Genomic DNA, 50,909 nt, shown 5'->3' with positions numbered 1-50,909 from the left:
TTATTGGTTTTTATGGGTTTTGACAGAGGGCGGCGGGGTCGCGGACGCGACAAGCGCGATGGTTTCGGTGACGAGGGCGGCTTCGACCCTTACGGCGGCGGTGGTTTCGGCGGCGGCGGTTTCGATCGCGGCGGTTTCGGTGGTGGTCGCGGTGGCTTCGGCGGCGGCGATCGCGGCGGTTTCGGCGGCGGTGATCGTGGTGGTTTCGGCGGCGGTGATCGCAGCGGCGGCGGTGGTGGCGGCTTCGGCGGCCCGCGCGGCGGCGGCGGTGGTGGTGGCGGCTTCGGCGGTCCCCGCGGCGGCGGCATGCCAGCCCAGGTCGTCGGTACCGGCAAAGGCGTCGTAAAGTTCTTCAATTCCCAGAAGGGCTTCGGCTTCATCCAGCGTGAAGACGGCGGTGAGGATGTGTTCGTTCACATCAGCGCGGTCGAGCGTGCAGGCCTCGAAGGCCTGGCTGAGGGCCAGCAGCTGGAATTCAACCTCGTCGATCGTGGCGGCAAGATCTCGGCGGCCGATCTGCAGGTTGTTGGCGACGTGATTGCTGTCGCGGCCAAGCCCGCGGCGCCGCAGCGCCAGCTGACTGGCGAGAAGGCAACTGGCACCGTCAAGTTCTTCAACGCCATGAAGGGCTTCGGTTTCATCACGCGTGATGATGGCCAGCCGGATGCGTTCGTGCACATCAGCGCGGTGGAACGTTCGGGCATGCGCGAGCTGAACGAGGGCGACAAGCTCGAGTTCGATCTCGAGGTCGATCGGCGGGGCAAGTACTCGGCGGTCAACCTGGTGCCCCGACAAGACTGAGATTGGCGCGTGGTCCTTCGGCCTTCGGCCGGAGACCTGTGCCACCGACATTTTCAGATGGCGGCCCTTCGGGGTCGCCATTTGTCGTTTACGACAACACTCCCGGCGCAGCGGGAGCCGAAGCAAGAAGGAACCGTGTCATGTCGATCACTCCGTTGATGCCCGTCTATCCCCGGTGCGGCGTGCGTCCAGTGCGCGGAGAGCATTGCCATCTGATCAGCGAGGACGGCACGCGCTATCTCGATTTCGCCAGCGGCATCGCCGTCAATCTGCTCGGGCACAGCAACGAGCATCTGATCGGCGCGATCCAGCGGCAGGCCGCCACGCTGATGCACGTCTCCAACCTGTACGGCAGTCCGCAGGGCGAGCACCTCGCGCAGCGCCTGGTCGATCTGACATTCGCTGACACGGTGTTCTTCACCAATTCGGGTGCAGAAGCCGTCGAGTGCGCGATCAAGACCGCGCGTGCCTATCACCAGCATGCCGGCAATACCGAGCGCTATGAGCTGATCACCTTCAAGAACGCCTTCCACGGCCGCACGATGGCCACGATCAGCGCCTCCAATCAGGAGAAGATGCACAAGGGCTTCATGCCGCTGCTCGAGGGCTTCCGCTATGTCGACTTCGACGATCTCGAAGGCGCGAAGGCGGCGATCGGGCCGCGCACTGCGGGCTTCCTCGTCGAGCCGATCCAGGGCGAGGGCGGGATCCGCGATGCCTCGCCGGAATTCCTGCAAGGCCTGCGCGCGCTGGCTGACGAGCATGATCTCATGCTGATCTTCGACGAAGTGCAGTGCGGCGTCGCGCGCACCGGCGATCTCTATGCCTATGAGCAGTATGGCGTGAAGCCGGACATCATGGCGAGCGCCAAGGGCATCGGGGGCGGCTTCCCTCTCGGTGCCTGCCTCGCGACCGAGAAGGCTGCGCGCGGCATGGTCATCGGCACCCACGGCAGCACCTATGGCGGCAATCCGCTCGCCATGGCGGCTGCCGAGGCGGTGCTCGATGTCGTCGCTGAGCCGGCCTTCCTTGCCGAGGTCAAAGCCAAGGGCGAACGTCTGCGCGGGCGGCTCGAGCAGTTCATCGGCAACTATCCGGACATGTTCGAGCTGGTGCGCGGCCGTGGCCTGATGCTTGGCGTGAAGATGAAGATCGAGCCGCGGCCGTTCGTGGCGCACATGCGCGACAATCACCAGCTGCTGACCGTCGCCGCTGGCGACATGACCTTCCGTGTGCTGCCGCCGCTGGTGATCGACGATAGCCACATCGATGAGTTCATGGAGAAGCTTTCGGCCGCAACCGCAAGTTATGCGGCCGAAGCAGTGCCGGCATGACCCGGCACTTCCTCGGACTGAGCGATGCAGGCGGCGATGCTCTCGCCGCCATCCTCGGGGATGCCTTGGACCGGAAAGCGGCACGGCGCGGACTTCCCAAGGGACAGCCCGATGCGGATGCGCCACTTGCCGGCCATGTCCTCGCGATGGTGTTCGAGAAGAACTCGACCCGTACCCGGGTCTCGTTCGATATCGGGATCCGGCAGCTCGGTGGCAGCAGCGTCGTGCTCGATGCGGGCACCACGCAGCTCGGCCGCGGTGAGACGATCGCCGATACTGCCCGCGTGCTGAGCCGCATGGCCGATGCCATCATGCTGCGCACCGATGATCACGCAAAGCTCGAGGAACTGGCGCATTTCGCCAGCGTGCCGGTGATCAACGGGCTGACCGATCTTTCGCATCCCTGCCAGATCATCGCCGATCTGCAGACCTTGCTCGAACATGGCAAGGCGCTGCCGGGCCTTGAGGTGGCGTGGCTGGGAGACGGCAACAACGTGCTCAACTCGTTCGTCGAGGCAGCCGGGCTGATGAAGTTCAACGTCCGCATCGGTGTGCCTGACGGCTATGACAGCGATCCTGCTTTCATTGCTGCGGCGCGTGCCGGTGGTGCGCGCATCGACGTCTACCGCGATGCAGCCAATGCCGTGCGCGGGGCAGACGTCGTGGTAACCGACACGTGGATCTCGATGGGCCAGGCCCATGCCGAAGCAAAGCTGGCAGCGATGACGCCGTTTCAGGTCAATGCGGAGCTCATGGCGCTGGCAAAGTCCGACGCCGTCCTTCTCCATTGCCTTCCGGCGCATCGCGGCGAGGAAGTGACAGACGCGGTTCTTGATGGCCCGCAATCCGTGGTCTGGGACGAGGCGGAGAATCGCATCCATGCGCAGAAGTCGATCCTGCGCTGGGCGTTCGGGCAGATCTGACGATGGCGGGCACGTCCGAATCTGCAGGTGGAACCGGTTTTGACGAGGTTCTCGCGTTCACCATCCCGGACCGTAATGCACGCGGCCGGATTGTTCGCCTTGGGCCCGTGCTCGATGACGTGATCGCAGCGCACGCTTATCCGGCGCCAATCCGCCACCTTCTGGCGGAAGCGTTGGTGCTTGCGACCTTGCTCGGCTCCTTGCTTAAGGATGAGCAAAGCCAGCTCACGATGCAGGCACAAACGCAGGACGGCGTGGTCGACCTCCTTGTTTGCGATTTCCGTGGCGGCGAAGTGCGCGGCTATGTCCGCTTTGACCGCGCGCGGCTTGACGAGCTTGGCCCCGCGCCCACGCTGCACGCGCTGTTCGGAGCAGGATACCTCGCCATCACCTTCGACCTTGCCGCCACGGGGCAGCGCTATCAGGGGATCGTCCCGCTCGAAGGGGAAACGCTGGCCGACGCCTGCGAGAGCTATTTCGTTCAGTCCGAACAGATCCCGACGCTCATCCGGCTCGGCGTCCGGAGCGATGCGAACGGCTGCGTTGCGGGTGGGCTGCTCATCCAGCACCTGCCGGAGGGCGAGGAGGGCCGCGAGCGGCTCCATGTGCAGATCGATCATCCGGAATGGGAGCACATGCGCATCATGGGCGGCGCAGTGCGCCCTGCCGAACTGGTCGATCCCGGTCTCGATCTGGAGACTGTGCTCTGGCGACTGTTTCACGAGGAGCAGGAAGTGCGCGTGGAACCCGGCCTGCCTATCGTCAAAGGGTGCCGGTGCACCAGCGACTACTACCGCTCGGTGCTCGCCCGTTTCGGCAAGGCCGAGCGAGAGGAGATGCGCAACGAGGACGGCTTGATCCTCGTCGACTGCGCGTTCTGTTCGCGAGTCTTCGAGATCGATCTCGATTGATCGAACCGTTTCGGTTCATCGCGGAACAAGAACACTTTAACGCAGCCAGATTCTGCGTATAGTGTCGCCTCGCGGTCCGGCATGGTGTCGGAGCGCGCTATGGACGCGCTTGCAAGATGGACCGCCTGCTGCGCCCCCTTTTGTGGCTTTCCCCTCGCCTGCTCGCGCGGCTTGTCGCGAGCGGCAGTGTCATGCTGTTCGCATTCCTCGCACCTGGCCTCACCGCGCAGCGACCGTCGCTAGCCATGCTGGATCACCTTCAACCCGGACAGTGGGAAGTGCGCGATCGCGATCTGGCCGGGGGGCGGAGCCGGCTGTGCATCGAAAGCGGTCGCCGTTTGATCCAGATCCGGCATATGCGCGAAGTCTGCCGCAGCTTCACTGTCGAAGATAAGGCGGATGCGGTCACTGTGCATTATACCTGTCCCGGAAATGGATATGGGCAGACGTCCGTCCGCTACGAGAGCGCGCAGCTCGTGCAGCTTGAAACACAGGGCATTGCGCAGGGTCTGCCGTTCAATATCCGTGCCGAGGCTCGCCGCATCGGTGCCTGCACATCCTGATTGTGCGCCGAGGATTGCCACGGGCGGTCCATGGCTTTAGCTCTGGTCCATGGTCGCACAAGCCGTTCCCCAGCAAAGCCCGCTCGCTGTCGTCCTGCTTTCCGGAGGGCTCGATTCGATGGTCTGCGCAGCGCTTGCGCGCGAGCAGGGTTTCCGCGTCCTTGCGCTGACGATTGACTACAACCAACGTCACCGTGTCGAAGTTGATGCCGCGCGAGCGATTGCGTCGGCGCTTGGTGTCGAGCGCCATGTTGTGATGCCGCTCGATCTGCGCCAGTTCGGCGGATCGGCGCTGACGGCCGATATTGCTGTGCCAAAGGATGGTGTGGGCGACGACATTCCGGTGACGTATGTCCCCGCTCGCAACCTCGTGTTCCTCTCGCTCGCGCTCGCGTGGGCCGAAGCGGCCGGCTCGTCAGACCTTTTCATCGGGGTCAACGCGCTTGATTATTCGGGCTATCCCGATTGCCGGCCGGAATTCATCGGCGGCTTCGAAAGCCTCGCCCGGGTTGCCACCAAGGTGGGTGACCAGGGCGGCACTGTGCGGGTCCACGCCCCGCTCCAATATCTGAAGAAAAGCGAAATCGCGCAAGAAGCGGCCCGTCTCGGGCTCGATCCGGGGGCCAGCTGGTCGTGCTACGACCCGCTGCCCGATGGCCGAGCCTGCGGCGTCTGTGACAGCTGCCGTCTGCGGCGCGCGGGATTCGATGCAGCTGGGATAGAGGATGGCACCAAGTATGGAGATGACGGATAAACCGAAGCAATGGTTCGGCGTTGACCGCTACAGTTGGTACGCGCTGTTTGTCCTCGTCATAGTCTACATCATCAACTTCGTGGATCGGCAGCTGCTGACGATCCTTGCGGTCGATATCAAGCACGATCTCGGCATCTCGGATGCCCAGTTCGGCTTCCTCTACGGCACCGCATTCGGCGTCTTCTACGCTCTTTTCGGCATCCCGCTCGGCAAACTGGCTGACCGCGCCATGCGCACGCGGGTGCTCGCGACCGGCCTCGCACTGTGGTCGGTGATGACGGCGCTCTCGGGCCTTTCGCGTAGCTTCCTGCAAATCGGCGCTGCGCGCATCGGTGTCGGTGTCGGCGAGGCAACGGCCGGCCCCTCGTCCTACTCGCTGCTGAGCGACTATTTCCCGGCGCATCGCCGTGCGACCGCCGTGGCCATCTTTTCGTCCGGCATCTACCTCGGGGGCGGCTTCTCGCTTTATATCGGCACCGCTATCGCTGGGGGCTGGAACCATGCCTTTCCGCTTGGAGATCGGCCATTCGGCCTCGCGGGATGGCAGGCTGCGTTCCTCGCAGTGGGGTTGCCCGGGCTGGCCCTGGCGCTTTGGGTGCGCAGCCTCAGGGAGCCTGTTCGGGGCCGCTTCGAGGTCGCACCGGTAGATGGCGCGCCCCGCCCTGAACCAGAGCCCGCAACTTTGGCCGCATTCGTCCGCGATCTGGCGGCGATCGTGCCGCCCTTCACGCTGTTGGCTGCGGCTCGGCGCGGCCGGGTGGCGCTTCTCGGCAATCTCGGGATTGCAGCAGCGCTCGCGGTCACAGGGACGGCGCTCTCGGTGCTGCTCGGTGATCCTGTGCAGTGGATCGCGCTCGGTATCGGGGCCTATGCCATCGCCTCGTGGGCCGTAGCCTTGCAGCACGATGATCCCGAAGCGTTTCGCGTCATCTGGGGGTCGAAGTCGGTGGTCGGCCTCAACCTCGGCTATGGTCTCATGTGCGTGATCACTTACGCGAACTCGGCCTTCGGACCGTCCTTGGTGATCCGCGAGTTCGGTGCAACCGCCGGTGCCGTCGCGTTGATAGTGGGCGGATCGGCAGCAGCCGGTGGGGCGTTGGGGGTGATCGCGGGCGGCGCCTTGGGAGATCGTCTCGCGGGGGATCGGTATCACTCACGACGCATCCTCGTGGTGAGTGTCTCGCTACTGGCATCGCTGATCCCGAACTGCATCATGTTGGCGACCCATTCGCTGACGGTCGTCTACTTCTGCGTCTTTCCGATGTGGTTCCTGGCGAGTTGTGCGCTTGGTGGTGCGGCAGGAACAATCGTCAACATCGTCCCCGCAACCACGCGAGCCACGGCAACGGCAGCGTTCTTCCTGTTTGCCACGATGCTTGGCCTGGCGCTGGGACCCTATGCCGCGGGCAAGATCTCCGGGGCGTTCGGGGCAAATCTGCGCATCGGGCTCGCGGGCATCCTTGTCGTCGTGCCATTTGCCTTGGCATCGCTTGAGGTCTGCCGACGTGATCTGATCAGCCGCGAAGGATAGACGCCGGCTACGGCGGCCAAAGCGCACCCGCCGCCGCCGGTGCGCGGCAGCCCTCCGTCCCCTGCACGATCAGCGAAGCAAGTCCGTACTGCGCAGGTTGCCAGGGTCCTTGCAAAGAAAAAGGGGCCGGATTGCTCCGGCCCCTCATTCCAACAGACTGAAAGCCGAAGCTTACATGCCCGAACCCGGACCGTACGTGATTTCCACGCGGCGGTTCTGCAGTTCGCGAACGCCGTCGGCGGTCGGAACGCGCGGGTTGGCTTCACCGAAGGCCTGGCTCGTGATCGCACCATCGGGGATACCGTGGGTGGTCAGGTAGCTGCGGACTTCCGCGTTGCGGCGCTGCGAGAGGCCGAGGTTGTACTTCGGCGAGCCCGAGCGGTCGGTGTAGCCGGCAAGCATGATCGGAACGCTTGCGCAGTTGCCATAGGCCGTGACTGCGTTGTCCAGAATGGTTGCCGCTTCAGGCGTGATGTTCGACTTATCCCAGTCGAAGAACACGATGTACGGACCCTTGTTGCAGACCGGAGCCGGCGGAGGCGGCGGAGGCGGCGGGGGCGGCGGGGGCGGCGGGGGCGGCGGTGGAGCGGGCGGTTCCGGCATCGGGGCCGGCTCCGCACCGCCGAAGTTGTAGGCCAGCGTGCCGAGCAGCGAGTGCGAACGCCAGCGGCCATTGATGTTCTGGCCAGTCAGTGCGCCATTGCCGATCATGTCCAGCTTGCTGACGGCGAAGTAGCGATACTTCAGGCCCACATCCCAGTGCTTCGTGATCGGGGTGCGGACACCGGCGAGGGCCTGCCACGCGAAGTTGGTGTCCGAATCGTTGACGCCACCGAAGCCTGCGGTCGAGATGGCATACTTGACGTTGGCAATGCCGACACCGCCACCGACGAAAGCCTGGAGGCCGTCATCGCTGCCGAAATCGAGCAGGCCGTTGACCATGTAGCTGAGCGCATGCGAGCGCCCGGTCAGCGTTCCGGCAGCGCGGTCGGCCGTGGCGCCCGTGCTGTCGGTGACGCGGTCGGCGCGCGCGCGGCGGTAGCCGACTTCAGTCTCGAGGCGGAAGCCACCGAAATCATAACCGACGATACCACCGACATCATAGCCGGTGTCGCTCTTGAGGGTAGCGGCATTAGCGACACCAGCAATCGCCAGATCGGTCTTTTCGACGATCATCGCGCCGGCATCGACCTCGACGTACCAGGAATCCTTCTTGGCGAGCGCTGGCGTTGCGAGCGCCGTCGACGCCAGGGCCAAGCCCAGGAGCAGTTTCCGCATTCTCATTTCCCCTTTATTCGAAGTCATGCCTCGGGTGTTTTCGCCATTAGCGGCTCTCGATTTTGCTTGCAAGCAAACGTGAGTGCGAGATGTTGCCAAAAGGCAACTAAAGCAAGGGCTCTAAGCAACAATCCCGAGGTGCACCGGCCGTCGTTTGCCGTCGTGACCGAAGCGTGACCAAAGGGGCAGGCGCTCAGGAGAGCATGCCGGAGGTGCGCAGCGACGAGATGATTGCGGAAATTGCTGCCCTCGCTTGGCTATCGATCACGCTGCCACCCGTCGGCGCGGTGGGAGCGATCGCAAGGTGCCATGTGCCGCTTGCAAAGAGCCGGTCGGCGGCAGCAGCAATATCGTAGGCGCGCATGCCCTCCCGCGGTGCAACGAAGCGCCATCCTCCTTCGGTCCATGCAGCGATCCGGTTGGTCTGCCCGGCAAACAGCCCGGTTGCGGAGGCTCCCACCAGCCAGCATTGGCCATTCGCAGGCGATGCGGGCGGGGCGGTAACAACCGCTTCGACGGCAGGGTGGAGCAATACGTCGGTGGCCACCAAGGCCTCGTTCACGGTGGCTTCCTTCTGGCTCTGCCCGGCACGCGTGGCTGTGCTGGGGCCCACGCAGCGCTTCGGCCTCTGCTGCGGAGTCAAGCAGCGCCTGCGCGCCGCCCGGCCATACGATCCGCCGCAGAGATGGCTCATAACGTGGCCGCAGTTGCGGCGGGCTGACGGCCATCAGCCCGCTCTCACCTTCGACCATCACACTGCGCGCTTCGTGGAGCGATGACGCGACAAGGGCGATCCGCGCCGCATTGTCGCGTTCCGCATTCGTCCGCACCCATTCCGCGCCGGCACGGGTCTTGCCGAACCCGCGGCCGGCCATGATCAGCCAGACTCGCCAGTCGCCCGGCGGTGGTAGTTGCGATGCGCGCGCCCACATCGGCCAGTTCCACAGTACCGCATCGCGCTCGCGCTGCTCGAGCATGTCGGGCAGTTCATGGGCGAGCCCATCTTCATCATGGCGCAGAAAGTCGAGCCGGTCGCAGCTCACGCCGGGTCCAGCGGCTTGGGCAAGCTTGCGGTTCCAGGCGTACCGGCTTCGCGCCGTGCCTTTGCGTCCATCACGCGCTGCCGCAGTTCCTCGACCTTGCGGTCAATCGCAGCGCGGATTTCCTCGGCGCTGGTATGGTCGCGCCGCGCTCGTTCGCGCGCTGCCGATTCGCGGTGAACCGCAAGCAGGCGAAACGCGGTCGCGTTGTCGAAGCTGCGCACGGCTCGCTTTGTGCCCGACGCCGGCTTCAACTCCCCGCTGCGCAGCCGGTAGAGCAGCTCCATCTCGAGGTTGTCGTAGCCTTCGCTAAGCGCAACCTGCCAATTCCGGTTGAACTCGTGATCGTGGCGCCGCCGGTGATAGGCGGTCGAGACGTCGATGGCGGCCTTGCGTGCTGCCGCGGCAACGTTGGAGGTGTCGGCAAGCGCCGAAAGGAAGACGGTTGTCCAATGGACTGTCGCTTCCGGGTCGTCGCGCTGCGTCGTCGCCGCGCTACAGGGCGGCGGCGCAGTGGGTCGCTGTGCCATGGGCTGTCCGTCGCTAGGAGAAAGGGGGGCGGAGGGGGACGCTGCCTTGGCGGCGGCGACTCGGTCTATCGCGATGTTCCTGTTATGTACTCAAACAGCGTGACGATGTCAAGAGGTTTGTACCGATATGGTTAAGCGCTGCGCCCCCTAGCGCTTTGACGCCCGCTCGCTTAGGGAATGTTTGGATTGCGTTGCTAGGGAGCGTCTGCGGGACTTGTCCCGATTCTGCCCGCAGGCGCACGTTTGATCAGTCGAGTACCCAGCCCAATGCTTCGCAGCCTCTATAACTGGACCATGGCCAAGGCCACGCACCCGCTTGCCGAAGTGTGGCTGGCGCTGTTTTCGGCGATGGAGGCCAGTTTCTTTCCGGTCCCGCCGCACCCGTTGCTCGGGTTGATGTGCCTGGCCGAGCCGAAGAAGGCGGTGCGCTATTCGGCGATCGCCACCGCCGCTTCCGTGGTCGGTGGCATGCTCGGCTATGCGATCGGCTATTTCCTCTTCGCCAGTGTCGGCAAGGATCTGCTCGCACTTCTGCACTTGTCGGAAAGCTTCCCCAAGGCGGCCTGCTACTTGCGCGAATACGGGGTGGAGATCATCGTCATCAAGGGCGCGACTCCCATTCCGTTCAAGCTGCTGACGATCACCGCGGGCTTCATCGCCATGCCGATCGTGCCGTTCCTGCTGGCCTCCATCGTCAGTCGTTCGATCAGTTTCATGATCGTGGGCGGCCTGTTCCGCCTGTTCGGCGCGCCGATCAAGCGCATCATCGACAAGTACCTCGGCCTCGTCACGATTGGTTTTGTGGTCTTCGTCATCGGCGGGTTCTATCTCGCCAGCGTCGTCAGCGGCGCGAGCACCGGCAGTGCTGAAGTCTCGGCCCGCTGCGCGCAGGCAACCATGGCCAACCTCTGATCCCTGGCGCTCCCCTGAAAGGAGCGGCGCCAGCTGTCAGTGTCCGGGGAAGTCCATCAGGGCTTCGACCGTGACACCTGCTCCGCGTAGCCGCTCCGCGCCATGCAGGTCCGGGAGATCGATCACGAACAGCGCGTGGTCGACCCGTGCCCCGGCGCCGCGCAGCAGCTCTGTCGCTGCCAGCGCCGTTCCGCCTGTCGCGATGAGATCGTCGACGATCACCACTCGCGCACCCCGGGTGATGGCACCAGGATCGATTTCGAGCCGGTCTCGCCCATACTCCAGAGCATAGTCGATCCCGACCGTGCGCACCGGCAATTTCCCCGGCTTGCGCACCGGGACGAAGCCCAGCCGCATATGCGCCGCCACCGCTGCCCCGAAGATGAAACCGCGCGCTTCCATGCCAGCGATCACATCAGCGCCGGCGGCCTCGGCCATCCGCGCCAGATGCGCGATGCACGCGGCAAAGCCCTCGCCGTGGCTGATCAGGGTCGTCACGTCGCGAAACAGGATTCCCTTGGCCGGGAAGTCTGGCACGGTGCGCACAAGCGCCTTGATCTCGTCCTTGGTCATGGCGTGCCTCCATAACCGCGCGCACAAAAAAGGCCACCGTTGCCGGTGGCCTTTGTTTGTTGTCGGGCTAGCAGAGCTCAGTGCTTGTCGGCCCAGACATTCCGCTTTGCAAGGAAGGCGAGGACCGTTGCGGCGAGCAGGAAGCCCAGCACCGGCCAGCCCGTCTGCTTGCGCTTGTCGAGCTTGGGCTCGGCCGTCCACGTCAGGAACGCCGAGACGTCCATTGCCATCTGGTCGACGGTCGACTGCGTACCATCGTTGTAGGCGACCTGACCGTCGCTCACCAGCGGCGCCGGCATGGCGAGGTTCAGGTTGGCGAAGTAGGGATTGAAGTACAAACCGTCAGGCGTCTTCGCGTCGGGGAACTTCTTGAGCAGTTCCACGCCCTCTTCGTTCTTGTAGCCAGCCTGATCGACATAGCCTGTCAGCAGCGAGTGAATGTACTGCGCACCGCCGTGACGCGACTTGGCGATCAGCGAGAGATCCGGCGGCACGCCCTGACCGGCGTAGTAGACCGGCGGGAAGTGGTCCGAAGGCAGGTTCGGGCGGTCACCGCGGTCGCCGGTCTTGGGATCGAAGGTCTGGGCCTTGTTGCCCCAGTTCTTCGCGATGGCCTTCACTTCGGCCTCGTTGTAGCCAAGTGCGGTGAGATCGCGGAATGCCACCTGCTTCAGGCTGTGGCAGTTCGAGCAGACTTCCTGGTAGACCTTGAAGCCGCGCTGAAGCTGCGCCTTGTCAAACGTGCCGAAAGGCCCGTCGAACGAGAACTTCACTTCCTTCGGATGCATGTGGAACAGCTTCTCCGCGCTCGGCGGGGTCGGCTGGGTCGCCGCATTGTAAGCGCCGTTCCCGAAGGACCAGAGCAGTGCGACTGCGAAGAAGAGGCCAACGAGCGGGCCAAATAGACGGACCATGAGGTTTCCCTTTGGATGTGCCGGGTTGGCAGGCTCAGGCGACAGCCGGGGTTGCGGGAGCGAGGGTGGCGTGCTCGTCCTTGCCCAGCACGGCCTCGGTGATCGAGAACGGCAGCGGGGCGGGCGTTTCGATCGACGAGACGACCGGCAGGATCACGAGGAAGTGCAGGAAGTAGTACATCGACGCGATCTGCGAGATCATCACGTAGGGCTCCTCGGCCGGAGCGCCGCCGCAGTAGCCCAGCACCAGCACGTCAACGACGAGCAGGTAGAAGAACTTGCGGAACAGCGGCCGGTAGTGGCCCGAACGGACCGGGCTCGTGTCGAGCCAGGGCAGGAAGAACCACACGAGGATCGCGCTGAACATCGCCAGCACACCCATGAGCTTCGCCGGGATGAACAGGAAGTCCGAGGTGAAGGCGCGCAGGATCGCGTAGAACGGCCAGAAGTACCATTCGGGAACGATGTGCGCCGGGGTCGAGAGCGGGTTTGCCGGGATGTAGTTGTCTGGGTGGCCCAGCAGGTTCGGCGCGAAGAACACCAGTGCGCAGTAGACCAGCAGGAAGATGCCCAGCCCGAAGCCATCCTTCGCGGTGTAGTAGGGGTGGAACGGCACGGTGTCCGATTCCTGCTTCACTTCGACGCCCGTCGGGTTCGACGAGCCCGGGATGTGCAGCGCCCAGACGTGCAGGATGATCACACCCAGGATCACGAACGGCAGCAGGAAGTGCAGCGAGAAGAAGCGGTTCAGAGCGGCGTTGTCCGGCGCGAAGCCGCCGAGCAGCCATTCCTGCAGCGGGGTGCCGACCAGCGGGATCGCCGAGAACAGGCCGGTGATCACCTTCGCGCCCCAGAAGCTCATCTGGCCCCAGGGAAGCACGTAACCCATGAAGGCGGTCGCCATCATGAGCAGGAAAATCACGACGCCCAGCAGCCAGATCATCTCGCGCGGAGCCTTGTACGACGAGTAGAAGAAGCCGCGGAAGATGTGGGTGTAGACCACGATGAAGAACATGCTCGCGCCGTTGGCGTGGGCATAACGGAGCATCCAGCCCCAGTTCACATCGCGCATGATATGTTCGACGCTGTCGAACGCCACCTTGTCGTTGGCGGCATAATGCATGGCCAAAACGACGCCGGTGACGATCTGCAACACGAGCGCGAAGCCCGCGAGCACGCCGAAGTTCCACATGTAATTGAGGTTGCGCGGCACGGGATAGCCGGCGCCCACCGCATTGTAGACAAAGCGGGGGAGGGGAAGCCGCTCATCGACCCACTGCATCAGCGGGTTGGTCGGCTTGTATTCGTTCGCCCAGGGAAAGCTCATTGTGTCAGTCCTCAGCCGATCTTCACGACAGTGTCGGAAGAGAATTCATGGGGGGGCACCTCAAGGTTCTTGGGTGCCGGGCCTTTGCGGATGCGCGCCGCGGTGTCGTAGACCGAGCCGTGGCAGGGGCAGAAATAGCCGCCGAACTCGCCCTTGACCTCGCCTTCACCAGCGCCGAGCGGCACGCAGCCGAGGTGGGTGCAGACGCCCATCGTGATCAGCCAGTTGGTCTTGCCGGCCGTCGTGCGCTGCTCGAGCGTCTGCGGATCGCGCAGGCTCGCCACGTCGACCCCATCGGCTGCCTTGATTTCCTCGGGCGTCAGATTGCGGATGAAGACCGGCTGCTTGCGCCACACGGCCTTGATCGCCTGGCCCGGCGCGATGGCCGAGATGTCGATTTCGGTCGAGCTTTCCGCAAGCACGTCGGCCGAAGGGGCCATTTGCGAAATCAGCGGATAGAGCGCGGCGAGACCGCCTACGCCCGCAAAGCTTACCGCGGCGATATTGATGAAATCACGCCGCCGTACGCCTTCACCATTATTGGCGCCAGTCATGGTCGCTTCAGCGATGCTTGCTTGTTCAGCCATTGCCATTCCCTGCCTGCGCTGCCGCCGCCACGGATTGGGCGCGATAGCGTGTCCTAAAATGTCCCACACCGGTCTGTCGGGAAAGTGCCCAAAGGGACGCTCGCCCAGCCAAACCGCACCAGCCTCGCTGCAGCGCGAGAGTCCGGCCCCCTTGGGCGCGCCTGATAGACGCAAAGCCTCCGGTTTGCCAACAAGCATTTTGCCGTGGCTGCGAGGCGCCTAATCGCAGTTTTTACAGCGACTTGAATGATTATTGCAAATTATTCGCAATACCTGTCTTGGCTGCGGTGTGACAGAGTCTCAACCGGCCCCGCCAGAGTTGGCCCGGGCAAGGCCTGCCCCATCGGGCCATCCCGGCGCGGCAAGTCCCATCACCTTGAACAAGGTGCCCATTTCCGCAGGAGCGGTCAGGCGCTTCGCAGCGGCTTCGATCGCCTCCGCCGCGTGGGGTGCCGTCCGCGTGAGGCTCGCCGCCCGCGCAGCGATGCCCAGCGCCAAAAGCCAGGCGCCTTGCTCGCTGGTTCCGAGCCAGCGCGCACCGGCCTGCTCGGCAACCGCGGCCAGTGTCGCGAAGTCGACATGGGCGGTAAGGTCGGCCTCGCCCGGTTCTGCAAACACGTCTACCTTCCGGTGCGCGCGGACCGCCTGCAGGGTGCTGCCAAGCTGCGGATCGGCATAGCCGTAGTCGATGAACAGCGCGGCACCGCCCTGCCGGGCAAGGCGCCCCGCCACTTCCTGTACAACTGCCGCAGAAGCGGGCGATGTCTCAATGATGGCGCCTTCACCAGCCTTCGCAAAGACCTCGGGAGCTACCGCGTCCATGGGCCGGGAACCTGCAACTGGCGTGAAGCGGCCTTCCGGATCAAGCCCGACCATGCGTTCGCGCCAGCCACCCGCCGTGCGCACGAGTTGTCGCACCGGCAATGCATCGAGGAATTCATTGGCAACGATCAGGAGCGGTCGGTCGTTCGGCAACCCAGATAGATCGTGATGCCAGATCGCCTCAGGGTGCGCCGCCTGCTGCAGCGCTGTAAGCGCCGGGCTCGTCTCGACGAAGTGCACTTCAGGCACAAACCCAGCCCGGCTCGCCGCCCGCAGTGCATCGCGTGCCAGCGTCCCGCGCCCGGGCCCCAGTTCGACATAGCAGACACCGTCCGGGCCCCCGGCCCGCTGCCAGATGTCGGCCAGCCACAAGCCGATCAGCTCGCCGAACATCTGGCTGATTTCCGGGGCGGTCACGAAGTCGCCGGCCGCCCCCAGCGGATCGCGCGAGGCATAGTAGCGGGCGTTCGCCTCGGCCATGTAATGCGCGATCGGGATCGGCCCTGTCGCGGCGATCAGCCGCGCGAAAACCGCCGCGAGCCCACTCGGCATGGCGCTGTCATCGTTGGCCATGAACGGCAGTCCGTCTGCTGCTCAGGATACGACCGTCTGTCCCGTCGGCTGCCCGGTCGGCTGGATCGTCACCGCAAGTGGCGGGCGCACCATCGCGCGGACCGCGAAACCTAGGCCAACGGCCATCATCGGCAGGGTCAGCCACTGGCCCATCGAAAGCCCCGTGCGCATCGCGAAGTCAAGCAGTTGGGCATCGGGTTCCCGGTAGAACTCGACGGTAAAGCGGGCCAGTGCATAGCCCAGCGTGAACAGCCCGACGAGCAGTCCCGGCCGCCAGCGCGCGCGGGTCCGCCAGAACAGCACGAAGAGGATGAGGCCCAGCACCAGCCCTTCCAGAACCGCTTCGTAAAGCTGGCTCGGGTGGCGCGGCAGCGGGCCGGCACCCGGAAACACCATGACCCACGGCACCTTCGAATCCGTCACTCGGCCCCACAGCTCGCCGTTGACGAAATTCGCGCAGCGCCCGAAGAACAGCCCCGGCGGCACACAGACCGCGATGTAGTCACAGGTCCGCACGAAATTCAGCCCGCCGCGCCAGGCGACCCACGCAATCGCCAGCACCGTACCGATCAGCCCGCCGTGGAAGCTCATGCCGCCCTCCCAAAGGCGGATCAGCCGCGTGGGATCGGTCAGCAGTTCGGGGGCATAGAAGAGGGCGTAGCCCAGCCTCCCGCCAAGGATGATGCCGAGCGTTGCGTAGAAAAACAGGTCGTCGGCATGCCGCTGCGCCAGCGGCGCGCCCGGCTGGCGAATCATCCTGCCGAGCTGAAAATAGCCCAGCATGATCCCAGCGAGGTACGCGAGACTGTACCATTTGATGGCGAAGAACCCGAGGTCGATCGCGATGGGCGAGAGGCCCAGGCTTTCCCAATGCAGCGGCTGATGACCCGCGCCAATCAGGGCTGGGGCTGCGGCTGCGGCGGCCGATAGTGACAGCAAGGGCCAAGCTCCCTAGAGTTTCGCTAACAACGAAGGTTTGTAACAGAACGGTTTTGTTTTGTGCCGCGGGCGCCGCGACCTTGCGCGGCCTTCTGGCACAGGGCAAACCCGAGAGGCAAACCGAATAACAGCAAAGACCCCATGGCGGCGCAATGTTGCCGGAAATGGGCGGAGAGGAGTGCTACCCACACCATGTTGACCCAGCTTGATCGGGACCTTTCCCAGGTGATGGACGGACTGACCGCCCCAGGCGGCATGCTCGCAACCACGCCGTTCCAAGCCTTTGGCCGTGACCTGCCGATGATTGCGGCTGCGCCGCCCACGCTCGGCGCCTATTTCACCCAGTTCTGCGCTTTCCATGGCGCTCGAGAATTCATCGTCGACGGCGATGTGCGGCTGACCTTCGCCCAGACTCTGGAAGCCGCGCGCATTGCCGCTGGCGGGCTTGTGGCGGGCCACGGCCTCCAGAAGGGCGACCGGATCGGCATCGCCGCGCGCAATTCGGCCAACTGGATCGTCGCCTACATGGCCGTCCTCATGGCGGGTGGCTGCGCCGTCCTTATCAACGGCTGGTGGCAGGGCGAGGAAATGGCCCACGGCATCGATATGGTCGGCTGCCGCATGATCATCGCCGATCACCAGCGCGCGCAGCGACTGACCGGCATCACCCATGGCGCCGAGATTATTCCGCTCGTTCACGATTGCTATCCGGCCGAAGGTCTTGCCGCACTGACGGCCAAGGGCGGCGATGCCAGCACCCCGCTCCACGAAGTCGGGCCGGACGATCTTGCCACGATCCTGTTCACCTCGGGCTCGACCGGCGTTTCGAAGGGCGCCTATTCCAACCACCGAGGCGTCGTGCAGGGCACCTACAGCTACCTTGCACAGAGCGTCATGGTGCTCGGCCTGATGACCGCGCGCGGCGAAGCGCCCCCGGCGAATGCGCAGCCTATTGCGCTCGTCAACGTGCCGCTGTTCCACGTCACCGGCGAAGTGCCGCTGATGCTCCAGTCCTTTGCCCTCGGCCGCAAGCTGGTGCTCATGCCCAAGTGGGATGCGGTCACCGCCATGCAGCTGATCGAGCGCGAGAAGGTCACCTATTTCGTCGGCGTTCCGCTGATGAGCTACGAGATCGCGACGCACCCAGATCACGACAAGTACGATCTCTCCACTTGCGTCACCTTCGCCGCCGGTGGCGCCCCGCGACCGGTCGAGCACGTTGACCGCATCCGCAAGGCGCTGCCCCACGCTTTCCCGATCCTCGGCTACGGCCTCACTGAAACCAACGGTGTCGGCTGCGGCAATTTCAACGAGAACTACATCGCCAAGCCCGGCAGCACCGGCACCGCATCGCGCCCGCTGGTCGATCTGGCGATACTCGACGATGCCGGCCAGCCCGTGCCGCAAGGCCAGCTCGGCGAGGTCGCGATCCGCAGTGTTGCCAACTTCCTTGGCTACTGGGACAACCCGGAGGCGACCGCGGCCGCAATCATGCCCGACGGCTACTTCCGCACCGGCGATCTCGGCTATCTTGATGCCGAAGGCTATCTGTTCATCGTCGATCGCAAGAAGGACATCATCATCCGCGGCGGCGAGAACATCGCCTGCATCGAAGTCGAAAACGCGATCTACGCGCACCCCGGCGTCGCCGAGGCCAGCGTCTTCGGCCTGCCCGATGAACTCTACGGTGAAGTCCCGGTCGCGGTCTATCTCGCCAAGGAAGGCACCACGGTGACCGAGGAAGACTTGCGCGCTTTCCTCGCGACCCACATCGCTGCGTTCAAGATCCCCGTCCGCTTCTGGCAGGAGCATGAGGTGTTGCCGCGGCTCGGCACTGAAAAGGTGGACAAACGCACCCTCAAGCAACGCTACGGGGCGCAATGGCAAGAGACGCGCAAGGCGGGATAGGCTAGAGGGAAGGGGTATGATCACCCCCCGGATTCCCAACCAGCGCGCCATCATCGATCGCCGGGCGCTTGCCGATGCCATTGCCGAGCGCGTCGCCGCGCAAGGCGACAAGGCCCGGCCCGCCATCGTAGAACTCCTGCGCGACGCGCTCTCAGCCGGGCGCGAGGAACTCGCGCGCCGCCTGCGCGAACGGCCTTCACACGGCGCCGAATGCGCACAGGGGCAGGCCTTCCTGATCGACCAGCTGGTGCGCGTGATCCATGATCATGTCGTCGGAAACGTCTACCGCGCCAGCAACCGCTCGACGGGCGAGCGCATCGCGCTGGTCGCGGTCGGTGGTTACGGGCGCGGCGAGATGGCGCCGCATTCCGACGTCGATATCGCTTTCCTCACCCCCACCAAGCCCACCGCCTGGTGCGAGCAGGTGATCGAGGCGATGCTTTATTTCTTCTGGGATCTCGGTCTCAAGGTCGGCCAGTCCAGCCGCTCGCTCGACGAAATGGTGCGCATGGCGCGCAGCGATCTCACCATCCGCACGGCGCTGCTTGAAGGCCGCTACGTCTGGGGCGACCGCGCACTTTACGAGGAAGGCTCGCGCCGGTTCTGGGCCGAAGTCGTCACCGGCACCGAGCGCCAGTTCGTCGCCGAGAAGCTCGCCGAGCGCAACGAGCGGCACAAGAAGCTGGGCGACAGTCGCTATGTCGTCGAGCCCAACGTGAAGGAAGGCAAGGGCGGCCTGCGCGATCTGCACACGCTGTACTGGATCGGCAAGTACATCCACAAGGTGCGTGATCCCAGCGAGCTCGTCGGCGTCGGCCTGCTCACGGCGGCGGAGTACCGCGCCTTTCGCCGCGCAGAGAACTTCTTCTGGTCGGTGCGCTGCCATCTCCATGCGGTCACCGGTCGTGCCGAGGACCGCCTGACCTTCGATCTCCAGCGCGAAGTGGCGCTGCGCATGAACTTCGCCGATCGCCCGGGCAAGAGCGCGGTCGAGCGCTTCATGCAATACTTCTTCCTGCAGGCGACGCAGGTCGGCTCGCTCACCGGCATGTTCCTTGCCCAGCTCGATGAACAGTTCGCCAAGACGCGTGTCGGCTTCTTCGCGGCGCTGCGGGGCCGCCGCAAGCGCAAGATCGGTGCTTTTCCGATCCAGGCGGAGAAGCTCGGCGCCGATGGCGATGATTTCTTCCGTGCTGATCCCATCCGCCTCATCGAGATCTTCCTTGTGGCCGATCGCGAGGGGCTGGAGATCCATCCCGAAGCGATGCGCCTGGCCCGCCGAGACGCCGGGCTGATCGATGCATCCGTGCGCCGCGATCCGCGCGCCAACACGATGTTCATGGAGCTGCTCACCAGCCGCCACGACCCGGAAACGGCGCTGCGCTGGATGAGCGAGGCGGGCATCTTCGGCCGCTTTGTTCCCGATTTCGGCCGCGTCGTCGCGCAAATGCAGTTCGACATGTACCACCACTACACGGTCGATGAGCACACCATCCGCGCCATCGGGCTCCTTTCGCGCATCGAGAAGGGCGAGGAGACCGAGCAACATCCGCTGGCGAGCGAAGTCATTGCTAAAGTCGCCTCGCGCCGCGTGCTCTATGTTGCGACGCTGCTCCACGATATCGCCAAGGGGCGGCGTGGTGATCACTCGATCCTCGGCGCCGAAGTTGCGATGAAGCTCTGCCCGCGGCTCGGCATGTCGCCTGCCGAGACGGAACTCGTTGCCTGGCTGGTGCGTTGGCATCTCCTGATGAGTGCCACTGCCTTCAAGCGCGATCTTGCCGATTACAAGACCATCGCAGATTTTGCCGGGCGCGTGCAGAGCCAGGAACGCCTGCGTTTGCTGCTGGTGCTTACCATCGTCGATATCCGCGCGGTCGGCCCGGGCATCTGGAACTCGTGGAAGCGCCAGCTCCTCGGCGATCTGTTCATCTCTGCCGAGGAGGTTCTCCGCCTCGGCCACAAGCAGCACGGGCGCGCCGAACGGATCGCTGCCAAGAAGAAGGCCGTTGCCGCGCTCCTCAAGGAACGCGATGCCCTCATCGGTACGGTTGGCCGCCAGCTTGGCGATGCCTACTGGATCGCCGAGCCTGAAGACATCATCGCGCTCAACCTGCAGCAGATGGACATCTCGCTCGATGAGCCGCTTACGGTCGAGGCGCACTGGTATGCCGCACGTGGCGCCACGCTCGTCACCGTGCTCGCCGCCGACCATCCGGGCCTGTTCTACCGCATCGCTGGCGGCATCCACCTCGCCGGCGGCAATATCATCGACGCGCGCATTCACACCGCGCGCAACGGTCTCGCGGTCGACAACTTCCTCGTGCAGGACCCACTCGGCCGCCCGCTCAACGAACCTGCGCAGATCGCTCGGTTGAAGACAGCGATTGCCGATGCTCTCGCCAACCGCGTCAAGCTCCTGCCCCAGCTCGCCGCGCGCCCCTCCGCACGCCCGCGCGCCGAAGCGTTCGAGGTCGAACCCATAGTCATCTTCGACAACAAGGCCTCCAACCGATTCACCGTGATCGAGGTTGGTGCGCGCGACCGCCCCGCGCTGCTCAGCCAGCTGGCGCGTGCGCTGTTCGAGGCCCGGCTGGTCGTCCATTCAGCCCATATCGCAACCTACGGTGAGCGCGCGGTCGATACCTTCTACGTCACCGATCTGCTGGGCGAGAAGATCGAGGCTGACAGCCGCATGCGTGCCGTCGAGAAACGCCTCATCGAAGCAGCGGAGGACCGGCGCGCCAAGGCCGCTGCGGCATGACCGACGCACAGTACCTTGCCGGTCGTCTCCTCCTCGCCATGCCGGGCATGGGCGATCCACGCTTCGATCGCGCCGTGATCGCGATGTGCGTGCACGATGAGCACGGGGCACTCGGGATCGGAATCGGCAATGTGCGTGAAGGCGTGACCCTACACAGCCTGCTCACCGATGTCGGTATCGATCCCGGCGTGGCGCCCGATGGGCCAGTACTCAACGGCGGCCCGGTCGAAACCTCGCGCGGCTTTGTGCTCCATAGCAACGATTGGGGTGGCAGCGGTTCGGTCGAAGTCCACCCGCTCTGCTCGCTCTCCGCCTCGATGGACGTGCTGCGAGCGATTGCGGAAGGGCGTGGCCCGTCGAGATGGCTGGTCGCGCTCGGTTATGCCGGCTGGGGCGCCGGGCAGCTTGAAGGCGAGATGCGCCAGCACGGCTGGTACGCCGCACAGGGCCGCTGTGAGATCCTGTTCGAAACCTCGGTGGGCGCCCGCTGGGCCGCCACCTGGCGCGCCGAGGGCATCGACCCTTCGCACCTCGTCAGCCAGACCGGCCGCGCCTAGCTCCTCGCCATTCCCACGAAGTACAAATGGGAGGGACGCTCAGGCGGGTCGGAGGGGCAATCTCACCCCAACCGCTTCAAGGCCTCATCCTTGCCGATCAAGGGTAGCATTGCCTTCATGTCCGGCCCGTGGTCCATCCCCGTCAGCGCCTGCCGCAGCGGCAGGAACAGCGCCTTGCCCTTGCGCCCGGTCGTTTCCTTGAGTGCCCCGGTCAGCGCGCCCCACGGATCCTCCGCCCAATCGAGCGCCGCAGCAACTGCATACGCATGATCAAGATACGTCCGCGTTTCCGCATCAAACTCCGGCGCATCGACCGGCCCCGTCACCACCCGCCACCATTCAGCCGCTTCCGCCACTGTGTTCAGATTGGGTCGGATTGCCTCCCAGGCCGCCTCGCTCATGCCCTTCGGTAGCCGCTCCGCCACCCGCGCGTGGGGCAGCCTGTGAATCACCGCGGCATTCACCCGCGATAGCTCCGCATCGTCAAACCGCGCCGGTGCCCGGCCGAACCGCGCCAGATCGAAGCTCGCTGCAAGCGCCTCGACATCCAGCGCCGCGTCCACAGGATCGCTCGTCCCGAGCCGTGCCAGCAGCGCGATCAGCGCCTCGGGTTCGATTCCATTCTCGCGCATCTCCGCCACGCCGAGCGAGCCCAAACGCTTGGAAAGCTTGCCCTCTGCTCCCGTCAGCAAGGCTTCATGCGCGAAGCGCGGCACCGGCGCACCCAGTGCGGTGAACATCTGCACCTGCGTTGCCGTGTTGGAGACATGGTCCTCGCCGCGCAGCACGTCGGTCACGCCCATCTCGATGTCGTCGATCACCGAAGGCAGCATGTAGAGCCATGAGCCATCGGCACGGCGCACTACCGGGTCCGACATCTGCCGAGGATCGAAATGCTGTGACCCACGAATGCCATCCACCCACTCGATCGGCGCGTCGTGGTCGAGCAGGAAGCGCCAATGCGGCCGTTCGCCCACCGCCGATTTGGCCGCATGATCGGCCTCGGTCAGTTTCAGCGCGCTACGATCATAGATCGGCGGCAGCCCGCGCCCCAGCAGCACCTTGCGCTTGAGGTCCAGTTCCTGCGCCGTCTCATAGCAGCGATAGAGCCGCCCCGCCGCGACCAGTCTTTCGAAAGCTGTTTCATAGATCGCAAAGCGCGCCGATTGCCGCTCCTCGCGCTCCGGGTTCAGCCCCAGCCAGGCAAGGTCCGCGCGGATCGCCTCGACATGCTCCTCGCGGCTGCGTGCCACGTCGGTATCGTCGATCCGCAGCAGGAACCGCCCGCCGCTCTTCTTCGCCAGCAGCCAGTTGTGCAGCGCCGTGCGGATGTTGCCGACGTGGAGCGTGCCCGTGGGCGAGGGCGCAAAGCGGGTGATGACCGTCATGCGCCTGCCTATAGCGGCCCGGTGTGCCCGGGCAAGCTCAGCCCATCAGCACGATAGCATGGGTGCAGGCCTCCCACAGCGGCTCGTGCGCAGCGGCTGCGACAAACCCCTCGATCGCGGCCCCGAACGCGGCGCGGTTGCGTCGCTGTCCCGTCTCGACCATCCGCGCCAGCGTCACTTCGTCAGGCGAAAGCCGCTGGCAGCAGGCGCGGCCCACGCCGAAGGGCTCCGGCCAATGGCGGGTGACCGCTCGCACCAGTTCGTGGACCGCAAAGGCGGCTTCACAGTGCCGCAGCCGCAAGGCGAGCGCGGGCAGGGGATCGCTGCCGTCACGCGCCGCCAGCGCACAGAGCCGGATGGAAAGGATCACATCCTGCGCCAGCGGCGTCCGTTCATGGAGCAAGGGGGCGCGGGCGAGCCGGGCAATCGTTTCGGCAAGGTTTGCGGCGGGCATGGTCATGGGTTTGCTTCCGGCTAATTGCGAACGATTCGCAGATTAGCCGGTCGCAACTACAGGTCAATGAGAATCGTTCGCAATAAGCTCAGCCGGTGCGGAACCCGTGTGTGATCGGATAGCGCCGGTCCCGCCCGAAGTTGCGCATGCCCAGCTTCACCCCCGGCGGAGCCTGCCGGCGCTTGTATTCCGCCACGTTGAGCAGCCGTTCGATCCTCGAAACGGTCGCGTGATCGAAGCCTTCGGCGACGAGCTGGTCGACGCTCTTTTCGTGCTCGACCAGCCCCAGCAGGATGGCATCGAGTACGCCGTAGTCCGGCAGCGAATCCGAGTCCTTCTGGTCCGGCCGGAGTTCGGCGCTCGGCGGCTTGGTGATGATCCGCTCCGGCATGACCGCGCCTTCCGGTCCGAGCCCGATCTTCGGCCGCGCGCCGTTGCGCCAGCGCGAGATCGCGAAGACCGTTGTCTTGTAGGCATCCTTCAGCGGATTGTAGCCGCCGTTCATATCGCCATAGATCGTGGCATAACCGACGCTCATCTCGCTCTTGTTGCCGGTCGTCACCAGCATCGGCCCGAACTTGTTCGAAAGCGCCATCAGCGTGGTCCCGCGGATTCGCGACTGGAGGTTTTCCTCGGTGAGATCGGGCGAGCGCCCTTCAAAGGTCGGCGCCAGCATGGCCCCGAAGGCATCGACTGCCGGCACGATCGGGATCGTATCGAGCCGCACACCCAGCATCGCCGCGCAGGCTTCTGCGTCCTCGAGGCTCTCCGCGCTCGTGTAGGCGCTCGGCATCATCACGCACCACACCCGCTCGGGGCCCAGCGCATCGACCGCGATCGCCGCACAGATCGCCGAATCGATCCCGCCTGAAAGCCCCAGCACCACGCCAGGAAAGCGGTTGGTGTTCACATAGTCGCGCAGCGCGAGGACCATGGCGCAATAGATGTCCTCGGGATGCTCGGCGAGTTCGGAGATGACGCCCGGCTGGCAGCGCCAGCGGTGCCCCGCCCCTGATGGCACCTTGTTCCATACGGTGTCGACAATCGCCTCTTCCCAGTCCGGCAACTGAACCCACAGCGCGCCTTCAGGGCCGACGACGAAGCTTGCGCCGTCGAACACCACTTCATCCTGCCCGCCTACCCGGTTTACGAACACCAGGGGAATTCCGGTATCGATCGCGCGGCGCTTGGCGACACCTTCGATCCGCAGTTCGTCCTTGTCGATCTCATAGGGGCTGCCGTTGATGCAAATGAAGATCTCGGCGCCCTGTTCGGCCAGATGGCGGCAGACCGGCGCGTGCCAGATATCCTCGCAGATCGGCAGGCCCAGCATCGCCCCCCGGAAGTGCACCGGCTCGGGCAGCGGTCCCGGCAGAAAATAGCGCTTCTCGTCGAACGTGCCGTAGTTGGGCAGTTCCACCTTGAACCGCACGGCCACGACCTTGCCCTGATCGAGCAGCGCCACGCCGTTGTGCAGGGCGCCGTCACGCACGAATACCGATCCGACCAGCATCGCCGGTCCGCCATCGGCGGTCGCCGCGGCCAGCGCATCCAGCGCAATCGCGGCGCGCTCGATCAGGGCAGGTTTGAGGATCAGGTCTTCGGGCGGGTAGCCGATCAACTGAAGCTCGGGATAGACGATGAGGTCGCTGCCCTCGGCCCGCTCGCGTACCGCCAGCATGGCTGCGGCATTGGCGGCGAGATCACCGACCTTCTGATTGAGCTGGGCAAGCGTGATGATGAGTGTGTCGGCCATGGCCATGACCCTAGGCGGCATTGGCAGACGAGTTCAAGGATATCCAATGGTGCAGGACTTGCCTTGGTGCAAAACCATGTGTCCGAACGTTGCAATGCTGTCATCTTGGGCTAAGGCCCAACCCATCAACCAGAGTTGAGGGACTCGGGGAAGCCCATGAAGATCATGTCCGGCAACGGCAATCTGCCGCTGGCCCGCGCCATTGCCGCCTATCTCGAACTGCCGCTGACCGAGGCTTCGGTCCGCCGCTTTGCCGACGAGGAAGTCTTCGTCGAAATTCACGAGAACGTGCGCGGCGAAGACGTGTTCATCGTCCAGTCAACCGGCTATCCGGCGAACGACAACCTGATGGAACTGCTGATCTGCATCGATGCGCTGCGCCGCGCCTCGGCCAAGCGGATCACCGCAGTCATCCCCTACTTCGGTTATGCCCGGCAGGACCGCAAGCCCGGCCCGCGCACCCCGATTTCGGCCAAGCTGGTCGCCAACCTGATCACCACGGCCGGCGCCGATCGCGTTCTCGCAGTCGATCTCCACGCCGGACAGATCCAGGGGTTCTTCGATATCCCGACCGACAACCTGTTTGCCGCGCCCGTCATGGCCGCTGATATCCAGACGCGCTACGGCGGGCAGGACCTGATGGTCGTCTCGCCCGACGTTGGCGGCGTGGTGCGCGCACGCGCACTCGCCAAGCGGCTCGACAACGCACCGCTCGCCATCGTCGACAAGCGACGTGACCGTCCCGGCCAGAGCGAGGTGATGAACATCATCGGCGATGTCTCGGGCCGTATGTGCATCCTGATCGATGACATCATCGATTCGGGTGGCACGCTGTGCAACGCGGCGCAGGCGCTGCTCGATGGCGGCGCCAAGGGTGTTGCGGCCTATATCAGCCACGGCGTGCTCTCAGGCGGTGCCGTCGCGCGGGTCAACAACTCGGCGCTCAAGGAACTCGTGATCACCGACACGATCCTGCCGACCGAAGCGACGCAAGCCTCTGACCGCATCCGCGTGCTCACGATTGCGCCCTTGATCGGCGAGGCCGTTCGGCGCATTGCCGATGAAAGTTCTGTTTCCAGCCTGTTCGATTGATCTTCAAGAGGTTCCGGCCCTCTCCCTGACGGGGGAGGGGGTCGGGGCACTGGGTCAAAGTCCGAACGCCTCCAGCGCTGCTTTGGCGATCACATCGCCGCGTTCCTGCACGAAATGCCCGCCGTCCGCGATTTCCAGCGGCGGCCGGCAGCCATGGATCGTGGTGCGCAGGCCCGCCATCACGTCCGGACCGAGCACGGGGTCCATCATCCCCACCGCCATGAAACTCGGCCCGCGCCATTCATCGTGCCACCACACTGCGGCGCGCTTCGCTTCCGCTACGCCTGCCATATCCGGGCTGGTCATCACCAGTTCCGGAAAGCGCCGCACGCCTGCCTTGTAGGTCGCATCGGGGAACGGCGCGCCATAGGCAGCTGCCTCGGCATCGCTGATGCCCACCTGCGCCCGCTTGAACAGCGCTGGAATGTCGAGATCGGGCTGGCTGCGGTTGTAGGCGCGCCATGCATCGAAGCCGGGCCCTGCGGACTGGCCAGTCGGGATTGCCGTGTTCATCACCAGCAGCCGCTCGAAGCGCTCCGGCATGTCAGGCGGGATGGTAAGGCCGAGAATGCCGCCCCAGTCCTGACAGACCAGCGTTGTCTGCCTGAGATCCAGCGTTTCGATGAAGGCCATCAGCATGCTGCGGTGGAAGTGGAAGGTGTAGACCGTCTCGCTCACCGGCTTGTCCGACCGCCCGAAGCCGAGCAGATCGGGCGCCACGACGCGGTATCCAGCGGCGGCGAACACCGGGATCATCTTCCGGTACAGATAGCTCCAACTCGGCTGTCCATGGAGGCACAGGAACGTGGTTGCCGCATCACGCGGGCCTTCATCGATAAAGTGGACTCGCAGACCCTCATAGCCCTTGAGGTTCTCGGCGTAATGCGGCGCAAAGTCATAGCCGGGCAGGTTCTCGAACCGGCTGTCATCGGTACGCAAGGCTTCCATGGAGCCCATCTCCCATCGTGTTCTCGTGCCGCCGCCCAGTAGGTGTAGCGCGCCGCGCGCCTCGCGCAATCGGCCAACCCCCAGCTTTTGACACGGGCACCATTGCGGCCCATGGGGAGCGCTATGGCGCTGATCCTGTTCAACAAGCCTTTTGGCGTGCTGTGCCAGTTCAGCCCGGAACCCAATGGCCCGCCGCGGCCCACGCTGGCTGATTTCATCAAGCGCCCCGGTGTCTATCCCGCCGGCCGACTCGATCACGACAGCGAGGGGCTAACGCTGCTCACCGATGATGGCCGCCTGCAGGCGCGCATCGCCGATCCGCGCTACAAGCTGGCCAAGACCTATCTGGTGCAGGTCGAAGGTGATCCGGATGAAGCGGCGCTCGAACCGCTGCGCCGTGGACTCGTGCTGAAGGATGGGCCGACCTTGCCCGCCGATGTGCGCCGGATCGATCCGCCCGCGCTCTGGCCGCGCGATCCGCCGGTCCGTTTTCGCAAGAGTGTGCCCGATTGCTGGCTCGAACTGACGATCCGCGAGGGGCGCAACCGCCAGGTGCGCCGGATGACGGCTGCTGCCGGTTTCCCCACCTTGCGGCTGGTGCGCTGGCGTATCGGGGAATGGACGCTCGAAGGCCTCGCGCCCGGGGAATGGCGCGAAAGTCCTACTGCCAGGGCTTGATGTCGCCCGGCGCGATTCGCGCGATCGTCTCGAGCCGGCGCGCTTGCCGCGTTTCCAGCGAGAGCGTCATCAGCGGCTGCGGCGAATCGACGAACTGGCGCGGGCTCATCCCGAACAGCGCGGTGAACTCGCGGATCAGGTGGCTCTGGTCATAGTAGCGCAGCGCCAGCGCCTCGGCCTCGTCGTGATCTGCCACCCCGCGCAAGTGGCTCGCCATGTCGAGCGCGCGGGCGCGGCGCAGCACCTGCTTGGGCGGCATGCCGAAATCGCGGCGGACCAGCCGCTCCAGCTTGCGCTGCTCGGTGCCGCAATGCTGGGCCAGCCTCGCCACGGTGATCTCGGGATTGGTGAACGCAGCGGCCTCGACCGAGGCTGCCACTGCGTCCGGCTCGCCGGCGCCGGTGCGCGCGATCAGACGGCGCACCGCCTCCTCCATCGCACCGCACCAGACTTCTGGCGAGCCATCCTGCTGGAACAGGCTCATCCACTCTTCCTGGCACATCCCCATCGCTTCAAGGGGCGCCAGCTTGTCGCACATTGTGTCGAGCTTGATGCGGCTCAGTGCATGGCAGGCGCCGGCACGAAACGAGAGGCCCACACTGGTGAAGCTGCCGCGGACGGTTATCGGCATCCTGCGCGTCTGCGGCCCGAAATAGAGCGCAGCACGGCCCATTTCGCGCCGTCCCTCAGCGGTTTCGGCGACCCAGTCACCGCGCAGCTGGATCCGCAGCATCGCCGCATCGCTGAAGATGCCGCACGAAAGCGCGTAGTCTGCCGGAGCGTCGACGATCGTCACATAAAGCCGGGCGATCCACGGTGCGAGGTCGCGCGCCGGCGCGCGACTATAGGAGATCGGCTGACCATCCCGCGTTGCCGCCGCACCCGAGGCAATTGCCGGGTCAATGGCAGGTCTGCTCATCCGGTTCATCTAAGCCCCCTGAAACCGAAACCGGGCAGAACTCGCCTGCCTGATGAACGGTTTAGCCACCCCATCGTCCCCCGGGTGTGCGCCATGTCACTATCGATAAGCACAAACTTGCAATTTAGCCAAGATCGTTGGTCTTTGAGGGCAAGGCGCCACTGCGCGATCGCCGGCGCTCCTTGCATCGCCGCCTCTTGACCGCAGACCCGGACGAGGCCCATGGCTGAGCGATGAAGGACACCGATCTCGACCGAGACATCGCACTTGCCCTGCGCCTTGCCGATGCCGCCGGGGCTGCCATCCGCCCGTTCTTTCGCAGTGGTCTCTCGGCCGATCGCAAGGCCGATGCCTCGCCTGTCACCTTGGCGGACCGCGCCGCGGAGGAGGCCATGCGTGCCATCCTTTCGGCCGAAGTGCCGGACGATACCGTGATCGGTGAGGAAATGGGGGCAACGCCTGGTTCGTCCGGGCGCAGCTGGGTGCTCGATCCGATTGACGGGACAACAGGTTTCCTTGCCGGGCGCCCGCTGTTCGGGACCTTGATTGCACTGGTCGTTGAAGGTTTCCCCGTCATCGGCGTGATCGACCAGCCAATACTGGGAGAGCGCTGGGTTGGCGCGGTTGGGCGGCCAACGACGCTGAACGGCCACGCGGTGCGCACCCGTGCCTGTGCGCAGCTCGACGATGCCGCGCTTGCCACCACCGGGCCGCACTACTTCGATGATCACGATGGGGCGCACTTCATGGGCCTCGCGGCAAAGACCGATCACAAGCGCATGGTCATGGGCGGCGATTGCTACAACTACGCGATGCTTGCCTCCGGGTTTCTCGATGTCGTCTGCGAAGCGGGACTCAAACTGCACGACTGGGCGGCACTCGTGCCGATCGTCGAAGGCGCGGGCGGCACCATGGCCGATTGGAACGGCGAGCCGCTTCATGCCGGGTCTGATGGCCACGTCATCGCGATTGGTGATGCCGCGCGGCTCGAGGACGTGGTCGAGGCGCTGGCCTGCCACCATTGATTCGATGCAGGCTCCGCGCCGCCTGTTCTTCTACGGCACGCTGACGCATGAGCATGCGAACACGCTGACCGAAACGCTGCTGCCTCGGCTTGGCGGGCGGCCGCGTCGCGGCTGGGTGCGCGGAGCGTTGTTCCTGCGGCGCGATCCCCTCGGGGTTTATCCAGTGCTGATGCCAGGTGCCGGAAGGGTCAAGGGCTGGGTCTACGGCGGCTTGAAGCCAATACCGCGCGCCGTGCTCGCGGCCTTCGATGCCTGGGAATACTGCGATCCGCGCCGTCCCGGGCGCGGGGAGTACCGGCGCGCCCATCTTCTCGTCCACACCCGCGCCGGCCCTTTGCGAGCCGCGGCGTATCTTCCCAATCGCCGTGCGCCGCTGGGTCTGAGGGTGGTTCCCGGCGGCGATTTTGCGGCCCACGCTGCTGCGCACGGTCTTCCTGTCCTCTCGGAATAAGCCGTCTTGCCAGCCTTGCCCGTGCATGCGAGCAAGCTTTCGACACATCGGGAGATATCGGGAATGCGCAGTGTATTCGGGGCGATCACTATCGGGCTGGCACTGGCCGCGGCGCCCGCCGCTGCTAAGACGGTCGTCGTCCGCGCCGCGCACATGGTCGATGTGCTCGCGGGACGGACGGTGGACAACGTTCAGGTCGTGATCACCGATGGCCGCATTGCTGCGGTTGGCAAGGCCGGAGATGCCATGCCCGCTGGCGCGGAGATGATTGATCTCGGCACGCGCACGCTCGTCCCCGGCTTGATCGACATGCATGTCCATCTCACCGGTGATCCGCGCTACAGCGGCTATCGCAGCCTTGAGTATACGGACAATTTCTGGACCGTGGTCGGCGTTGCCAATGCGAAGCGGACGCTCGAGGCCGGTTTCACCACGGTGCGCAATGTCGGCGCGAACAACTTCGACGATGTGGCGCTCAAGCAGGGCATCGAGGCTGGCTACATCACTGGCCCGCGCATTGTGCCAGCTACCTATGCATTGGGCGCAACCGGCGGGCACTGTGATTCGACCGAGTTCCCCCCGTCGATCAAGGCCCCCTCACCGGGCATCGCCAACTCGCCCAACGAGTTTCGCGCGGCCGTGCGCCGAATGCGCAAGTACGGTGCGGAAGTGATCAAGGTCTGCATGACCGGCGGCGTCTTCTCCAAGACCGATACGGTTGGCGGCCAGCAGATGACGCTTGAGGAGATCAAGGCCGTCACCGACGAGGCGCACATGCTCGGCATGCGCGTCGCCGCCCACGCCCACGGTACGGCCGGCATCAACGATGCGCTGCGCGGCGGGGTCGATACGATCGAGCACGCAAGTCTTGCCGATGACGAGAGCTTCAAGCTCGCCAAGGCCAAGGGTGCCTGGCTCGACATGGATATCTACAACGACGACTACATTCTGGCCGAGGGTGAGAAGAACGGCGTGTTCGAGGAAAGCCTCGCCAAGGAGCGCATGATCGGCCGCAAGCAGCGCGAAACCTTCCGCGCCGCGCACGCTGCCGGGGTCAAGTTGCTGTTCGGCACCGATGGCGGCGTCTATCCCAACGGCGACAATGCGAAGCAGTTCGCCAAGATGGTCGAGTGGGGCATGACCCCGCTGGAAGCGCTTCAGGCCGCCACCCGCAGCGCGGCCGAAGCGCTCGACAAGACGGCGGACGTCGGCGCCATCGCACCGGGCCGCTATGGCGATCTGGTGGCAGTCGATGGCGATCCGCTCGCCAACGTGCGCCTGCTGGAAAAGCCCGCGTTCGTGATGAAGGGCGGCGAGGTGGTAGTCCGCGCCGCGCCCTGAACGGACCTGCTGCCGATCAGGCCTCCGATGCCTCGCTGTTGAGCTGGATGTAGTTGGCAAGGCCCATCCGCGCGATCATCTCGAACTGGGTTTCAAGCACGTCGACATGCTCTTCCTCGTTCGCGAGGATATCCGCAAACAGGTCGCGGCTCACGAAATCGCGCACGCTTTCGCAGTGGGCAATCGCATCCTTGAGCAGCGGGATCGCGTCATGCTCCAGCGCGAGATCGGCCTTGAGCACGTCCTCGACGTCTTCGCCGATGCGCAGGCGGCCGATCGCCTGAAAATTGGGCAGCCCGTCGAGGAACAGGATGCGGTCCGCCAGTCGGTCCGCATGCTTCATCTCGTCGATTGATTCGTGGCGCTCGTATTCGGCGAGCTTCTTGAGGCCCCAATTGGCCAACATGCGATAATGCAGCCAGTACTGGTTGATCGCCGTCAGCTCGTTGAGCAGGGCCTTGTTGAGGAATTCGATGACCTTGGCATCACCCTTCACGCTGCGTCTCCTCGCTTTGACACGAGACTAGAGAGCGTGAGGCCGCGGCGCAAGAGTCAGGCCGCGGCGGGCACTACGCGGGGATGCAGGCGCGCGCCTCGCTGATGATCTGCTCGGCGTCTTCAAGGCACTGGCGGCACTGCGGCGCAAAACCGAGCCGGGCGTAGAGCACTTCGGCATCGCCGCTCTGCTCGCACGCAGCACGGCGCAGGTCCTTTTCGCGGATGGCGTTGCAGATGCAGATGTACATCGGATGCGAATCCTCGCGCTGTGTCGTTCAATACGTAATGCGAGGCATTTGCAATAGCAAGTGGGAACTGCGGCGGCTCGTGAATGTGCCGCAGCGTTGCATTCTTGCGGCTTCGCCCTTATGTGCCGGGCCGCATCAAGAGTTGGGGAGCGACGCCCCGACGCCAACCTGCCGGTTTCCGGGCAAGGTGGCGCCTTCGCCAGCGAAGGGATGCGGCCGGTCCGGCAACGAAGCGGAACAAGGCTGCAGGCGTCGTCATCTCCCGAGTTCGAAGGGTTATGATACGTGCCGATCCGCATCGCCGATAATCTTCCCGCCCGCCGCACGCTGGAGGCCGAGGGCGTTATCGTCATGAGCGAAACCGAGGCCGCGCGGCAGGACATCCGCCCCTTGCGCGTCGCGCTGCTCAACCTCATGCCCGACAAGATCACCACCGAAACGCAGATCGCCCGGCTGCTCGGTGCGACGCCGCTCCAGATCGAGCTGGACCTCGTGCGCATCTCGGACCACGTGAGCAAGAATACCTCGGCCGGCCACATCACCGCTTTCTACCGTCCATGGGAAGACGTGCGCAGCGAGAAGTTCGACGGCCTCATCATCACTGGCGCTCCGGTCGAGCAGATTGCGTTCGATGAGGTGACCTACTGGGACGAGATGCGCCGCATCCTCGACTGGTCGCGCGCCAACGTGCACCGCACGCTGACCTTGTGCTGGGGCGCAATGGCCGCGCTGCATCACTTCCACGGCATGCCCAAGCACGCGCTGGGCGAAAAGGCGACTGGTGTGTTCAGCCATGACAATCGGGCCCCTGCGCACCCGGTCATGCGCGGATTGCCGGACCGGTTCGACGTTCCCGTCTCGCGTTGGAGCGAGCTGCGCGGCGCAGATCTTCCGAGCGGGCGGGGCCTCACCGTGCTGGCCGACAGTGCCGAGACCGGCCTGTGCCTGATCGGCGATCCGGCGAACAACGCCGTGCACATGCTCAACCATCTCGAGTATGATACGCTGACGCTGGCTGGTGAGTATGCACGGGATGAAGGCCGCAGCCTGCCGTTGCACTACTTCCCGGGCGACGATCCCGCCGCCATGCCATCCAACACCTGGCGCGGGCACGGCCATCTGCTGTTCAGCAACTGGATCAACGAGACCTATCAGACGACCCCGTTTGATCGCGAGGAAATCGGCCGCTGACCAGCGTGCGGAGGCGCCTCTGCGCGCAATCGCTTGCCTTTTGCGCGCTGCGCCCGTAAGCGCGCGCACTTCATCGGGTACGGATTCGATGACTCGCCTGGCCATGCAGGGCTGCCACGGCGGGTTGGACGTACCCTCACCAAGGAGACGAAAATGCCCAAGCTCAAGACCAAGAGCGGTGTGAAGAAGCGCTTCAAGATCACCGCTTCCGGCAAGGTCAAGCACGGTGTCGCTGGCAAGCGCCACCGCCTGATCAGCCACAACGCCAAGTACATCCGCCAGAACCGCGGCATGGACGTGATCTCCGATGCGGACGCAAAGGTGATCAAGAAGTGGGCGCCCTACGGGCTGAACTGAGGAGCGAAGACCCATGAGCCGCATCAAACGGGGTGTTACCACCCGCGCCAAGCACAAGCGCATTCTCGAACAGGCCAAGGGCTATCGGGGCCGCCGCAAGAACACCATCCGCGTTGCCCGTCAGGCGGTCGAAAAGGCCGGCCAGTACGCGTACCGCGATCGCAAGGTGAAGAAGCGGGAGTTCCGCGGTCTGTGGATTCAGCGCATCAACGCCGCTGTCCGCGCCGAAGGCCTCACCTATTCGCAGTTCATCCACGGCACCAAGCTTGCCGGGATCGAATTGGACCGCAAGGCCATGGCAGATCTCGCCATGAACGAAGGCGGCGTCTTCACGGCGATCATCGCGCAGGCCAAGCAGGCCCTCGCGAGCTGATTGGAAGCTAGCTCGCCGGCGTTCCAATCTGGTGCGCCGGTTTCAGGCTGGCTTCAGAAAATCCCGAAAATGCAAGAGGGCACCGGTTTCATGACCGGTGCCCTTTTTGCCATTTTGGCCTGTTCCCGTTAGCGCAAGTAAGCGTTATGATCTTACCAACAGGGAAGATAACAGGGGGCGCAGCGGTGACCGGTCAATGTACCGTGCAGGTACGATTCCATCAGCCGCCCCCGGCGATGCGTCCCTATTTCACGACTTTCTACATCACCGAGATCGACGCCGGGGTGGATGGGCGCGTGGCCGATCATCTCCATCCCGAGTGGGCCAACCTGCGCATCATCAGCGGCGTACTGCCAGTTTCCGAGCTGCTGAGGGAAGCGCCGGTTGGTAATCTTGCTGGCATCGTTACTGGGCCGACCAGCACTACGCTCCGCTTTACCGCGGGTACGTCGCGGATCTGGGGCATCGGCCTGCTTCCGCTCGGTTGGGCCAAGTTTGTCGGAGCATCGGCCCATTCATTTGCCGATCGGCTGTGCGACCCGGCCTCCGAACCTTCCCTTTCGCCGCTCTGCCCGCTGGTCGATACGCTGTTCGGCCCGGTGCCCGATGAAGCCGCCGAACTCGCGCGGATCACCCGGCATTTCGAGGACCTTGCCGCGCGCACAGTGCCGGAGGAAGCCCGAATCCGCGCGACACACCAGGCACTCGTAGATCCGGAAGTCGCCACCGTTGCCGCGATGGCGGAGCACGCCGGGCTTCCCACCCATACACTGGAACGCGTCTGCCGCCGCCATTTCGGCTTTCCGCCCAGCTTGTTGCTGCGCCGCCAGCGGTTCATGCGCAGCCTTTCGCAGTACATGCTCGATCCCTCGCTCACCTGGATCGGCGCCATCGATTCGCACTATCACGATCAGGCCCAGTTCGTGCGCGAGTTTCACCGCTTCATGGGCATGAGCCCCAGCGCCTACGCCGCGCTGCCCCATCCGGTGCTTACGGGCGTGATGCGCGCCCGGATGGCGGCGGCGGGCGCGCCGGTGCAGGCCCTGCACGATCCCTCGAACGATTGAACGCGCGCCTTGGATTCCGCCGCGTTTGGCGCTAGCGGCGGCTCCGATGGAACAGCTTGAACCTACACTCGCCGCAATCGCCGCTGCGGACACGATCGAAGCCGTCGAGGCGCTGCGCGTCGGCGCGCTTGGCAAGCAAGGCTGGGTCTCGGCCCTGCTCAAGTCGCTCGGCGGCATGAGCCCCGAGGAACGCACCAGCACTGGCCCGCGCATCCATGCCGCGCGCGAGGCGGTCACCGCCGCGCTCGGCGAACGCCGCGCCGCGCTGGAATCGGCCGCGCTTGAGGCGAAGCTCGCGGCTGAAACTGCCGACCTCTCGCTCCCCGCTCCTGCCACTGCGCGCGGCTCGGTCCACCCGGTCAGTCAGGTCATGGACGAACTGGCCGAAATCTTCGCCGACATGGGCTTTGCCGTGGCGACAGGGCCGGAGATCGAGGACGACTGGCACAACTTCACCGCGCTCAACATGCCAGAAACGCATCCGGCGCGCGCGATGCACGATACGTTCTACTTCCCCGACCACGATGTGCAGGGCCGCTCGATGCTGCTGCGCACGCACACCTCGCCGGTGCAGATCCGCTCGATGCTGAGCCAGGGCGCGCCTTTGCGCGTCATCGCGCCGGGCCGTGTTTACCGGTCTGACAGCGACGCCACCCACACCCCGATGTTCCACCAGATCGAAGGCCTTGTGATCGACAAGGGCATCCACCTCGGCCACCTCAAGTGGACGCTGGAGACTTTCCTCAAGGCCTTCTTCGAGCGTGAGGATATCGTCCTGCGTCTGCGCCCCAGCTACTTCCCCTTCACCGAGCCCTCGGTCGAGGTCGACGTCGGCTACACGCTTATCAACGGCAAGCGCGTGGTCGGCGGTAGCGGCGATGCGACGAACGGCGGCTGGATGGAAGTGCTCGGCTCGGGCATGGTCAACCGCAAAGTGATCGAGTTCGGCGGACTTGATCCCGATGAATGGCAAGGCTTCGCCTTTGGCACCGGCGTCGACCGCCTCGCAATGCTGAAATATGGCATGGACGATCTGCGCGCCTTCTTCGATGGCGATGTGCGTTGGCTCCAGCACTACGGCTTCGGCGCGCTAGACGTGCCCACCCTTTCCGGCGGCGTGGGAGTGCGCGCATGAAGTTCGCCCTCTCCTGGCTCCAGGCTCTGCTCGATACCAAGGCCGATGCCCGCACGATTGCCGAGAAGCTGACCTCGCTCGGCCTCGAGATCGAAGGCGTCGAGGATGCATCTGCGGCTCTCACGCAGTTCCGCGTCGCCCGCGTGCTGACTGCGGACAAGCACCCACAGGCGGACAAACTGCAAGTACTTTCCGTCGATCTGGGTGACGGCAATCCGCTTCAGGTCGTTTGCGGCGCGCCCAATGCGCGTGCGGGTCTCATCGGCGTGCTCGGCCTGCCCGGCGCAGTCGTTCCGGCCAACGGCATGGAGCTCAGGAAGTCTGCGATCCGCGGTGTCGAATCCAACGGCATGATGTGCTCGACACGCGAGCTTGGCCTTGGCGAAGAGCACGACGGCATCATCGAGCTTCCCGCCGACGCGCCGATCGGCATCAGCTTCGCCGATTACCTCGGCTCCGATCCTGTGTTTGACGTCGCCATCACGCCCAACCGGCCAGACTGCATGGGCGTCCACGGCATCGCGCGCGATCTTGCCGCCGCTGGCCTCGGTGTGCTGAGGCCGATCAACGCGGCCCCTGTCGCTGGCACCTACCCGTGCCCAGTGGACGTTCGCACCGACGATGCCGAAGGTTGCCCAGCCTTCTACGGCCGCGTCATCCGCGGCGTGACAAACGGCCCCAGCCCGCAGTGGCTGCAGGACCGCCTCAAGAGCGCGGGCCAGCGCCCGATCTCGGCGCTCGTCGATATCACCAACTACGTCATGCTCGGCTATGGCCGCCCGGCGCATGCCTATGACCTCGCCAAGCTGAGCGGCGCGGTCGTCGCCCGCCGCGCGCGCGAAGGCGAGACCTGCCTCGCACTCAACGGCAAGGAATACGCGCTCCAGCCGTGGATGACCGTGATCGCCGATGAGAGCGGCGTCCACGATATCGCCGGAATCATGGGCGGCGAACATTCGGGCTGTTCCGAGACGACCACCGACGTCCTGCTCGAAGTCGCCTACTTCACCCCTGCCAACATCGCCCGCACCGGTCAGGCCTTGGCGCTGACGTCCGACGCGCGCGGCCGCTTCGAGCGCGGGGTCGATCCCGCGTTCCTCGATACCGGCATGGACCTCCTAACCAGCCTGATCCTCGAGATCTGCGGCGGTGAGCCGAGCGAAGTGATCCGCGCCGGCCAGCCACCACTCGCGCGCAAGAGCTTCGCCTACGATCCGGCGCTCGCTGGCAACCTAGGCGGGATTGATGTCGCCAACGGCGAGCAGAAGCGCATCCTTGCCGCGCTCGGTTTTGATGTGGCGGAAGACTGGACCATCACGGTGCCGACCTGGCGTCCGGATGTGGACGGCGCGCCGGACATTGTCGAGGAAGTGATCCGCGTCCATGGCCTCGATGCCGTACCCTCCACGCCGCTGCCGCGCGCTGACGGCGTCGCCAAACCGACAGCGACTGCAGCGCAGATGCAGGAACGCCGCATCCGCCGCGCAGCTGCCGCACGAGGGCTGAATGAGGCGGTGACCTGGTCGTTCCTGCCCACAGGTGAAGCCGAACACTTCGCAGAGGGCAACGGTGGCCTTTGGACGCTCGCCAATCCGATCTCCGAAGACCTCAAGACTATGCGTCCGTCACTGCTGCCGGGCCTGCTTTCGGCAGCGCGGCGCAATCTTGATCGCGGCGCGACCACGGTCCGCTTGTTCGAAATTGGCCGCCGCTATCTGCGCGGTGAGGGCGGCGCGAGCGACGAGCAGCCCAGTCTCGCCGTCGTGCTCGCAGGTGAAGCCGCCCCGCGCGGCTGGGCGACTGGCAAGGCCAAGCCCTTCGATGCCTTCGATGCCAAGGCCGAGGCACTTGCGCTCCTCGCTGAAGCCGGTGCGCCGGTCGATAACCTGCAGGTCATGGGCGAGGCAGGAAGCCAGCTCCACCCCGGCCAGTCCGCCACCCTGCGCCTCGGGCCAAAGACAGTGCTCGCACGTTTTGGCATGCTCCACCCGACCACGGCCAAGGCCTTCGATCTCTCTGGTGCGGTTGCGGTCGTGGAGCTGTTCCTTGATCGGATCCCGGCGCGCAAGGGCCCCGGCAGCTTCGCGCGCCCGCACTTCGCGCCGCCCGCGCTGCAGGCCGTCACCCGCGATTACGCTTTCCTTGTGCCCAATGGCCTTCCCGCTGGTGATCTGCTGCGCGCGGTGCGCGGGGCGGACAAGACCAACGTCGTCGCGGCTCGCGTGTTCGACGATTTCCGAGGGACCGGCGTGCCTGAGGGCCAGAAATCGCTGGCGGTCGAAGTCACTTTGCAGCCCGTCGAGAAGAGCTACGACGAGGCAGCTCTGAAGGCGATCACCGACAGGATCGTGGCAGCCGGCGCAAAGCTCGGCGGCGTGCTGCGCGCCTGACTAGCGAGCCTGCCGGGGATGTGATGACCGATCTTGTTACAATCGCCAGCGAGGGCCTCTCCGCGCGCATCAACCCGTTCGGGGCAGAGCTTTCTTCGCTGACCGATGCCGCGGGCCGCGAGTACATGACCGACGCGGACCCGGCGTTCTGGTCGGGCCGCGCGCCTCTGCTGTTCCCCATCGTTGGCGCGCTGGCAGATGACACACTGCGGAGCGGCGGGCAGAGCTACCGTATGCCGAAGCACGGCTTCGCCCGCCGCAGTGCCTTCGGGCTGAAAGAACATTCGGCAGATCGCGTGGTATTCAGGCTCGAAGAGAGCGCCGAGACGCGCAGCTGCTATCCCTTCGCCTTTGCGCTCGACATGGCCTTCATGCTCTCCGGCATGACGCTGGAGATGATCGCCACCGTGCACAATACCGGCGGTGAACCGCTCCCGTTCAGTTTTGGCTATCACCCGGCCTTTGCCTGGCCGCTTCCCGGCAGCGCCGACAAGGCCGCGCACCGCATTCTGTTCGAGGCGGATGAGCCACGGCCGATCCGCCAGCTCGACATGGCGAGCGGCCTCATCGCTCCGGGTGGTGCACCGACCCCGGTGAAGGGCCGCGAAATTTCCCTCGATCCCGAACTGTTCCGCCACGACGCCTTGATCTGGACCGAACTCGCCAGCCGCCGCCTGTCCTATGGCGCCGAGAGCGGCGCATGGCTCGATGTCGCCTTCCCGGACAGTCCGATGCTCGGCATCTGGCAAGTCCCCGGCGCGCGTTACATCTGCATCGAGCCGTGGCAGGGCCATGCCGATCCGCTGGGCTTCAGCGGCGATTTTGGCGAGAAACCAGGCGTAGTGGTCCTGCCCGAAGGGGAAAGCTGCAGTTTCCGCATGGAAGTCACTGTTCGGCCCGCATAATATCGAGGCATGACAAGCGCGTTGGTCTTCGCCCATCCCGGTATCCTGCGGATCGCTTATGCCGCCAACATCCTGATTCTCGTGCCGGTCTGCTGGGGTATGATCGCGCCCACCGCCGCAGTAACGGTGTTCCAGGGCGCCGTAACGGAGAGCAGCGGACTGCGCCTTCTCGTCCTCAGCCTGTGGTCGGCGATCCTCGCGGCTTCGATCTGCGGCCTCTTCGCCCCCGCCTTCTTCGCGCCGCTGCTGCTGGTGCAGATCTTCTACAAGACGCTTTGGATCGCGCTCTTTGTCTGGCCGGCGGTCCGGTCGGGCGCGCCCGTGCCATGGGGCGTTGCCGGGACTTTCGCCGCCATTGTCGTCGTCTGGCCGGTCCTGCTGGTGCTTGCGCTGCGCGGCTGAGGCGTGACTCCGCCGCGCCCCTCAGCTAGGCGCGGGCCATGAGTTCCAATCGCCGCACCTTTGCCATCATCTCGCACCCCGACGCGGGCAAGACCACGCTGACCGAGAAGCTGCTCCTCCAGGGCGGCGCGATCCACTTGGCCGGTGAGGTCAAGGCGCGAGGGCAGGCGCGCCGTGCCCGGTCGGACTGGATGAAGATCGAGCAGCAGCGCGGCATCTCTGTCACCTCGTCGGTCATGACCTTCCAGAAAGATGGCGTCGTGTTCAACCTGCTCGATACGCCGGGCCACGAGGACTTTTCCGAGGACACCTACCGCACGCTGACCGCCGTCGATTCCGCGATCATGGTGATCGACGCCGCCAAGGGCATCGAGCCGCAGACGCGCAAGCTGTTCGAGGTGTGCCGCCTGCGTTCGGTGCCGATCATCACCTTCGTCAACAAGGTCGACCGCGAAGGCCGCGCCGTGTTCGAGACACTGGATGAAGTGGCGGATGCGCTCGCACTCGATGTCTGTCCGATGTCGTGGCCCATCGGCATGGGCGGGATATTCGAAGGCGTGCTCGATTTCGCCACGAACACCATCGCGCGCCCCGAAGGCGACAGCCGCGAATATCTTGGCAAGCGGGACCCACTGGTCGATGGTGCGATCCCCGCCGATATCGCCGAGGAAATCGAGCTCGCGCAGATGGGCTACCCCGAGTTCGATCTCACCGCCTATCGCAACGGCGATCTGACGCCGGTCTATTTCGGCTCGGCGCTCAAGAACTTCGGCGTCGCCGAAATGATCGACGCCATCGCCCGCTACGCCCCGCCGCCGCGGCCGCAGCCAAGCGAGACCGGCACGATCGAGCTTGATCACCCCGAAGTCACCGGTTTCGTGTTCAAGGTCCAGGCCAACATGGATCCGATGCACCGCGACCGCATCGCGTTCATGCGTATGGTCTCGGGCACTTTCAAACGCGGCATGAAGCTCACGCCCTCCGGCCTCGGCAAGCCCATTGCGGTCCATTCGCCGATCCTGTTCTTCGCGCAGGACCGCGAGATTGCCGATACCGCCGAGGCGGGCGATATCATCGGCATTCCCAACCACGGCACCCTGCGCGTGGGCGATACGCTGTCCGAGAAGAACACTGTCCGCTTCACCGGCCTGCCCAACTTCGCACCTGAAATCCTGCGCCGCGTGCAATTGAAGGACCCGACCAAGACCAAGCAGCTCAGGAAGGCGCTCGATGATCTGTCCGAGGAAGGCGTGATTCAGGTGTTTTACCCTGAGATCGGCGCGCAATCGATCGTCGGGGTGGTCGGCCAGCTCCAGCTCGACGTGCTGATCTCGCGGTTGGAAGCGGAATACAAGGTTGAAGCCGTGCTCGAGCCCTCGCCCTTCGATACCGCCCGGTGGCTCAAGGGGAGCGATGCCGCGCTGCGCAGCTTTGCCGATTTCAACCTCTCGAACCTTGCCAAGGACCGTGATGGGGATCCCGTCTTCATGGCGCGCTCGGCCTGGGACGTGAGCTACCAGCAGGAACGCAATCCGGAGCTGACCTTCAGCGCCACCAAGGAGCGGTAAGGGGCCATGCGCATCGCGGTCACGGGCAGCAGCGGCAAACTCGGCAAGGTCGCGGTCGCGGCACTGCGCGCGGCGGGACACCGTGTCACCGGCTTCGATATCGTGAGTTCGGTCTACGGCGATGATACGGTCCGCCTCGATTGCGCCGATTTCGGTGCGGTCATGGGCGCGCTTTCCGGTGTCGATACCGCCGCGCGCCGCTTCGATGCGGTGCTCCACTTGGCCGGCATCCCCAAGCCCGGCGCGACGACCGATGAGGCGGCTTTCCGCATCAACGTCATGGGCACCTACAACGTGTTCTCCGCTGCCGTCCGCCTCGGCATCGGCCGTGTCGTCTGGGCCTCGAGCGAGACGATCCTTGGCCTCCCCTTCGCTGAACCGCCGCAGTTCGCCCCCATTGACGAGACGCACCCGCTGCTCCCGAACTGGTCCTACGCGCTCGGCAAGCGCGTGGGTGAGACCATGGCCGACGAGTTCGCGCGCTGGCATCCGGGGCTCGCGATCGTCTCGCTGCGCTTTTCCAACGTCTATGTGGCGGACGATTATGCCGCGCTGCCGCAGATCCAGGCCGATCCGGCCAGCCGCAAGTGGAACCTGTGGAGCTATATCGACGCCGAGGATGCTGCCGAGGCCTGCCGCTGCGCGCTCGAGGCCGATACCGCCGGGAATGAGGCCATGATTATCGCCGCCGCCGACAACCTGATGGGCCGCCCCTCGCGCGATCTTATGGCCGAACACTTCCCCGGCGTCCCGCTGGCCGAGAGCCTTGCTGGCGAAGCCTCGCTGCTCTCCTCTGCCCGCGCCGGCGAACTGATTGGCTATATCCCCCGCGTTTCATGGCGCCAGCGGGTCTGACCGCATCTCCAAAACCGCACTTGCGGCCTGTTCGCACCTGCGGCACAGACATCTTATGACACTGCTCGGCCCCACCTCGAACACCTTCATCTCGCAGCGCCTGCGGCTCCACTATGTCGATTGGGGCAATGCGGACAAGCCACCACTCCTTCTCATCCACGGCGGGCGCGACCATTGCCGCAGCTGGGACTGGACGGCCGAAGCCCTGCGCGATGATTGGCACGTGATCGCGCTCGATCACCGCGGGCATGGCGACAGCGAGTGGGCGTCTGATGGCAACTATCGCACGATGGACATGGTCTACGATGTGGCACAGCTGGTCCACCAGCTCGGCCTTGCGCCTGTCACCATCGTCTCGCATTCGTGGGGCGCCAACGTCTCGCTGCGCTATGCTGGCCTTTTCCCCGAGGATGTCGCCAAGCTCGTCGCCATCGAGGGCATCTTCCCGACGCCCGATTGGGAACTGCGCATGAAGGACGTGCCCTTTGCACGCCGCGTGCGCGACTATATCGCCGAGAAGCGCAAAGCCGCTGGCCGCCTGCCGCGCCGATACGCCACGCTGGAAGACGCTTACGCGCGCATGAAGTCCGAAAACCCCTACCTGACCGACGTTCAGGCCCGGCACCTCACGATCCACGGGATCAACCGTAACGAGGACGGGACCTTCACCTGGAAGTTCGATCCCTACGTCCACATCGATCACCCCTATGATATCTCGACCGAGCGCAAGCATGAGCTGTGGGAAGCGATCACCTGCCCCACTTTGCTGCTCAACGGCGCGGATTCCTGGGCTGGCAACCCTGAGCGTGATGGCCGCATCAAGCACTTCCGCGATGGCAAGGTGATCGAGTTCGAGAACGCCGGCCACTGGCTCCACCACGACCAGTTCGACCGCTTCATCGCAACTCTGCGAGAGTTCCTCTGATGGCCGACTTCACCGACAGCATCCTGCCCCAGCACGAGGCCATGATGGGGGCGCAGAGCGTGTTCTTCGTGGCGACAGCTGCTGCGGACGCGCGCATCAACCTCTCGCCCAAGGGGTATGACAGCTTCAGGGTGCTCGGGCCCAACCGGGTCGCCTATCTCGACCTCGCCGGTTCGGGCAATGAAACCCACGCGCATCTGGTGGCCGATGGCCGGATCACGATCATGATGTGCAACTTCGTCCAGCCCCCGCTCATCCTGCGCCTCTATGGAACAGGCCGCCCGGTGCTGCCGAAAGATCCCGAGTGGGAAGAGCTGGCCGAGCATTTCACGATCCTGCCGGGCACGCGGCAGATTTTCGATATCGCTGTTCAGACCGTGCAGACCAGCTGTGGTTGGGGCGTGCCCGTCATGTCGCTCGATCAGGAGCGCAAGACGCTGGTCAAGTATCATGCCCAGTCTGATGAAGCGGCATGGATGGCCAAGACCTCGGGCCGCAATCGCAGCATCGACGGCCTCCCGACCACGCCCACGGACCGCTTCTTCCGCGGCGAGTGAATGTTGAAATTCGAGGCAGTTTCCTGACGCGGAAGCTGCCCATTTTTTAGGCACTCTCTGGAATCTGCTCAAGATTCGAGCGTGACCTCTGCGTAGTTTTCCGCAGTAGCGAAAAGAAACCCCCTGATTCCAGTGCCACACACATTTGGCACGGTGCTTGCGAAGCCTGAACAGCCGGCGGGTCGCCCGGCGAGAAGGCCGCAAAGGGGGCATGAATGAAATTCATCATCGCCATCATCAAGCCGTTCAAGCTCGACGAAGTGCGCGAGGCGCTCTCCGGGCTGGGCGTTGCCGGGATGACGGTGTCGGAAGTGAAGGGTTTTGGCCGGCAGAAGGGCCAGACCGAGATCTACCGCGGCGCCGAATACACCACGAACATGCTGCCGAAGGTGAAGATCGAGATCGCTGCGAGCGACGATCTGGCGCCCCGGATCATCGAGATGATCCAGCAGACTGCCAGCACCGAGGCGATCGGCGACGGCAAGATCTTCGTTCTGGATCTTGCCTCTGCCACCCGCATCCGCACCGGCGAAACCGGGGATACCGCCCTGTGAGCGGCCTGTCTTTCAACGCTGTGTCTGCAAGCGCGGTGGGGACCGCCACTTCTGACATGAGGGGAACTTCGATGATCCGTAAGATGATCGGCGGGGTCGTGGGCGCGGGCTTGACGCTCGGCGCTGCTTCCACCGCTTTCGCCCAGGCGGCGATGGTCAAGGCGCCCGATGTGGCGGCCCAGGCCACCATGGTGAACAAGGGTGACACCACCTGGATGCTCATTTCGTCCGTGCTTGTCCTGATGATGAGCATCCCGGGCCTCGCGCTGTTCTACGGCGGCCTTGTCCGTACCAAGAACATGCTCTCAGTACTGATGCAGGTGTTCATGATCGTTTCGATCGCGGGCCTGCTCTGGGCAACCTACGGGTATTCGCTCGCCTTCACCGGCGGCTCGCCGTTCATCGGCGGCTTCGGCAAGGCGCTCATGGCCGGCGTTACCAGCGGGACCTACTCGGCGACGTTCTCCAACAACGTCTACATCCCCGAACTCAGCTACTTCGTGTTCCAGATGACCTTCGCCATGATTACACCGGCGCTGTTCATCGGCTCGTTCGCAGAGCGCATCAAGTTCACCCCGCTGATGGTGTTCGTGGTGCTGTGGTCCACCTTCATCTACTACCCGATCGCGCACATGGTCTGGTACTGGGCCGGTCCGGACTTCCTCGTCGATGCCCCGACCGACTCCGGTTACCTCTGGGCGATGGGCGCGCTGGACTTCGCGGGCGGCACGGTCGTCCACATCAACGCCGGTATCGCGGGCCTCGTCGGCTGCCTCCTTCTCGGCAAGCGCCTGGGCTATGGCAAGGAAGCGACGCCGCCGCACTCGCTCACCATGACCATGATCGGCGCCTCGCTGCTGTGGGTGGGCTGGTTCGGCTTCAACGCGGGTTCGAACCTTGAGTCGAACGGTGTCGCTGCGGTTGCCTTCGTCAACACCATGCTCGCCACCTGCGCTGCTGCGGTCAGCTGGGCGATTGTCGAGCAGGTCGTGCACGGCAAGCCTTCGATGCTAGGTGCTGCTTCGGGTGCCGTTGCCGGCCTCGTCGCGATCACCCCGGCCTCGGGTTATGGCGCGCCGATGACCTCGATCGTCCTCGGCCTCGTCGTCTCGCCGCTGTGCTTCTTCTTCGTCAGCACGGTGAAGAACAAGTTCAAGTACGACGATACGCTCGACGTTTTCGGTGTGCACTGCATCGGTGGCATCACCGGCGCCATTGCCACGGGTATCGTCGCCTCGCCGGCGCTCGGCGGCCAGGGCATCATCGACTACACCCAGTTCCCGGCTGTCGCGGCTCCGACCTACGACATCGCCGCCCAGCTCATCGTCCAGATCAAGGCCGTGCTTCTCACGCTTGTCTGGTCCGGTGTTGGCACTGCGGTGATCTGGTTCGTGCTCGATAAGACCATGGGCATGCGGATCAGCGAAGAAGGTGAGCGCGAAGGCCTCGACATCGCTGACCATGGTGAGCGTGCGTACAACTACTGATCGGCCTCCGTCGATTAGCAACTACTGATTAACCAGCTTGGCGGGGCCAGGGGCGAGATCCTCTCCCTCTTGGACCCCGGGGCCCCGCCAGACCATGTTCCTCCTGCGAACAGACTAAGGCCGGAAGCGCTTCATGTGCTTCCGGCCCTTTTTTATTCTTTCTCAGGGGATTAACCCTACAATCTTGACACCATCGCCGCGTTAACCTTCCCACAAGGCCCTTCGGTTACATACCTAACCGGAAGTGACTATCGGATGAGGGGACACCGGAGTGGTGTTGCGCAAGGCACGCGGGGTATTCGGGATCGGGGCAGCAGATGCTCCGGCAACGCGCACAACCGAAAGCGAAGCAGCCGCGCTGTGCCACACCTATGAAGAACTCGGGCTCGGATTCTTCTGGTCGACTGACGCCGAAGGCCGCGTGACTTACCTCTCACCCGGCGCCCATGCCCTGCTTGCCGAGGACGGCAGTGCCATGGGCGCGAGCTTTCTCGGACTGTTTCTCAAGGCTGGCAACGAAAGCGAAGGCGAGCGGACGCTGCCGTTTGCTTTCGCGCGCAAGGGCCGCTTCGAGAAAGTCACCGTGCGCAGCGAACGTGTCGATGGCGAAACTCTATGGTGGGCCATTTCGGGCGAACCGATCATGCAGCGCGGTGAATTCGCCGGCTTTCGCGGGCACTGCGAGGACATTACCGGCGAGCGCAGATCCGCCGAGGAAAGCTCGCACATGGCGATGCACGATGCGCTGACCGGCCTGCTCAACCGGCGCCACATGTCGCAGCTGCTCGAACGCACACTGACTCAATCCTCGCAGCAGCGTTCGCCTTGCGCGATCATGCTGATCGACCTCGACCGCTTCAAGCAGGTCAACGATACGCTTGGCCATGCTGCCGGCGATGCCTTGCTCAAGCAGGTGGCCGCCAGGCTCGTTCGCGTTGTGGGCGACAAGGAAAAGGTCAGCCGTCTGGGCGGCGACGAATTCCAGGTGATCATGCCCGGTATCGATGACCGCGGTGTCCTTGGTGACCTTGCCACGAGCATCATCACCAGCATTTCGCAGCCCTATACGATCGATGGCAGCCGCTGCCTGATCGGTGCCTCGGTCGGTGTTGCGGTCTCGCCATTCGATGGCGACGACAGCGACAGCCTCGTGCGCAACGCCGATCTTGCGCTCTACGCGGCCAAGGGCGGCGGACGCGGCCGTTTCCGCTTTTTCAGCGCGGACCTGCTCAAGGCGGCCGCCGATCGCCGCCTGCTCGAGGAAGACCTGCACGACGCGTTGCAGAAGAATGAACTCGAGATCCACTACCAGCCGGTGGTGCGCGCGGCGGACAACCACGTCGTCGGGGTCGAGGCGCTGGTGCGCTGGAATCATCCCGAACACGGCGCAGTCAGCCCTGCGCGGTTCATTCCGATTGCGGAGGAATCGAACCTCATCAAGGGCATTGGCGAATGGGTCCTGCGCCATGCCTGCGAGGAGGCCGCCGCTTGGCCGGGCAGACTGCGCGTAGCGGTCAATGTCTCGCCGGTGCAGTTTGCCGATGACGGCTTCCCCGCCCTCGTCGCCAGTGCCCTCGCCAACTCCGGCCTTGATCCCGAACTGCTCGAACTCGAGATCACCGAGAGCGTCTTCCTGCAGGAAGGCGGCGCCACCAACGATCGCTTCAAGGCGCTAAAGAGCCTCGGCGTGCGGCTGGCGCTCGATGATTTCGGCACGGGCTATTCTTCGCTCGGCTACCTGAAGACGGCGCCGTTCGACAAGATCAAGATCGACCAGTCGTTCGTGCGCGGCGCGACCGAGGCCGGTTCGCGCAATCGCGCGATCATCGCAGCCATCGTTGCGCTGGCACAGGCGCTGGAAATGGACACGACGGCCGAAGGCGTCGAGAGCTTCGATCAGTTCGATCTGATGAAGAGCCTCAACGTCACCCTCGTGCAGGGCTACATCTACAGCAAGCCGATCTCCAATGCCGAGTTCGTGGCCAAGATCAACGAAGGCAACTGGACCATCGAGCCTTCCGGACCGGCCTTTCAGCGACATGATCGCCATGCCATGTTCCGCCGCATCGGCGCCATCCACGACAACCACTACTATCCGGTCGTCCTGCGCAACCTCTCGGTTTCCGGCGCGCTGATCGAGGGGCTGGTCGATGTGCCGGTGGGCACCGAGTTCGTGATCGATCTTGGCGAAGGTCAGCTCGCCGTGGCGCGCGTGCGGCGATCGCGCAAGCGCCAGCAGGGGCTGGAATTCGAGCAGGCGCTTGTGCCTGATGGCAATGGTGGCCTGTGCACCCGTCACCGCGCCTCGCCCTACCAGCTGGCGGCTGCGGGGCTCCCGCAGGGTCCCAAGGGCGATGGTGTCCAGCCGGTCGGTCCGCATCTCATCGGCGGGGGCGAGGACGGCAAGCCTTCGATGCCCGCGTTTGGCATGGCCAGTGACTGGAAGGGCGCGGCGATGCGGGCCGAAGCAGCCTGAGGCCGACTGCCCGCGCGAAACGGTTCCCTTGACGGGGCAAGCCCGCTAAGGCGCGCCGGTCATGTCCGATAGCCCAGCCCAGTCCCCGGCCCAGATCGCCGCCACCCGTCCCGTGCCCAAGCCGTGGATTGCGGCGATCCATCCTTATGTGCCCGGCAAGTCGACCGGCACGGACGGTCAGGTGCTGATCAAGTTGTCGGCGAATGAGAACCCGCTTGGCACCAGCCCGCGGGCGCTTGCCGCGCGCCTTGGCAGTGGCGATGGTGCGGGCGATCCGGCGCGCTATCCCGATCCCGAAAGCCATGCCCTGCGGGGCGCGCTCGGTGCACTCCACGGCATCGATCCCGCGCGGATCGTCATGGGCACCGGCTCGGACGAGCTGCTGCACCTTGCTGCGCAGGCTTTTGCCGGGCCGGGAGACGAGGTGCTCTACCAGCGCTATGGCTTCTCGGTCTATGAGATCGCGGCCCGCCGCTGCGGCGCGGAGCCGGTCGAGGCGCCCGACCGCGACTATGCAGCGGATGTCGATGTCATGCTCGGCTGCGTCAGCCCGCGCACCCGCGTGGTGTTCCTCGCCAATCCGAACAACCCGACCGGCAGCTACCTTCCGCGCGCAGAGCTTGCCCGGCTTCACGCCGCGCTTCCGGCCGACGTGCTGCTGGTGGTCGATCAGGCCTATGCCGAGTATGTTGCGGCCGATGATGATGATGGAGCTTTCGCGCTCGCCGCAACGACCGAGAATGTCCTGATCACGCGCACGTTCTCCAAGATCTATGGCCTCGCCGGGGAGCGCGTCGGCTGGGCGACCGGTGCGCCGCACCTGATCGACATGCTGAACCGCATCCGCGGGCCCTTCAACCTCACCGTGACCGCGCAGGCGGCAGCATTTGCCGCGGTGGACGATCAGGCCTTCGTTGCCGCTTCGCGGGAGCACAACCGGGCGGAGCGCATGCGCTTTGTCGCCGCACTCTCGGCACTCGGCAACCACGGCCTGCGTCCCCTCCCGAGCGAGGCGAACTTCGTCCTGATCGAGTTCACTGGCGCGCTGACAGCCGAAGGGGCCTACAAAGGCCTGATGGACCAAGGCTTCATTACCCGCTGGCTGCCCGGTCAGGGCCTGCCGCAGTGCCTGCGCATTACCATCGGCACCGCTGTCGAGATGGACCGCGTTGCCGAGGTGCTGCGCCAACTCGCCGAAGCCGCGCGATGAGCGCGCCGGCACCGTTCACGCGGATCGCGGTGATCGGGCTCGGCCTGCTCGGCGGCTCGGTCACACGGGCAGTCCATGCCCATCTGCCCGATGCGATCACCACCGGCTTCGATGCCGATCCTGCGGTGCGCGCCCGCGCCCGGGACATCGGGCTCGCCAATTTTGTGCCAGAGACAGTGGCCGAAGCCGTGACCGGAGCCGATCTGGTGGTGCTGTGCGTTCCCGTTGGCGCAATGGCGAAAGCCGGGGCGAGCATCGCCGCGCATCTCGCCCCCGGTGTGATCGTCACCGATGTCGGCTCCAGCAAGGCGAGCGTCGCGCGCGCGCTGGCCGAGGCATTGCCCGGCGTGACCGTGATCCCGGCGCACCCGGTCGCCGGCACCGAGCAGAGCGGCCCGGATGCGGGCTTTGCTGCGCTGTTCCGCAACCGCTGGTGCATCGTCACGCCGCCCTCCGGCGCGGACGAGGGCGAAGTGGCGCGGGTCGCCGCGTTCTGGGAGGCGCTGGGCGCGCGCGTCGAGATGATGGATGCCGAGCACCACGACCGTGTGCTCGCCGTAACGAGCCACCTGCCGCACCTGATTGCCTACACCATCGTCGGCACCGCCTCCGATCTTGAGGAAGTGACGCAGAGCGAGGTGATCAAGTATTCCGCCGGCGGCTTCCGCGACTTTACCCGCATCGCCGCGTCCGATCCGACGATGTGGCGCGACGTGTTTCTGAGCAACCGCGATGCCGTGCTCGAGATGCTCCAGCGCTTCAGCGAGGACCTGACCGAGTTGCAGAAGGCGATCCGCAAGGGCGACGGGGCGATGCTGTTCGAGACCTTCACCCGGACCCGGGCGATCCGCCGCTCGATCATCGAGATGGGCCAGGACGATGCGCGGCCGGACTTCGGGCGGAGCCACGAGGACTAGCGCCAAGTTTACCAACTTTACACGTGTCGCATGCGGAAATTTCCAAGTAAAATATTGATAAACAATATTATTCCGGCCGAACTTAGAGCGTCCTGCGGAAAATCTGAATCGTGGGATTCCCATTGTTTGTGATTTGTGATTCACCCTCATTGGAGGTGGATCATGGGCAAAGCACATTCGGCTGATCTTCGGGTTCGGGTT

The 50,909-nt window shown here is 64.9% G+C and carries 49 protein-coding genes, 1 pseudogene and 1 riboswitch; of the genes and pseudogenes, 33 read left to right on the top strand and 17 right to left on the bottom strand.

From position 1 onward, the window contains the following. Positions 1–12: 12 nt before the first annotated feature. From Q0082_RS04085 to Q0082_RS04055, 7 genes are all read left to right on the top strand, one after another. The gene (locus Q0082_RS04085; RefSeq protein WP_298190222.1) at positions 13–801 is read left to right on the top strand and encodes a cold-shock protein; all 789 of its coding nucleotides are present in this window, start codon (positions 13–15) and stop codon (positions 799–801) included. Positions 802–941: 140 nt separating this feature from the next. Next, positions 942–2,135 (top strand): aspartate aminotransferase family protein, encoded by a 1,194-nt coding sequence (locus Q0082_RS04080; protein ID WP_298190218.1) that lies wholly within the window; start codon positions 942–944, stop codon positions 2,133–2,135. Then, positions 2,132–3,058: an ornithine carbamoyltransferase gene (argF, locus tag Q0082_RS04075; RefSeq protein ID WP_298190215.1), complete on the top strand. Its 927-nt coding sequence runs from the start codon at positions 2,132–2,134 to the stop codon at positions 3,056–3,058. The genes Q0082_RS04080 and argF overlap by 4 nt, the downstream gene beginning before the upstream one ends. A gap of 2 nt (positions 3,059–3,060) precedes the next feature. Beyond that, positions 3,061–3,969 (top strand): Hsp33 family molecular chaperone HslO, encoded by a 909-nt coding sequence (locus tag Q0082_RS04070; protein ID WP_298190211.1) that lies wholly within the window; start codon positions 3,061–3,063, stop codon positions 3,967–3,969. 116 nt (positions 3,970–4,085) lie between these two features. After that, entirely contained in the window at positions 4,086–4,532 is a 447-nt protein-coding gene (locus tag Q0082_RS04065; protein WP_298190209.1) for a DUF3617 family protein, read from the top strand. A gap of 49 nt (positions 4,533–4,581) precedes the next feature. Next, positions 4,582–5,286, top strand: a complete 705-nt coding sequence (gene queC / locus Q0082_RS04060) for a 7-cyano-7-deazaguanine synthase QueC (RefSeq protein WP_298190207.1) — start codon at positions 4,582–4,584, stop codon at positions 5,284–5,286. Further along, positions 5,276–6,817, top strand: coding sequence for an MFS transporter (locus Q0082_RS04055; protein ID WP_298190205.1), 1,542 nt, complete (start codon positions 5,276–5,278; stop codon positions 6,815–6,817). Before queC ends, Q0082_RS04055 begins: the two co-directional genes overlap by 11 nt. 171 nt (positions 6,818–6,988) lie before the next feature. Here Q0082_RS04055 and Q0082_RS04050 read toward each other — a convergent pair whose 3' ends face one another. From Q0082_RS04050 to Q0082_RS04035, 4 genes and pseudogenes are all read right to left on the bottom strand, one after another. Then, on the bottom strand, positions 6,989–8,095 hold the full coding sequence (locus tag Q0082_RS04050; protein WP_298190202.1) for an OmpA family protein: 1,107 nt from the start codon (positions 8,093–8,095) through the stop codon (positions 6,989–6,991). A 193-nt stretch (positions 8,096–8,288) separates the two neighbouring features. Further along, positions 8,289–8,708, bottom strand: coding sequence for a DUF2793 domain-containing protein (locus Q0082_RS04045; RefSeq protein ID WP_298190200.1), 420 nt, complete (start codon positions 8,706–8,708; stop codon positions 8,289–8,291). Further along, positions 8,689–9,072 (bottom strand): annotated as a pseudogene (locus tag Q0082_RS04040) (terminase family protein); the annotation flags it as partial. The gene Q0082_RS04045 and the pseudogene Q0082_RS04040, both read right to left, overlap by 20 nt. 62 nt (positions 9,073–9,134) lie before the next feature. Further along, entirely contained in the window at positions 9,135–9,665 is a 531-nt protein-coding gene (locus Q0082_RS04035; protein WP_298190198.1) for a hypothetical protein, read from the bottom strand. 267 nt (positions 9,666–9,932) lie between these two features. Here Q0082_RS04035 and Q0082_RS04030 point away from each other — a divergent pair, with 267 nt between their 5' ends. Then, complete coding sequence (locus tag Q0082_RS04030) at positions 9,933–10,577, top strand: YqaA family protein (protein ID WP_298190196.1); 645 nt, start codon at positions 9,933–9,935, stop codon at positions 10,575–10,577. 36 nt (positions 10,578–10,613) lie between these two features. Here the strand turns inward: Q0082_RS04030 and Q0082_RS04025 are convergent, their stop codons facing one another. From Q0082_RS04025 to lgt, 6 genes are all read right to left on the bottom strand, one after another. Next, positions 10,614–11,150: an adenine phosphoribosyltransferase gene (locus tag Q0082_RS04025; protein WP_298190194.1), complete on the bottom strand. Its 537-nt coding sequence runs from the start codon at positions 11,148–11,150 to the stop codon at positions 10,614–10,616. A gap of 77 nt (positions 11,151–11,227) precedes the next feature. Further along, positions 11,228–12,064, bottom strand: a complete 837-nt coding sequence (locus Q0082_RS04020) for a cytochrome c1 (protein ID WP_298190192.1) — start codon at positions 12,062–12,064, stop codon at positions 11,228–11,230. A gap of 34 nt (positions 12,065–12,098) precedes the next feature. After that, positions 12,099–13,391 (bottom strand): cytochrome b/b6, encoded by a 1,293-nt coding sequence (locus Q0082_RS04015; protein ID WP_298190189.1) that lies wholly within the window; start codon positions 13,389–13,391, stop codon positions 12,099–12,101. An 11-nt stretch (positions 13,392–13,402) separates the two neighbouring features. Then, positions 13,403–13,978, bottom strand: a complete 576-nt coding sequence (petA, locus tag Q0082_RS04010) for a ubiquinol-cytochrome c reductase iron-sulfur subunit (protein WP_298190187.1) — start codon at positions 13,976–13,978, stop codon at positions 13,403–13,405. 300 nt (positions 13,979–14,278) lie between these two features. Further along, positions 14,279–15,373 carry an SAM-dependent methyltransferase gene (locus Q0082_RS04005; protein ID WP_298190185.1) on the bottom strand — a complete coding sequence of 365 codons (1,095 nt, stop codon included), beginning with the start codon at positions 15,371–15,373 and terminating at the stop codon, positions 14,279–14,281. A 21-nt stretch (positions 15,374–15,394) separates the two neighbouring features. Next, positions 15,395–16,309, bottom strand: a complete 915-nt coding sequence (gene lgt / locus Q0082_RS04000) for a prolipoprotein diacylglyceryl transferase (protein WP_298190220.1) — start codon at positions 16,307–16,309, stop codon at positions 15,395–15,397. A gap of 195 nt (positions 16,310–16,504) precedes the next feature. On the opposite strand from lgt, the gene Q0082_RS03995 reads away from it, so the two are divergent. From Q0082_RS03995 to Q0082_RS03985, 3 genes are read left to right on the top strand one after another with little or no spacing between them, the layout of a single operon-like run. Beyond that, complete coding sequence (locus tag Q0082_RS03995; RefSeq protein ID WP_298190183.1) at positions 16,505–18,220, top strand: class I adenylate-forming enzyme family protein; 1,716 nt, start codon at positions 16,505–16,507, stop codon at positions 18,218–18,220. Positions 18,221–18,236: 16 nt separating this feature from the next. Then, positions 18,237–20,984 (top strand): [protein-PII] uridylyltransferase, encoded by a 2,748-nt coding sequence (locus Q0082_RS03990; protein WP_298190181.1) that lies wholly within the window; start codon positions 18,237–18,239, stop codon positions 20,982–20,984. Continuing rightward, positions 20,981–21,541 carry a YqgE/AlgH family protein gene (locus Q0082_RS03985; RefSeq protein ID WP_298190179.1) on the top strand — a complete coding sequence of 187 codons (561 nt, stop codon included), beginning with the start codon at positions 20,981–20,983 and terminating at the stop codon, positions 21,539–21,541. Before Q0082_RS03990 ends, Q0082_RS03985 begins: the two co-directional genes overlap by 4 nt. Positions 21,542–21,603: 62 nt before the next feature. On the opposite strand, the gene gltX is transcribed toward Q0082_RS03985, so the two are convergent. The 3 genes from gltX to Q0082_RS03970 all read right to left on the bottom strand — a co-directional run bounded on the left by gltX (position 21,604) and on the right by Q0082_RS03970 (position 25,139). Continuing rightward, complete coding sequence (gene gltX, locus Q0082_RS03980) at positions 21,604–22,929, bottom strand: glutamate--tRNA ligase (RefSeq protein WP_298190177.1); 1,326 nt, start codon at positions 22,927–22,929, stop codon at positions 21,604–21,606. Positions 22,930–22,966: 37 nt separating this feature from the next. Next, entirely contained in the window at positions 22,967–23,389 is a 423-nt protein-coding gene (locus Q0082_RS03975; protein ID WP_298190175.1) for a hypothetical protein, read from the bottom strand. Between the two features lie 82 nt (positions 23,390–23,471). Next, positions 23,472–25,139 carry an NAD+ synthase gene (locus Q0082_RS03970; RefSeq protein ID WP_298190173.1) on the bottom strand — a complete coding sequence of 556 codons (1,668 nt, stop codon included), beginning with the start codon at positions 25,137–25,139 and terminating at the stop codon, positions 23,472–23,474. A 156-nt stretch (positions 25,140–25,295) separates the two neighbouring features. Between Q0082_RS03970 and Q0082_RS03965 the strand changes: the two genes are divergently transcribed. Then, positions 25,296–26,231, top strand: a complete 936-nt coding sequence (locus tag Q0082_RS03965) for a ribose-phosphate pyrophosphokinase (protein ID WP_298190170.1) — start codon at positions 25,296–25,298, stop codon at positions 26,229–26,231. Between the two features lie 54 nt (positions 26,232–26,285). Here Q0082_RS03965 and Q0082_RS03960 read toward each other — a convergent pair whose 3' ends face one another. Then, on the bottom strand, positions 26,286–27,179 hold the full coding sequence (locus Q0082_RS03960; protein ID WP_298190168.1) for a haloalkane dehalogenase: 894 nt from the start codon (positions 27,177–27,179) through the stop codon (positions 26,286–26,288). A 123-nt stretch (positions 27,180–27,302) separates the two neighbouring features. Here Q0082_RS03960 and Q0082_RS03955 point away from each other — a divergent pair, with 123 nt between their 5' ends. Further along, positions 27,303–27,857 (top strand): pseudouridine synthase, encoded by a 555-nt coding sequence (locus tag Q0082_RS03955; protein WP_298190166.1) that lies wholly within the window; start codon positions 27,303–27,305, stop codon positions 27,855–27,857. Here Q0082_RS03955 and Q0082_RS03950 read toward each other — a convergent pair. After that, positions 27,841–28,776: a helix-turn-helix domain-containing protein gene (locus Q0082_RS03950; RefSeq protein WP_366522495.1), complete on the bottom strand. Its 936-nt coding sequence runs from the start codon at positions 28,774–28,776 to the stop codon at positions 27,841–27,843. The two genes, Q0082_RS03955 and Q0082_RS03950, sit on opposite strands and share 17 nt — an antisense overlap. 233 nt (positions 28,777–29,009) lie before the next feature. Here Q0082_RS03950 and Q0082_RS03945 point away from each other — a divergent pair, with 233 nt between their 5' ends. From Q0082_RS03945 to Q0082_RS03935, 3 genes are all read left to right on the top strand, one after another. After that, a complete protein-coding gene (locus Q0082_RS03945) occupies positions 29,010–29,801 on the top strand; it encodes an inositol monophosphatase family protein (RefSeq protein WP_298190162.1) in 792 nt (263 codons plus the stop codon). Positions 29,802–29,805: 4 nt separating this feature from the next. Further along, entirely contained in the window at positions 29,806–30,252 is a 447-nt protein-coding gene (locus tag Q0082_RS03940; protein ID WP_298190160.1) for a gamma-glutamylcyclotransferase family protein, read from the top strand. 63 nt (positions 30,253–30,315) lie between these two features. Then, positions 30,316–31,593: an amidohydrolase family protein gene (locus Q0082_RS03935; RefSeq protein WP_298190156.1), complete on the top strand. Its 1,278-nt coding sequence runs from the start codon at positions 30,316–30,318 to the stop codon at positions 31,591–31,593. 16 nt (positions 31,594–31,609) lie between these two features. Here Q0082_RS03935 and bfr read toward each other — a convergent pair whose 3' ends face one another. Together bfr and Q0082_RS03925 are read right to left on the bottom strand one after the other, a co-directional pair. Then, entirely contained in the window at positions 31,610–32,089 is a 480-nt protein-coding gene (gene bfr / locus Q0082_RS03930; protein ID WP_298190154.1) for a bacterioferritin, read from the bottom strand. A gap of 73 nt (positions 32,090–32,162) precedes the next feature. Next, positions 32,163–32,339, bottom strand: coding sequence for a (2Fe-2S)-binding protein (locus Q0082_RS03925; RefSeq protein WP_298190151.1), 177 nt, complete (start codon positions 32,337–32,339; stop codon positions 32,163–32,165). A gap of 127 nt (positions 32,340–32,466) precedes the next feature. Next, a riboswitch (SAM-I-IV-variant riboswitch) is annotated at positions 32,467–32,581 on the top strand. Positions 32,582–32,624: 43 nt separating this feature from the next. Here Q0082_RS03925 and metA point away from each other — a divergent pair. From metA to Q0082_RS03840, 17 genes are all read left to right on the top strand, one after another. Then, on the top strand, positions 32,625–33,530 hold the full coding sequence (gene metA, locus Q0082_RS03920; protein WP_298190148.1) for a homoserine O-succinyltransferase: 906 nt from the start codon (positions 32,625–32,627) through the stop codon (positions 33,528–33,530). Positions 33,531–33,683: 153 nt separating this feature from the next. After that, positions 33,684–33,887 (top strand): 50S ribosomal protein L35, encoded by a 204-nt coding sequence (rpmI, locus tag Q0082_RS03915; protein WP_054122496.1) that lies wholly within the window; start codon positions 33,684–33,686, stop codon positions 33,885–33,887. A 13-nt stretch (positions 33,888–33,900) separates the two neighbouring features. Continuing rightward, complete coding sequence (rplT, locus tag Q0082_RS03910) at positions 33,901–34,260, top strand: 50S ribosomal protein L20 (protein ID WP_298190146.1); 360 nt, start codon at positions 33,901–33,903, stop codon at positions 34,258–34,260. A gap of 236 nt (positions 34,261–34,496) precedes the next feature. Continuing rightward, positions 34,497–35,327: a helix-turn-helix domain-containing protein gene (locus tag Q0082_RS03905; protein WP_298190143.1), complete on the top strand. Its 831-nt coding sequence runs from the start codon at positions 34,497–34,499 to the stop codon at positions 35,325–35,327. Positions 35,328–35,373: 46 nt separating this feature from the next. Beyond that, complete coding sequence (gene pheS, locus Q0082_RS03900; RefSeq protein ID WP_298190141.1) at positions 35,374–36,462, top strand: phenylalanine--tRNA ligase subunit alpha; 1,089 nt, start codon at positions 35,374–35,376, stop codon at positions 36,460–36,462. After that, entirely contained in the window at positions 36,459–38,852 is a 2,394-nt protein-coding gene (gene pheT, locus Q0082_RS03895) for a phenylalanine--tRNA ligase subunit beta (protein ID WP_298190139.1), read from the top strand. The genes pheS and pheT overlap by 4 nt, the downstream gene beginning before the upstream one ends. 23 nt (positions 38,853–38,875) lie before the next feature. Further along, positions 38,876–39,757 carry an aldose 1-epimerase family protein gene (locus Q0082_RS03890; protein ID WP_298190136.1) on the top strand — a complete coding sequence of 294 codons (882 nt, stop codon included), beginning with the start codon at positions 38,876–38,878 and terminating at the stop codon, positions 39,755–39,757. A gap of 9 nt (positions 39,758–39,766) precedes the next feature. Next, positions 39,767–40,159 carry a hypothetical protein gene (locus Q0082_RS03885; protein WP_298190134.1) on the top strand — a complete coding sequence of 131 codons (393 nt, stop codon included), beginning with the start codon at positions 39,767–39,769 and terminating at the stop codon, positions 40,157–40,159. Between the two features lie 38 nt (positions 40,160–40,197). Continuing rightward, a complete protein-coding gene (locus Q0082_RS03880; protein WP_298190131.1) occupies positions 40,198–41,727 on the top strand; it encodes a peptide chain release factor 3 in 1,530 nt (509 codons plus the stop codon). A 6-nt stretch (positions 41,728–41,733) separates the two neighbouring features. Next, positions 41,734–42,582 carry an NAD(P)-dependent oxidoreductase gene (locus Q0082_RS03875; protein ID WP_298190129.1) on the top strand — a complete coding sequence of 283 codons (849 nt, stop codon included), beginning with the start codon at positions 41,734–41,736 and terminating at the stop codon, positions 42,580–42,582. Positions 42,583–42,637: 55 nt separating this feature from the next. Further along, on the top strand, positions 42,638–43,507 hold the full coding sequence (locus Q0082_RS03870) for an alpha/beta hydrolase (protein ID WP_298190127.1): 870 nt from the start codon (positions 42,638–42,640) through the stop codon (positions 43,505–43,507). Next, positions 43,507–44,064, top strand: coding sequence for a pyridoxamine 5'-phosphate oxidase family protein (locus Q0082_RS03865; RefSeq protein WP_298190125.1), 558 nt, complete (start codon positions 43,507–43,509; stop codon positions 44,062–44,064). Before Q0082_RS03870 ends, Q0082_RS03865 begins: the two co-directional genes overlap by 1 nt. 215 nt (positions 44,065–44,279) lie before the next feature. After that, a complete protein-coding gene (locus tag Q0082_RS03860) occupies positions 44,280–44,618 on the top strand; it encodes a P-II family nitrogen regulator (RefSeq protein WP_292947696.1) in 339 nt (112 codons plus the stop codon). A gap of 71 nt (positions 44,619–44,689) precedes the next feature. Beyond that, the gene (locus tag Q0082_RS03855) at positions 44,690–46,105 is read left to right on the top strand and encodes an ammonium transporter (RefSeq protein WP_298190121.1); all 1,416 of its coding nucleotides are present in this window, start codon (positions 44,690–44,692) and stop codon (positions 46,103–46,105) included. Positions 46,106–46,379: 274 nt separating this feature from the next. Then, entirely contained in the window at positions 46,380–48,581 is a 2,202-nt protein-coding gene (locus Q0082_RS03850; protein WP_298190119.1) for a bifunctional diguanylate cyclase/phosphodiesterase, read from the top strand. 61 nt (positions 48,582–48,642) lie between these two features. Beyond that, entirely contained in the window at positions 48,643–49,791 is a 1,149-nt protein-coding gene (hisC, locus tag Q0082_RS03845; RefSeq protein WP_298190117.1) for a histidinol-phosphate transaminase, read from the top strand. After that, on the top strand, positions 49,788–50,708 hold the full coding sequence (locus tag Q0082_RS03840; RefSeq protein WP_298190115.1) for a prephenate/arogenate dehydrogenase family protein: 921 nt from the start codon (positions 49,788–49,790) through the stop codon (positions 50,706–50,708). Before hisC ends, Q0082_RS03840 begins: the two co-directional genes overlap by 4 nt. The last annotated feature ends 201 nt before the right edge of the window (positions 50,709–50,909 follow it).

The sequence above is a fragment of the Novosphingobium sp. genome (assembly GCF_027489515.1).
Taxonomy (GTDB): Bacteria; Pseudomonadota; Alphaproteobacteria; order Sphingomonadales; family Sphingomonadaceae; genus Novosphingobium.
This window is presented reverse-complemented; position numbering and strand designations above follow the sequence as displayed.

What these genes read in the sequence shown, in the direction of transcription:
- Q0082_RS03890 (WP_298190136.1), top strand. Translation starts at nt 38,876, where the DNA reads ATGACCGATCTTGTTACAATCGCCAGCGAGGGCCTCTCCGCGCGCATC.
- Q0082_RS04020 (WP_298190192.1), bottom strand. Translation starts at nt 12,064, where the DNA reads ATGGTCCGTCTATTTGGCCCGCTCGTTGGCCTCTTCTTCGCAGTCGCA.
- gltX (WP_298190177.1), bottom strand. Translation starts at nt 22,929, where the DNA reads ATGACGGTCATCACCCGCTTTGCGCCCTCGCCCACGGGCACGCTCCAC.
- pheS (WP_298190141.1), top strand. Translation starts at nt 35,374, where the DNA reads ATGGAACAGCTTGAACCTACACTCGCCGCAATCGCCGCTGCGGACACG.
- Q0082_RS03925 (WP_298190151.1), bottom strand. Translation starts at nt 32,339, where the DNA reads ATGTACATCTGCATCTGCAACGCCATCCGCGAAAAGGACCTGCGCCGT.
- Q0082_RS03840 (WP_298190115.1), top strand. Translation starts at nt 49,788, where the DNA reads ATGAGCGCGCCGGCACCGTTCACGCGGATCGCGGTGATCGGGCTCGGC.
- Q0082_RS03975 (WP_298190175.1), bottom strand. Translation starts at nt 23,389, where the DNA reads ATGACCATGCCCGCCGCAAACCTTGCCGAAACGATTGCCCGGCTCGCC.
- Q0082_RS04055 (WP_298190205.1), top strand. Translation starts at nt 5,276, where the DNA reads ATGACGGATAAACCGAAGCAATGGTTCGGCGTTGACCGCTACAGTTGG.
- Q0082_RS04085 (WP_298190222.1), top strand. Translation starts at nt 13, where the DNA reads ATGGGTTTTGACAGAGGGCGGCGGGGTCGCGGACGCGACAAGCGCGAT.
- Q0082_RS03855 (WP_298190121.1), top strand. Translation starts at nt 44,690, where the DNA reads ATGATCCGTAAGATGATCGGCGGGGTCGTGGGCGCGGGCTTGACGCTC.
- Q0082_RS03935 (WP_298190156.1), top strand. Translation starts at nt 30,316, where the DNA reads ATGCGCAGTGTATTCGGGGCGATCACTATCGGGCTGGCACTGGCCGCG.
- rpmI (WP_054122496.1), top strand. Translation starts at nt 33,684, where the DNA reads ATGCCCAAGCTCAAGACCAAGAGCGGTGTGAAGAAGCGCTTCAAGATC.
- Q0082_RS04030 (WP_298190196.1), top strand. Translation starts at nt 9,933, where the DNA reads ATGCTTCGCAGCCTCTATAACTGGACCATGGCCAAGGCCACGCACCCG.
- Q0082_RS03965 (WP_298190170.1), top strand. Translation starts at nt 25,296, where the DNA reads ATGAAGATCATGTCCGGCAACGGCAATCTGCCGCTGGCCCGCGCCATT.
- Q0082_RS03945 (WP_298190162.1), top strand. Translation starts at nt 29,010, where the DNA reads ATGAAGGACACCGATCTCGACCGAGACATCGCACTTGCCCTGCGCCTT.
- argF (WP_298190215.1), top strand. Translation starts at nt 2,132, where the DNA reads ATGACCCGGCACTTCCTCGGACTGAGCGATGCAGGCGGCGATGCTCTC.
- queC (WP_298190207.1), top strand. Translation starts at nt 4,582, where the DNA reads ATGGTCGCACAAGCCGTTCCCCAGCAAAGCCCGCTCGCTGTCGTCCTG.
- Q0082_RS03870 (WP_298190127.1), top strand. Translation starts at nt 42,638, where the DNA reads ATGACACTGCTCGGCCCCACCTCGAACACCTTCATCTCGCAGCGCCTG.
- Q0082_RS04070 (WP_298190211.1), top strand. Translation starts at nt 3,061, where the DNA reads ATGGCGGGCACGTCCGAATCTGCAGGTGGAACCGGTTTTGACGAGGTT.
- Q0082_RS03995 (WP_298190183.1), top strand. Translation starts at nt 16,505, where the DNA reads ATGTTGACCCAGCTTGATCGGGACCTTTCCCAGGTGATGGACGGACTG.
- Q0082_RS03885 (WP_298190134.1), top strand. Translation starts at nt 39,767, where the DNA reads ATGACAAGCGCGTTGGTCTTCGCCCATCCCGGTATCCTGCGGATCGCT.
- Q0082_RS03970 (WP_298190173.1), bottom strand. Translation starts at nt 25,139, where the DNA reads ATGGCCGACACACTCATCATCACGCTTGCCCAGCTCAATCAGAAGGTC.
- Q0082_RS03940 (WP_298190160.1), top strand. Translation starts at nt 29,806, where the DNA reads ATGCAGGCTCCGCGCCGCCTGTTCTTCTACGGCACGCTGACGCATGAG.
- Q0082_RS03875 (WP_298190129.1), top strand. Translation starts at nt 41,734, where the DNA reads ATGCGCATCGCGGTCACGGGCAGCAGCGGCAAACTCGGCAAGGTCGCG.
- Q0082_RS04080 (WP_298190218.1), top strand. Translation starts at nt 942, where the DNA reads ATGTCGATCACTCCGTTGATGCCCGTCTATCCCCGGTGCGGCGTGCGT.
- Q0082_RS04005 (WP_298190185.1), bottom strand. Translation starts at nt 15,373, where the DNA reads ATGGCCAACGATGACAGCGCCATGCCGAGTGGGCTCGCGGCGGTTTTC.
- Q0082_RS03865 (WP_298190125.1), top strand. Translation starts at nt 43,507, where the DNA reads ATGGCCGACTTCACCGACAGCATCCTGCCCCAGCACGAGGCCATGATG.
- petA (WP_298190187.1), bottom strand. Translation starts at nt 13,978, where the DNA reads ATGGCTGAACAAGCAAGCATCGCTGAAGCGACCATGACTGGCGCCAAT.
- Q0082_RS03985 (WP_298190179.1), top strand. Translation starts at nt 20,981, where the DNA reads ATGACCGACGCACAGTACCTTGCCGGTCGTCTCCTCCTCGCCATGCCG.
- Q0082_RS03990 (WP_298190181.1), top strand. Translation starts at nt 18,237, where the DNA reads ATGATCACCCCCCGGATTCCCAACCAGCGCGCCATCATCGATCGCCGG.
- Q0082_RS03860 (WP_292947696.1), top strand. Translation starts at nt 44,280, where the DNA reads ATGAAATTCATCATCGCCATCATCAAGCCGTTCAAGCTCGACGAAGTG.
- Q0082_RS04065 (WP_298190209.1), top strand. Translation starts at nt 4,086, where the DNA reads ATGGACCGCCTGCTGCGCCCCCTTTTGTGGCTTTCCCCTCGCCTGCTC.
- Q0082_RS04025 (WP_298190194.1), bottom strand. Translation starts at nt 11,150, where the DNA reads ATGACCAAGGACGAGATCAAGGCGCTTGTGCGCACCGTGCCAGACTTC.
- Q0082_RS03880 (WP_298190131.1), top strand. Translation starts at nt 40,198, where the DNA reads ATGAGTTCCAATCGCCGCACCTTTGCCATCATCTCGCACCCCGACGCG.
- Q0082_RS03960 (WP_298190168.1), bottom strand. Translation starts at nt 27,179, where the DNA reads ATGGAAGCCTTGCGTACCGATGACAGCCGGTTCGAGAACCTGCCCGGC.
- Q0082_RS03905 (WP_298190143.1), top strand. Translation starts at nt 34,497, where the DNA reads ATGCGTCCCTATTTCACGACTTTCTACATCACCGAGATCGACGCCGGG.
- rplT (WP_298190146.1), top strand. Translation starts at nt 33,901, where the DNA reads ATGAGCCGCATCAAACGGGGTGTTACCACCCGCGCCAAGCACAAGCGC.
- pheT (WP_298190139.1), top strand. Translation starts at nt 36,459, where the DNA reads ATGAAGTTCGCCCTCTCCTGGCTCCAGGCTCTGCTCGATACCAAGGCC.
- Q0082_RS04035 (WP_298190198.1), bottom strand. Translation starts at nt 9,665, where the DNA reads ATGGCACAGCGACCCACTGCGCCGCCGCCCTGTAGCGCGGCGACGACG.
- hisC (WP_298190117.1), top strand. Translation starts at nt 48,643, where the DNA reads ATGTCCGATAGCCCAGCCCAGTCCCCGGCCCAGATCGCCGCCACCCGT.
- Q0082_RS04015 (WP_298190189.1), bottom strand. Translation starts at nt 13,391, where the DNA reads ATGAGCTTTCCCTGGGCGAACGAATACAAGCCGACCAACCCGCTGATG.
- Q0082_RS03955 (WP_298190166.1), top strand. Translation starts at nt 27,303, where the DNA reads ATGGCGCTGATCCTGTTCAACAAGCCTTTTGGCGTGCTGTGCCAGTTC.
- Q0082_RS04050 (WP_298190202.1), bottom strand. Translation starts at nt 8,095, where the DNA reads ATGCGGAAACTGCTCCTGGGCTTGGCCCTGGCGTCGACGGCGCTCGCA.
- Q0082_RS03950 (WP_366522495.1), bottom strand. Translation starts at nt 28,776, where the DNA reads ATGAGCAGACCTGCCATTGACCCGGCAATTGCCTCGGGTGCGGCGGCA.